Origin of the sequence: Pandoraea pulmonicola (assembly GCF_000815105.2) — a bacterium.
Classification (GTDB): domain Bacteria; phylum Pseudomonadota; class Gammaproteobacteria; order Burkholderiales; family Burkholderiaceae; genus Pandoraea; species Pandoraea pulmonicola.
In genome coordinates, this window is the sequence record NZ_CP010310.2 from 2,984,343 (window position 1) to 3,042,013 (window position 57,671).

Below are 57,671 nucleotides of genomic sequence, written 5' to 3' on the forward strand. Positions count from 1 at the left end.
GCGTGGGCGCCGTCCACCCCGCTCGCCGACGGCCTCGCCCACACGGTGCGCTACTTCTCCCAGCGGCTGGCCACGCTTTCCCAAACCTCGCGCAGGGTCGCGCGCGCCACACCGGCCGCTTCGCTATCGCCACGCAGCAGCGCCCCGGTGTAGTTGCCGAACATTTCGAGGGTCATGTGCGGCGGAATCGGCGGCACGTTCGGATCGGTCACGACATCGAGCACGGTGGGTCGATCCGCCCGAAACGCCTCGCGCCACGCCGCGCGCAAGTCGTTCGGGTCTTCTACCCGGATGCCGTTCAGCCCCAGTTGCCGAGCGTACGCGGCATAGTCGAAGGGGGGCAGCGACTGCGACACGGCAAAGCGAGGGTCGCCCTCCTGCGCGCGCTGCTCCCAGGTCACCTCGTTGAGGTCGCCGTTGTTGAGGACGAGTACGGCCAGCCGCGGGTCGCGCCACGTTTGCCACAGGTTCGACAGGGTGATCAGTTCGTTGATGCCGTTCATCTGCATCGCCCCGTCGCCTTCGAGCGCCACGACCACGCGCGACGGGTGCGCCATCTTGGCAGCCAGCGCATACGGCATGGCCGCTCCCATCGACGCCAGGCCGCCGGAGAGCGAACCCATCATGCCTTCGCGCAGTTGAACGTCCCGGGCATACCAGTTGGCTGCCGTGCCCGAGTCGGCCGTCACGATGGCGTTGTCGGGCAACTGGTGCGAGAGCTCGCGGAACACGCGCTGCGGATTGATCGGCCTGGCATCCGACGCCGCGCGCCGGTCCATGACGCGCCACCAGCGCGCCACGCGCCCCTGCACCTGCCGCCGCCAGTCGTCGTTCTGGCGAACGTGAAGCCTCGGCAGCAGCGCGTCGAGCGTGGCGCGTGCGTCACCGACCATCGCGACTTCCATCGGGTACCGCAAACTCAGCATGCGCGGATCGATGTCGATCTGCACGCCGCGCGCCCGTCCCTCTTCCGGCAGGAATTCGGCGTATGGGAATGCCGAGCCGATCATCAACAAGGTGTCGCACTCGTTCATCAGTTCCCAGCTCGGTTCCGTGCCGAGCAGGCCAATGGCGCCGGTGACCCACGGCAACGTATCGGGGATCACGGCCTTGCCGAGCAACGCCTTCGCCACACCGGCCTCCAGCCGGTTGGCGACGTCGATGACGCGTGCGCCCGCACCGAGCGCGCCGGCCCCGACAAGCATGGCGACGCGCTCGCCTGCGTTGAGCACCTCGGCGGCGCGATCGAGTTCGTCGTCCGACGGCACGACATGGCGCGGCGGCCGCTTGACGCCGTCGACGGCGGCACCGCTGCGCACGCTGCCGTGCACTCGGGGAGGCACCGTGACCGCCGGCAGGTCCTGCACGTCATTCGGGACAATGATGCAGGTGACGGCACGCTGGTCGTGCGCGATGCGCAACGCACGATCGATCACGTGCCGCGCCTGCGCAGGCGTCACGATCTCCTGCACATATTCGTGCGCCACGTCCTTGAACAACGCGTGGAGGTCGACTTCCTGCTGGAAGTCGCCGCCGAGCGAAGCCCGCTTTTGCTGACCGACGATGGCGACCACCGGCTGATGATCCGCCTTGGCGTCGTAGAGGCCGTTGAGCAGGTGAATCGCCCCCGGGCCGGACGTCGCGAGGCACACGCCGGTCTCGCCGGTGAACTTCGCATGCGCGCATGCCATGAAAGCCGCCATCTCCTCGTGCCGCACCTGTACGAACTCAGGCTCGTTCCCGGCCCTGCCAAAAGCGCCGACGATGCCGTTGATGCCGTCGCCGGGATAGCCGAATACCCGCTGCACGCCCCAAAGGCGAAGCCGTTCCAGCAGAAAATCTCCCACGCTCTGTGCCATGACGGTGTTCTCCCGGTAAATACACCACCGTCGCAAGGTTCGTGCCGTGGCGGCGCATCGCGGGCGCGCGTATGCTCGCCTTCCCTGGGAGTTGCGCCGGCATCGGACGCAGTCGTCAACCCTATCCTGCTCGGGTAATTTTCACAGGGCGCTTGAAAAAATGGCATGCCGAACGGGCGCTCACCGAGTCGTCAGCGTGAGAATCTGACGCGCCAGCGCGCGTACGTCGACCGGCTTGGCCACGTAAGCCCGGAAACCGGCGGCAAGCGCCTGATGTCGCTGCGTATTGTCCGCATGCGCCGTCACGGCCAGCACGGGAACCGGCTCGCGCGTGCCCCGCTCGTCGTTGATGTGCCGCACGAGCCAGAACCCATCGCCGTCCGGCATCTCCAGATCGGAAAGCACGATCGTGGGCGTATCCTCGCGCACGGCGGCCAGTCCCTCCTGCCCGCTCCTCGCTTCCCTGACGGTGGCCCCCAGCGTGCGCAACGCGGCTGCCAGGCTCTCGCGCGACGGGCCGTCGTCGTCAACGAGCAGGATGCGATGACCTTCGAGCACCGTTGTCGGCTGTGCGAGCAACGGCGCGGTCTGCGCGGGCATGGCTTGGGGTGGGTGGCCTTCCAGCGGCAATCGTACGGTGAACCGACTGCCGGTGCCTGCGCCCCGGCTCGCCACCTCGACGCTGCCGCCATGCAGTTCGGCAATGTGGCGTACGATCGACAGCCCCAGGCCAAGGCCGCGGCGCGGCGACACAGGCGCGTCGGACGCACGTCGGAAGGCGTCGAAAACGTAAGGCAGGAAGTCGGCCGCAATGCCTTGCCCGGTATCGATGACCGACAGGCGCAGCCAGCGGTCGTCCTGCTCCAGCGTGACCTTCACATGCCCCCCGCGCGGCGTGAACTTGATGGCGTTCGATACGAGGTTGGTGAGCATCTGGCGCAACCGCTCCCCGTCGCCGACCAGCAAGCCCGTCGTGGCGGACACGCCCGACGTGAGGGTCACGCCTTCTGTGGCCGCCATCGTCTGCATCGTTACCGTCACGTCGTGCACGATGCGTTCCACGTCGAGCAGAATCCGCTCGAGCCGGAGCTTGCCCGTGGCCAGCGACGACACGTCGAGAATGTCGTCGACCATGTGGGCCAACGAGCGCGCGCTGCGGTCGATGGCGTCCACGGCCTGCGACTGCATGTCCTTGCCCGACGGATGGCGCAGCACTTCGATCCACCCGTAGATAGCGTTAAGCGGGGTGCGCAGTTCGTGAGACACCGTGGCCAGCAGTTCGTCCTTCATGCGGTTCGAGGTGTCCGCCTGATCGCGCTCGTCGCGTGCACCGCGCAACGACCGTTGAATGTGCCGATTGTCGATGTGCTTCTTCCCCTCGTCGCGCAACACCGCCGTGGCGCCGACGCACTGTCCCCGCGCATCGCGCAATGGCGCACTGGAGAAGGCGGCGCGAAAGGGCCGCCCGTCCGCGCGCAGACACACGATATCGGCGCCCACCACGCTCGCCGTCGCAGCACTCAGGGGACGGTTGAGCGGGTAGCGCGCCAGCCAGTGCCGGGCGGCGAACTGCTCCACGGATTTGCCGATGACCCGCTGCGCCGGAAATCCGAACATCCGCTCGGCGGCCGGATTCCACTGCGTGATGCGAAGTCCGCTGTCGATGCTGACGATCGCGTTGGGCACGGCGTCGAGCACGCCTTCTGTCTTGAGTCGCGCGCCATCGCCACGGAACAGACGGGCCGCCAACACGATGACCGGCACGTAGATCAGCGCTGTCGCCCAGGCCATTTCCGGGGGGATGAGCGGCCGTAGAAGCAGGTCCGCGAACACGGCAACCAGCGACGCGAGAACGAGCATCGTCCAGCGGTGGGCACGATATTTGCTCTTCACCATGGCCACCGCAACGATCGAGGATGCAACCCATGACGCAAAGTCTCTTGTCCGAGCCGCCGGATACGTCGAAATGGCTCGTGATATCTCCGCATCTCGATGATGCCGTCTTCAGTTGCGGACGGCTGCTCGCCGCCTCGCCGGGCAGTACCGTCGTGACGGTCTTCGCAGGTGTGCCGTCCGACGACGGCAAAGCTCCGCCCTGGGACAAGGCAGCGGGTTTTGCATCGGGGCGCGCGGCCATGCAGGCCCGCCACCTCGAAGACCGCGCCGCGCTCGAAATCCTGCGTGCGCAACCGCTCTGGCTGCCGTTTCTCGACCGGCAATATTGTGAAGAGAACACACCGCAGACGATCACACCGGCCCTGCGCGAGGTCATCGACCGACATCCCGAGCACCGTATCCTCGCGCCTCTCGGCTTGTTTCACAGCGACCATGCGCTGGTGTTCGACGCGGTCTGGGCGATGCTCCACGAGCACGCGCACGTGCTGGCCGACGCCGGCGACATCGCCGAAGCCGATGCAGGCGGGTGCGAGCTCGACCGCTGGTGCTTTTACGAGGACATGCCGTACCGGCGGCTCAGCGGACTCGTGGCCGCGCGCGTGCGTCAGTGGCGCGAGCAGGGCTACACGGTCCGTCGCACCGACCTCATTGCGCCTGAGCTGGCCGGCGGCGACTTCGCCGCCGTCAAGGTCGAAGCCATGCAGGCGTACGAGAGCCAACTGGGTCTGCTTGACCCGGAGGCGCTGATCGATCTGAACACTTCCGAGAGTTACTGGCAACTGCAATGGTCTCCTGTATCGCCTTGAGTGCCTGCCCCGCCCGTGTCGCGGGGCAGCGGGATCCGCGCCTGACGGTGGTCGTGCTGTCGCATCGGCGCCCATTCGAATTGCGTCGAACGCTGCGCCGACTCGTCGCGCTGCCCGATCGTCCCGCCATCATCGTCGTGGACAATGGTTCCGAGCGCGCCCTGGCCGAAATGGTCTGCGAGCAGTTTCCCGACGTCACCCTGCTCCGCTCCGCCACCAATCTCGGCGCGTGTGCCCGCAACATCGGCGTGCGCAACGCCAGAACGCCCTACGTTGCCTTCTGCGACGACGATACGTGGTGGGAGCCCGGCTCGCTGTGCCTCGCCGCGGACTGTCTCGACAAGCACACGCACATCGGCGCCATCACGGCGCGAGTGCTGGTCGGCGTGGAACGGCGCGAAGACAGCACCAGCGAACTCATGCGGCACAGTCCGCTCGACACGTTTCCCAAACAGCCGGGACCGACCATTCTCGGCATGCTTGCCGGGGCCACCGTGTTCCGCCGGGCCGCCTTCGTCGCGGCCGGCGGGTACCATCCCCGCTTCTTTCTCGGCGGCGAAGAGGCCCTGCTCGCGCTGGACATTGCCACACAGGGATGGACGCTCGTCTACAGCGACCAGTTGACAGTGCATCACTATCCTTCGCTCATGCGCGACACCGTCACCCGACGGGCCACGCTTGCGCGCAACGCGGTCTGGACGGCATGGCTGCGCCTTCCACTGGGCGCCGCCATGCGCCAGACCTGGCGCCTCGCCCCGAAGGTGTGGCGCGAGGCAGGCGGCGTCGCGGGTTGGGCGCAAACGCTCAAGGGGCTTGCCTGGACCTTGCGCGAGCGCAGCGTCATTCCCCGACGCGTCGAGAGGATGCGGCGCCGCGTGGAGGCCGCGGAACGGACCTTCACCATGCGCGGGGCGCGAACGTGATCGAGGAGCGCCAGCGACGCCAGAGACGTTACGAGCATCGCCGCCGTGCGATAGATGGCTCATCGTGAACGCGCTGTCGAGCCGTCGTTCTTCCCGACCGGTTCCGCCGGCTCCTCCGGTTGAGCCGGTTGCGCGAGACGGCTGTAGAGCGTCTTCAGACTGATGTTGAGCATTTCCGCGGCCCTCGCCTTCACGCCACCGCACCGCTCCAACGTGCCGAGAATCAGCTTGCGATCCATGTCTTCGAGCGGCGTATCGGGCGACACCGTGACGCTGTCGTCGTTGGCAAGCGCCTCGTCGAACTCCGTCAGGATGGGCGGCGGCAGCGTATCGATCACGTCGCCATCGTTGAGGATGCGCGCACGCTGTACGAGATTACGCAATTCCCGCACGTTGCCCGGCCAGTCGTACGCGCGCAGCGCCTTGAGGGTGGCGTCGCTGAACATCACCTGCCGGCCATCGGTATCGGTCAGCGCCGTGAGGAACGCCTGCGCGAGCATCGGAATATCGTCGCCGCGTTCGCGCAACGGAGGCAGCGTGATCGGAAAGACGTTCAGCCGGTGATAGAGATCGAGGCGGAAGCGGCCGTCGCTTACGGCGGCTTCCGGATTGACGTTGGTCGCAGCGATGATGCGCACATCGACACTGGTTTCCTGAGTCGAGCCCAGGCGCGTCAACTGGCCGGTCTCCAGCACGCGCAGCAGCTTCACCTGCGATTCCGGCGGCATTTCGGTCACTTCGTCCAGAAAAAGCGTGCCGCCATCGGCTCGCTCGAAGAATCCCTTGTGCTGACGCTCGGCGCCCGTGAAGCTGCCGCGGTCGTGGCCGAACATCTCGCTCTCGACCAGATTGGCGGCGATCGCGCCGCAATTGACCGCGACGAAAGGCCCTTTGCGTCGCAAGCTCAGATCATGGACGGTCTGTGCCGCGAGTTCCTTGCCCGTGCCCGACTCGCCCATCAGGAACACCGCCGCCTCGCTCGGCGCCACGCGGCTGATCGCCCGGTACACCTCCTGCATCACCGGAGAGTTGCCGAGCATGCGGCCGAAGCGGCCGAGTTGCTGCAACTGCGCGCGCAGCGCAAGAATTTCACCGCGCAACTCGTCCGTGCGGGGCACTCTGGCAAGAATGCCGTTTAGCCGTTGCATATTGATCGGCTTGACGAGATAGTCCGCCGCACCGCGTCGCAACGCGTCAATGGCGGTGTCGAGACTGGCATGGCCTGTCATGAGCACGACCTCGACATCGGCGGCATGCGGGAAATCGTCGACAAGCGTCATGCCATCGCCGTCGGGGAGCATCAGATCGGCAAGGATCAGGTCGGGCACGCGTTTGGCGATCTTTTCGCGCGCCTGGGCAAGCGTCGACACGGCGTCGCAGTTCAACTGCTGTTCATGCGCCAGGGCACTGAGCATGTCCCGCGTGTCCTGGTCGTCTTCGACGATGAGAATGTATGGCATCTCGCAGGCCTCGGTCGGTTTGCTACCGTCGCATTGCTCGGACAGCGATCGGAAGCCGAAGGTTGCCGCATCGGACCATGCAATGTAGCTATCCGAACGTCATCGGGCGACCAAACAATCAATCCGTTGCTGCGAACGATACGTTACCCTTTATAGACGGAAACCAAACCGACGTCTGTCAGTGCCATCTTACAGATCCGGCCTTACCGGACGCGAGAACGAGGCTGCCGCACCGGCGCCATTGCCCGCATGTGCTGCATGCTACTGCGTCAACTCTCGCAGCGCGCAGTCCCAATCATGGGCGAAACGGCCGATGCCGAAGCGCGCCTGCGCATCGCGTCGCGCAGCCTCGCCCCATTCCCTGGCGAGCGACGGGTCGCGGATCAGGTTGTGCATCGCGTCGGAGAGCACGTCCAGACGCGTGTCCGCCACGCCGTTGTGTCCCGAGCGAATCAGCATGGCCATCTCCGTTGTGGCGAGCGCCACGATCGGCAGGCCGGCCATCATCGCTTCGATCACGGCAAGGCCGAGGCTCGTGTATCGAATCGGATTGAAGAAGAATCGGTACGCGCACATGAAGCGCGGCAACTCCGACGCCGGAATTTCGCCAATGCCGCCGAGTGCCTGAGCGTCCATCCCAACGAGATCGAGCGGGATTTCGCCGCGCAGGCGCTCGAACACATCGGCGCCGAGTCGCCGGCCGCGCCGGGCGAGATGATTGACGACTGTAATGCCCTTGGGCAGCGTGCCGTGCCACTCGACCTCTTCGACCAGACTGACGCCGTGCTCGATCACACGCGTCGGCGTGTCGCCCGAATCCCACATCAGCGCATTGAACGGTGTCACGTGAATAAGCATGACGTTGGGGTCCCGCACCGGATGTCGCGTGTCGGTTGGATGCCCCTGCGGTGGGTCGTGTTCGACGAACGCCGTCGGCAGGCGCCGCTGCGCGTCGCTCAACAGCGCAGGCCCATCCTCCAGGTAGTGGCGATGGTGTTGATACAGCACACAGTCGAACTCGGTATGAGGCACCGCGTGATACGGTACCTCGTGCACGTTGCCGCCCCACGGCAATGCACTGCCGCAACGCGCATATCCAGCGGGATTGTCCGGCTTTGTCACGATGTAGAAGTCGTGCGGCGCGTGCGAGAGATAGAACAGATAGTTGCCATGGACTTGCCACGTGAGCACTTTCAGCCGTCGCATACTGAATCTCCCGCGCTCAGCATCGCCCTGACGTGGCGCATGACCTGGGCCACCGAAACCTCGGTCGCGCACTCGTGTCCGTACGGACAGGAATGAAACATGCAGGGACGGCACGCCGGATGCTTTGCCAGCACGTCGTGCCGCTCCGCATCGAGGGGCGCCCAGCGCGCGACATCGCTGCCGCACGCCACCACCACGCTGCGCGCCCCCATGGCGGCCGCGATATGCGAGACGCCGGTGTCGTTGCAGATCAGCAGCCGGGCATGGGCAATGAGGGCCGCCAGCGTGCCGAGCGACGTCTTGCTGCAGAAATCGATGACGGGCTCCTGCGCGCGCGCCGCGAGCGCCTGTGCGATGTCCCGCTCGTGCGCGCCGCCGGTCAGCACCACGCGAAAACCCGCCTTCGCCACCTTGTCCGCCACGCTGGCGTAGCGCTCCACGGGCCAGCGCCGCGACGGCATTCGCGAGCCGGGGTGAATGACGACGAAGCGTCCCGGTTCGAGCCGGAATTTGTCGCACAGCACCTGGAACGTCGCGTAATCCAGCGCGGCCAACGGGAACTCGAGGTGATCGCCCCAATCCTGATAGCCCATCGCGCGCGTCAGTTCGAGACATCGGTGGACTTCCGAGCCTGCTTCCGGCCAGGGCAGACCGTGCTCGACACCCTTTTCGGCGAGATCCGCGGACACTGGTGAAGCCTCGTCATGCGGCACGAACCCCACATTGCATGCGGCCCCCATCCGGCTCACCACGGCATTCGAATACGTGCCGCTGCCATGCAACTGCACGGCGAGGTCGAAATGCCGTTCCCGGCATTGCTGTTCGAAGGCGCGCAGTTGCCCGGCATCGGCGCCCTGCTCCGGCAACCCGGGCGCACCGGGAAACGGCAGGAAGTCATCGATGTACGACTTGAAACGCGACGCGAACGACTCGGCCCACGGCAGTCCGGCGAGCGTAATTCTCGCGGCGGGCTCGCCCAGCCGGATCGCCCTGAGCGCCGGCACGGCGCATAGCATGTCGCCCAGTTGCAGCGCCCGGAACACGACGATGCGTCGGTGCTTGCCCAGATTCGGAAGCGTCAGGCGCGGCGGCGTCCCGGCGCAGGCCATTGGCGTATCGGCCGAACGATGCCGTGCTGCGGATATCGGAAGCGTGCTCATAGGAATAGCACCTTGAAGTGAAGACCGCCCCGCACGCGCCAGTACAACGAGACCGGCGGGATGGCGATCGATGTCCAGATCATCTCGGCGACGTGCGCCGGCGTGCGCGCGGTATGCCGCAACCGTCTGACGCAGAACACGGCCGTGGCGACACCCCAGACGATCAGTGCCGCAGCGGCGGCCGCGTATTGCCCGAAGACGGTCAGCAACACCGCGAGCAGCAGCGCGAATCCAGCAATGTAGTAAAGCCACGGCGGCGATGGCCGAATGTGCCGGCGATAGAGGGCCGGGTACTTCTTGTAGAGCAAGGCGTCGAAGAACACCTTCGACTGCTGGCTGACGCTCACACCCCAATGCGCGGGGCGCACCGGGTGCAGGACACGCGCGCCCGGCGCGCGCGAGACGGTCCCGACGTTGCGCAGCGCGAACATGAGATCCGCGTCTTCTCGCCAGGCACGGGTGAAGCGCTCGTCGAAGCCGCCCACCAAGGCAAGCGCACTTCGCCGCACGAAGCAGTTTGCCGTGGCGAATTCGGCGTGCGCCAATCCACTGGCATCGCGTTCGTAGTCGGTTGGGGGATCGGCAATCGGCATCTCGATGTCTCCCGCGACGGCCGCCGCCCCGGGCTCGCGAAGCAACGCGGCGCAACCGCCCCGCAGCCACAGCGGATCGGGGATCGTGTCGTCATCCGTGAATGCGACGATGGGCGCCTTCGCGAGCCGCCAGCCCGCGTTGCGTGCGGCGGCCGGGCCTTGCGTCTTCGCGACGGGCAGGTAGACCACCTCGGGCGCGCCCGCCATGCGGGCCTGAAATTCGGCAACGACGTCGCGTGTGGCAGCGTCGGGGCCATCGTCCGCCACGATGATCTCGAATGCCGTGGCGTCGAACCGCTGCGCGCACAGTGCCGTGAGGCACCGGCGCAGCAGGTCCGGACGACGCCAGGTCGGCACCACGACCGACACGACGAGATGGGAATCTGTCGCGGAGCCCATGGAACTCATTGCGCCTTCTCCAGCAGGAACGGGCCGATGACGAGCGCGTCGAGAGGCGACGCCCAGAAGCATTCGACCGCATCGCGCGGCGTGCAGACGATGGGTTCGCCACGCGTGTTGAACGACGTGTTGACCAGCACCGGCACGCCGGTCAGCGCCTCGAACTCCGTCAGCAACGCGTGATAGTCCGGGTTTTGGGACGCGTTCACGGTCTGCACCCGAGCGGTGCCGTCGACGTGACACACGGCGGGAATGCGGGTGTCCCGGCCTGACGCAATGCCGTACACGAACAGCATGAACGGCGCGTAGAGCTTGCCGCCTTCCTCCCGCTCGCGTCGCATTGGGCGGAACCACTCATGGGCCTTCTCCTCGAGCACCACTGGCGCCACCGGCCGGAAGTCCTCGCGATCCTTGATCTGGTTCAGGCGCTGCTGCATGCCCGGATCGATCGGCGAGGCCAGGATCGAACGCGCGCCGAGCGCGCGCGGACCGAACTCCATGCGCCCCTGGAACCAGCCGATCACGCGATTCTGCGCGAGCAACTTCGCCGTCTCGCGAGGCACGTCGTCCAGGCGGCGATAGCACAGCTTGGCCTCGTCGAGGAAAGCCCTGATCTCTGTCTCCTCGAACGACGGACCGAGATAGGCGTGCGCCATGCGCCAATCGCCGCGCGTGCCACGTTGCTTGAAATCGACCCACAACGCCGCGCCCAGCGCCGTACCGGCATCGCCCGCGGCAGGCTGCACCCAGACCGACGCGAACGGTCCCTCGTCCCGCACGCGCGCGTTCATCACGCAGTTGAGCGCCACGCCACCGGCCATCGCGAGACAACGCTCGCCGGTCTCCTTCGCCAGCCACTGCGTCATGTCGAGGACGAGGGACTCGAGCGTGTCCTGCAGCGATCGCGCGATGTCGAAATGGTGTTGTTCCAGCGGCCAGCCGCGCTGGCGGGCCGGGCCCAGCAGTCCGGTGAGATCGCGCTCCGGCGTCACGTAGGTCCCGTGGCCGACATAGCGCGCCAACGCCTGCATCTCGGGCAGATACGAGGGCTGTCCGAACGAAGCGAGCGCCATCACCTTGTACTCGTCGGACGAGTGCAGAAAGCCGAGATGCCTCGTAATGCGCTCATAGAGCAGGCCAAGCGAATTCGGTAGATCGATCTGCTTGATGCGCTGATAGCGACTCCCGTCGAACAAGCCGTAGCTCGTGGTGACGAGTTCTCCGCGGCCGTCCATCGTGAGAACCGCACAGCGCTCGAACGGCGCGGCGAGAAACGCGCTGGCCTCGTGGGCCAGATGGTGCTCCACGTTGTGCCATTGATATGGACCGTCATGGCGCAGCCCTCGGAACCGCTTCTGCAGATGGTGCGGCACGCCGTCGGCCAGTTGTCGCGGCGCATTGACGACATACGACAGGAACAGCGGATCCCAGGGCGAACCGTTGCCTGCGGGACTGGCGTGAGCCGACGGCATCAACGGCAGTTGCATGAACGCGTTGTGCAAGTCCTGCGAGGATCCACCACGCATGTCGATGCCGGGGATATCTCCGCGTGCGACCTGCAACCACGGATCGTATGCATAGGCGACGTCATGCACGTCGCGCATTTCGATATCCGCCACCTGCAGGCAATAGTCGATGGCGTGGTAAGGCAGCTCCCAGGCCGAAAACGGGACGGGCCGCTTCCCATGCTTGATGTGGGTGAAGCGTTCCTCCTCGGCTGCCGCGACGACCTCCCCGTCCCGTATCAGACACGCGGCGCTGTCGTGAAAGGCGGCGTTGACGCCCAAGGTGTAACGCGTTGCGGACTGCGGCATGTCAGCGACTCCTCGCAAGAATGTCGTGCGCGGCGGCGACGGCGGCTCCAGCCGGCAAGGTGTCACGTGCGCCGCCATGCGCGGGACGCAGCAGCGCCGTGCGTGGCGCCTCGCCGTGCACACTAGGCTCGGTGCGTGAAGTGCGCGACGTACGAGACAGCAGGAGACGCGCCGCCGCGACCACCGCGTCCGGCGACACGCCCGTCAGACACGGATGGCCCGGCTGGTCGCACACGCTGCGGTAACAATTCCGGCATGGCACGTCAACGTTGAGCACGCGATTCGGCACCTGCCAGGGACGATGCTGCGGATTGGTGAGTGCGTAGAGATCGACCACGGGCGTGCCGAGCGCGGCTGCGATATGGACCGGGCCCGTGTTGTTCGCGACGAGCAGGTCGGCGCGTTCGATCAACGCCGCGAGCTTGCCCAGCGACAGCGCGCCCGCGAGCGGCACCGCTTTTCTGCCGATGCGGGCACAGATCGCCGCCACGAGCGCCTGTTCGTCGTGGCTGCCGGTCACCGCGACACCGTCGAAGTCGCACGCGAGCTGGGCGCCCGCTTCGCCGAAGCGCTCTGCCGGCCACCGCCGCGATGATGCCGTGGCGCCCGGATGAATGACGAGCCAACGCCCGGCCGAATGGTGACGACGTGCTGCGGCAAGCAGTTCGGCGACAGCCCTGCGATCCTGACGCCGGACCTCGAACCCGAGGCGGTCGTCGGAGGTCACGGCGCCCACCGACTGAACGAGCGCGAGCTGACGCACCACTTCGTGCCGGGTCCCCGAGTGCGGCTCGGTTTCCGCGATCCGGTCGGTCAGCAGCGCGTAGGGATTCTCCCGGCAATGGGCAAGCCGCAGCGGAATGCCGGCCAGCCGACACATCAACGCGGCAGGCAGTGGGCTTTGCGAATACACCGTGAAGATCGCCGCCGCGTCGAAACGCGCTTCGCGCAGGCGTTCGATCATCGCGAGGTCCGGCTCCGGCGTCGAAGTCACGGGATGCTTCACCCAGGGAGCATCGTAGGCCCACACGTCGTCGATCATGTTCAGGAACGGCGCGAGCTTCGCGGCGGACGACGACGTCAGCAGCGTGAGATGGCGGTCGCAGCCCGACTGTTTGAGCGCCCGCATCGCCGGCGTCGTCATCAGCACGTCGCCCATGTTGTCGAGCCGGACGCAGAGGATGCGCCGCGCTGCACGCCAGCCGTTCATGATGGCCTCCCGAGCGCGACGGCGCTCGCATCGCGCACACGCGAAACCACCAGACGCGAGGCCTGGTCCACGGCAGCCACGGTGTGATCCGGCGTACGGTGCATGCCGGGTCGCCATTCCGTTTCGTTGCCGCAGTCGACGAGCACCGTCTCGCAACCTGCCACGTTGCCGGCTTCGATGTCGTCGAGAATGTCGCCGATCATCCAGCATCGGGACAGCGGCACGCCGATATGGCGCGCAGCCGCCCGCAGCAATCCCGGTGCCGGCTTGCGGCACGCGCAAACGGTGCGATAGGCGGCGTCGCGTCCCTGGGGATGGTGCGGGCAGTAGAAGAACCCGGCGAAGTCCACGCCGTAGTCCGCCATCACGCGTGACAGATGTTCGCGCACGTCGTTGAGCGCGGATTCCGCAAAGTGGCCGAACGCCACACCCGGTTGATTGGACACGACGGCGACCGGCCAGCGCAGCGATGCGAAGTCGCACAGCGCCTGCTCGGCGCCTGGCGCCAGACGAATGCGGCTCGGGTCGACGTTGAACGGGTCGTCGTCGATGAGCGTGCCGTCCTTGTCGATCAGAATGGCGCCCGCCGGGAACGTGTCGCCAGAGATCACGGCCATGACGTTTCTCGCATCGGCAGCACCATGACCTCCGGAATGACGGTGCCGTCGGGCTGCGTCAGGACGAAACGCACGGTGTTGGCCACGTTTTCGGGCGGCTGCAGCGTCGTCTCGTCGATGTCGGGAAAACGCTCGAGCAGGAACGGTGTGCGCATGCCGCCAGCGACGATCGCCGTGACCTTGATGTCGGCCTCGCGCAGTTCGGCATGCAGCGCGTGCGACAGCCCGAGCAGGCCCCACTTCGTGGCGTGATAGGCCGAGGCGTTCGGCCAGGCGCGCTTGGCGGCCGTCGAGGCGATGTTGACGATGTGTCCGCCGCCGCACGCGCGCATCATCGGCACGGCGGCATGACACATCAGGTACGGCCCGAAGAGGTTCGTCATCAGCACGTCGTGCCACGCCGCCGCACTCACTTCGTCGACCGGCGCGGTGATGTCGATGCCGGCGTTGTTGACGATCACATCGAGCCCGCCCATGCGGGCACGGGCATCGTGGACGGCTTCGGTGACCGACGCTTCGTGGCGAACGTCGAAGCATTGAAACGCAACGTCGAGCCCCTGCGCGGTCAGGCTTTCGCACGTCGTGGCGGCCAACGTGCGATCCACGTCCGCCAGCGTGACGCGCGCCCCCGCGCTCGCGAGGTTCTCGCAGATCGCCGCGCCAAGGCCTCGGGCGCCGCCCGTCACGAGGACGTTTCGCCCTCGCAACGTTGGCTCGGCCGTCGGGCGCGCATCGTGATGTTCCTTTGCTGACATGCTGGCTCCTGAAAGACATTCCAAATGGCACAACGGTTGACGGGACAACTGACTGAGACAGAGCGAATTGCATGCCAGTCAGGAGCGCGTCGGTTGACGACCTGACGCAGTAATGCGTAACTCCATGTTTCATAAAGCGTTCCGTTCCCGGACAGGGTGACGGGACGCGCATCCGCGAGTGGCAGTGTCGTGCGGTGCCGCACCTCCGCCCTGCCTTTCTGCCAGCCCTGTGTAATTTGGCGATGCCCGGCCTCGGGGCGCTCGCCGGCGCTCAGTCGTCCGACAGCGCGAGCGTTTCGGAGGTGCGGTTGGCGCGATGCTGCGCCACGGCGCGCAGACAGTGCGCGACGCAGCCGGCAAGCGCCTCGTCGAAATGCGGCTGGGCGCCGGACACGGCGACGACGATGCCGTGCTGCGCCACGCTTCCCCAAAGATTGGTGTCGCCCCTGCGCAGCCGGTGCGGTTCGCACAGTTGCACGACGCGACTGTCCTTGCCGGTGAGCCACGAGACCCGGGCCTTGGCGCGCGCATAGGCACCGTAGTCGGCGTCCCATTGCTTCCGGTCCGGCAGCGAGAGCTCGTACAGGATCGACTCCTCGAATGTCGCGACGTCGGGCCCCATCGCGGGATCCATCACAACGATGTGCAGGCAGCCGCTCTGGCTCACGGTATCGTTGTGCATGGCGCTCAGCAGCGTGGGCATGAGCAGTTCCAGCGCCTCGATGGCGGCTTCCCGGTCGGCGAAGTGACTTCCGTTGTGGCGCGTCATGTCAAAAGCGGTGAGGTTCGGTGGGTTGCTGGGAAGTTGCGGGGTGAGCGTCGGCATTGCGTTCTCCGGAAAGGGAAACAGGGATGTCTTGGTCGCCGCCGGCCCCATGCGCCGCCAACGGCAGCGTGATGCGCAAGGTCACACCCTCGTCGTCGTGCGATCTCGTGAGGTAGGCGCCGTGTTGTTCCAGGCTGGCCTGGATCGAGGTGAAGTCGAGCAAAGAGAGTTCGGGGGCGTCGAACAGCGGGCCGCCGAGTACGATCGCCGCGTCCGTCGCCCCGCTCACCACGCGGACATCGAGCCGTCCGTCCTGGCCCGCCATCTCCACGCCGAAGCGCAGGATTTCCCACAGCAGGTGGTGCAGCCCCGGCGCGTCGACGGCGACCACCGGATCGTCGCTCGTCATCTCGCGGTTCAATTGCGTCCGATGAACGCGCAACGGCTCGCGCAAGGCATCGAGCACGCCGTCGACGAAAGGCACGAGCTGCACGGGTTGCATGACGACGCGACGCTCGATCTGCTCCAGCTCGCGCTGTTGCTCCTGGAGGTGCCACAGCTGCGCGTAGACGCTGCCGCGGGCGAGCAGGTCGTCGTGGCGGCCTTGCTCCACGATACGGCCCCGATCCATCACGAGGATCCGATCCGCACCGACGATCGTGGACAGTCGATGTGCGATCAACAGGCTCGTGCGTTGTTCGGCCAGTTGCATCATCTCGGCTTGGATCGCGCGCTCGGTTCGCGTGTCGAGGGCGGACGTGGCTTCGTCGAACACGATGATCGGCGGACGCTTGAGCAGCGCACGAGCGATGGCGATGCGCTGCCGCTCTCCGCCCGAGAGTCGCATGCCGCGCTCGCCGACGCGGGTCTCGTACGCGTCGGGCAGCGCCTCGATGAAGGGGGCAAGTTGCGCGCTGCGTGCGGCCTTGACGACATCGGCGCGCGTGGCGCCCGGCCGACCGTAGGCGATGTTGTATGCGAGCGTTTCGTTGAACAGGATCGTGTCCTGCGGCACGATGCCGATGGCGTCGCGCACGCTCTGTTGCGTGACCTCGCGCAGATCCTGGCCATCGATGCGTATGACGCCGGCGTCGGGCTGATACAGACGAAAGAGCAGGCGCACAAGCGTCGATTTGCCGGAGCCGCTGCCGCCGACGACGGCCACCGTCTGGGCGCTGCCCACGCGAAACGACACGTCGTGCAACAGTTGCCGCCCCGGCTCGTAGCTGAAGTCCACGCCCGAAAACTCGATGGCGCCCCCCGTGACGACGAGCGGGCGGGCGTCGCGCGCGTCGTTGTCCTCGTCCGGCCGCCCCTTGGCGAAGAGCAGCGCGAAGAGGCGTTCGATGTTGGTGATGGCGTCGTTCGTCTCGCGGAACACAAAGCCCAGCGAATTGAGTGGCAGGCTGACCTGGATGATGTACGCGTTGATGAGCACCAGATCGCCGAGGGTCATGGCGCGGGTCATGACGTGCTGCCCCGCGAGCAGCATGACGGCGGCAATGCCGGCGCCGATACAGGCGCTCTGCCCGATGTGCAATGCGGAGAGCGCCGCCTGGTTGGCCACGCCCGCCTTCGCCCAGTCGTCCGCGACGACGCGCAGCCTTTCCGTCTCGAACGACTCCCGCACGAAATACTTGACGGTGTCGGCATTGAGCAGGCTGTCGACGATGCGGCTGCTCTGTGCGGCCTCGAGCGCGTTGACCTGCTTCTGCATGCGCATGCGGCGGCGCGTAGCGTAGGCCGTCCATGCGGCGTAGGACACGAACGTCGTCGCGATGATCGCGAGAAACCCACCGCCGTAGTTGCGCACGATGATCACCAGGATCATCCCGATCTCGACCAGCGTCGGGACGATGGCGAAGAGCGAGACGCCGAGCAGGAAGCCCACCGCCGTCGTCCCCTTTTCCATGTCGCGAATGACCGCACCGGTTTCCCGTTGTGCGTGAAACCGCGCGCTCAGGTGGTGCAGGTGCGAGAAGGTCCTGACGGTCAGGTCCGCCACGGTGCGCTGCGTGACTTCGCAAAAGGCGACGTCGCGCACCTCGTTGAAGGCGTTGGACATGAAGCGCACGACCGCGTAACCGAGGATCGCGAAGACCGGCAACATCGCGACCGTCGGCGCGCCCAGCTCGTCCACGATGCGTTTGAGCAGTACCGGGACCGACACCGAGGCGAGTTTCGCGGCAAGCAGCAGCGCCAGCGCGAGGGCCACGCGCCAGCCGTGCGCGCGCACGGCCTGCCAGAGGTAGGCTGCGATCTGCCATTTCACATTGCCGGATGCGGGATCTGTCTTCGATGTCATGACCTTCTGGCTCGCCGGGCGTGGCGTTGGATGCGCGGCGCGGGACGGGGCAAACCCATGGTCTCAATGGCGGCGCAAGAGTCATACCAAGGCGCTTATGCCAGGCTGTGCCGGGCGGTTCCAGGGCGATGGCGGGAGAAAACTGCAAAGACGTGCAAATTGGCAGCGCGGCACGGTTGCCTTGTTGCATGGAGCCAACTTATGATGCCGGATTGAAGGGAATTTAGAGGATCGCAACAATGCGTCGTGAGACAGTTCTCGTGACAGGAGGGGCCGGTTACATCGGCTCGCATACGTGCGTGGCGCTGCTTGACGGTGGCTACGACGTGGTCATCGTGGACAACCTGGTCAACAGCCGGAAGATTGTCGTGGAACGCATTGCCGAGATCTGCGGGCGCGCGCCGGTGTTCATTGAAGGGGATGTGTGCTCGGAGAGCGTGCTGGACCGTGTGTTTACGGACTTCGACATCGCGTGCGTCATCCACTTCGCCGCGCTCAAGGCTGTGGGCGAGTCGGTCAGCAAGCCCGTCGAGTACTACTGCAACAACGTCGGCTCCGTGCTGACGCTGGTGCGGGCCATGCAGAGGCATGGCGTGCGCGATCTCGTGTTCAGTTCTTCGGCGGCTGTGTACGGAAATCCCGAGAGAATGCCGATCGACGAGTCGTGCGCGCTCTCGGCGGCAAGCCCGTATGGGCAAACCAAGCTCATCGCGGAGACCATACTTCGTGATACGGCCAACGCGGATCCCGCGTGGCGCATCGCCATGCTGCGGTACTTCAATCCGGTCGGCGCGCACGAGAGCGGACGGATCGGCGAAGACCCGCTCGGCATACCCAATAACCTGATGCCGATCGTCACCCGTGTCGCGCTGGGCCACCAGCCGACGTTAAAGGTGTTCGGCAACGACTGGGACACGGTGGACGGTACGGGTGTGCGCGACTATGTCCACGTGATGGACCTTGCCGACGGGCACGTAAGAGCGCTCGACGCGCTGCGACGCCTGGGCCATGGTTTCACGGTGAATCTCGGGACTGGCCGCGGCTATTCCGTCCTTCAGCTCATCCAGGCGTTCGAGGCCAGTTGCGGACAACGCGTGCCGCACGAATTCATGCCCAGGCGTGCAGGCGACGTCGCGTGCTGCTATGCGTCGACGTCGCTGGCGCAGGCGCTTCTGGGCTGGAAAGCCAAACACGGCATCGAGCGCATGTGCGTCGACCACTGGCGTTGGCAGGTCAACAATCCGTCGGGCTACGCCTGATCCGTCAGTTGTCCCCTCGGCCCCCGCTGGTCCATCACTGGCTCGACACGTCAGGGCGCAGCCACCGCAGGCCTGCGATGGCTTGGCTTCCTTTCACCTTAGCGCTCCTGCCGAAGTTGCCGTCGCTCGTCGTCGCTGAGCATCGACATCAGCGCCGGATCGAACTGCTTGCCGTGGCCGAGTACCTGCACCGGGATCCTCGCGTCATACGGCGTCTGTGACGGCGTCGACGCCGCTCCCGCCGGCAAGGCCCTGCGAAGGTCACCGGCCGCAGGCGCCGAAGCGTCGCCGCCCGTCCCCAGCATCCGCACGTTGAAGATCGACGGTCTCGATTGGCGAGCGGCAGCCCTGTCGCGCGCCACGGCATCCTGCGAGGCGCTCGCGGCCTGCGACGCCGTGGTACTCGCATTGGCAAGCGCGCCGACGTTCACTGCCGCGACGGTCGGCATGCCCGTCGACTTGCCCTGCACCTGAATGTTCTCGGCGTTCACCACATGCAGGGCCGCCACGTTGGCATTGCCCGAAACGCGGATCCCGGCCTCGCCCGCATCGATCGTCCCCAGCGGGGCGATGAGGTCGACGTCCCCCGCCGGCACTTCGGCGATCGGCGCCAGCGTGGCGATACCCGCCCCCGTCGACGGGACTTGCGAGGCGAGCGTCACGTTGCCCTTGTCGTCGTAGGTCAGCTTGGGCGGCGTATAGAGCACCGTCGTCTTGGCGCCGCGCCCCGCATTGATGTCGCCTTGCGCAGACCACGCCAGGATGCTGCCACCGAACGTCGTCATGATGCGGGAGAGTCCGAGCAGCACGCTGCTGCGCGAATACAGGTTGATGTCGCCCGCGCCCTGTGTGACGATCCCCGAGGTGGCAGGCGGCACGACGCCTGGTACGCCGGCAATGATCTTGCCGGAAGGCGCCAGCATGTCGATATCGCCACCGAAGTACGTGCGTATGCCAGCGCCGCCGAACATCGTGATGTCGCCCGCGCGCGCCGCACTGTCCGCCGTTTCCGGGAACAGCGCGGCAATGGCGTTGCGCCCGCGCAGGTAGCTCCCGTGGCGACGGCTGTCCACGTCGTTGTACTCGCGTCCCCCCGCTTTCAGTTCGGCGTAGAACACGCTTCGCAGGAAGATACTCCGCGCGTCGGCCGTCAGCGTGTCGAAGTACGCAAGCGCCTCGGCGCTCGAGCCCGAGAATCCGTAGCGCGACTTGAGCCACGCCGCGAGCTCGCCTTCGTACGTCTTCGCGACCTTGCCCATCGCGCCCAGCGGGGCGTCCACGGCAAGCAGATTCGCGGGGGCGAGATAGCGCCGCAGACCCGCGTAGTCGGGACCGCCCGCGCCAACACCCGCCATGGCGACGATGGTCGCCCCCGGGCGGCTGTCGCCCGTCGCAATCGGCCCCACGCTCGTGATGGAACCGAGGTCGGCCTGATAGAGATGGCGGCCCGCTGAGATCTCCAGCGCGCCCGGCCCGGCCACCAGGAAGTTGGATTGCAGGATGTCGCGGCCCGCACGCACGACCGACACGTCGGTGGCGTCGGGGTGATACAGCAGGTTTCCGGACGACTTGGCGCTGTAGGCGCCATCGGCGTAGATGGGCTTGCCGTTGACGTAGAACGCCGGCACGGCGCCGGCGCCCACGACGTCCCGACCGGCGATGACCCAGACCGGTTTGGCCGCAACGTTCCACTGGTTATACGGATAGCGCGACGCCATCGTGCCGCCGTTGGTGAAGTCCAGAACTTCGCCCGTGCGCAGCCCCACGATATCGCCCTCGACCGCGTAGAAGCGCTGCGGGTCCGCATCGCCGGCATGCAGATCGCCCGTAATCGTGTTCGAGCCGAACGCGTAGAGCGATCCGGCGCCGGCGCCGACTGGCAGGAAAGTCGCCATATTGCTGACGGTCCTCGCGTTCTGACCCGCATAGCCGATGAAGGCGGGATGTGCGGGCGTCGCCACGACGCTCGTGTCGGCGCCGGACATGTTCAGCGACAAGCCCATCGCCTGAATCGATTTGCGGGCGAGTATTTCGAGTTGCCCCGCCGCCGAGGGCGCGAGCGTCACCGATGTGGTGTAGACGTTGGCGCCGTCGTAGAGCCTCGCACCGTAGTAAATCCCGCCTCCACCTGCCGCGGCACGCAGGATGGCCGGATAGTCGCCGACCGAGCGCGACTGGCCGTCGGTCGTACCGACCGTGGTCGGCGTCAAATTGCCGCCCGCGGCGAGCAGATCGACCGACGTGCGATCGTTCCACAGCGAGAACCAGCTGTAGCCGCCGCCACGGTAATCGACGGACGATCCTTCGGAGGTGACGCGGTACGGCGTGGTGTTGTGAACCAGCGCCCGGCCCGGATCGTCCACGCGCGAAAGCACGAGATCGCCCCGCGACGCGAAGGACACAGCGCTGTCGCCGAGCACGAGCGTCGGGCCGCCGTTGGAACGTCCGCCGTTCGGTGTATCGAGGTCGACGGCCCGCGGATCAGCCGTATATGCGAGCGACTTCACTCCGTAACCCAGATCGATGCGACCGATGGCGCCCGCACTGAGGCTCAGCGCACCACGCAGGTTCGTGAGCGTGCCAGTGAGGTTCGCGTCGAGAACCGCCCCGCGCACGAAGAGCGACTCGTTCGAACTGCTTCGCGTCATGTTCGGGTCCAGCGGATTGAGCGAGCCGCCAATGCGCACATTGAGATCCCCGCCGCCGGTCACGATCCAGTTGCCGTCGGCCGTCACACGCCCCGTGCCGCCCACGGCGACGTTCAACCCCTGGCTGATGCGCTCGGTTGAATCGCCCATCGCGGCCACCACGCCGGCGTCGCCGCCCACCCGGATGTCCACGTTGCCCCCACCCAGCGCGCCGATGCCGCTGAAACCGACCAGCCGCGGTATCTGGGATGGCCGTGTGCCGTCGTTCGTCGTCGGCAGTGCGTACGAACCGAAGTTGATCCACCATGCGGCCGGCACGCCGCCCACGTCGCCGCCCTGGCGCCACAGCCAGTTGCCGGTGCCGGCTGTCGCCGTCGCCGCTGCGGTGCCGGCCGTGAAGCCCGTGATGTTGCCTTGCGCTTTCAGGAGCACGTTGCCGCCCTGCTCCGGAAACCACGCCTGATAGACGCTCGACGGACCGTTCACCAGCGACTCATACGCCGTGCCGTTGGGGCCCAGCACCGTCGTGGCGCCCGAGCCCGACTGCTGCTCCACACCGCGCGGCAGATTGTAGGGATTGCTGCCGTCCGCGGCCAGCACCGGCGACGATTGCGTGCCTGCCGTATAGACACCGAACAGCGATTTCATCGTCAGATTGCCGCCCGCGAGCAGCGAAAGGTCACCCGTACCGGTGCGCACGACGCTGATGGCCCGGAACGTCCTGTCCGGGCCGCTGAAATGCTCGTCGTCGAGCACGAGGTCGCCTCGCTTCGTCGTCTGCAACGAATGGCTGTTGACCGAACCGACGTCTGCGCCCGCCGCCAGTTGCATCGACCACGAGCGCGTACCCGGCGCAAGCATGGGGGCGACAGCCCATATCTTGCCCGGCTCCGGCCTGGGCACCGACACGTCGTAGGTCATGGGGCTCGGCATGCCTGCAGGCAGATAGATGACCTCGGCCTGCGTGCCGGCGGGCACCGTCATGCCATTTATGTAAAAGTCACCGGCGGGTGAAATGACCATGCAGTCCCAGCAGTCATCCGGCAGCAGGTAGTCGTTTTCGAACACGGTCGTGCGCCCGGTGCCGTCGTAGGGCGCGGTGAGAATATCGCCGGCATGGACCTTCCCGTTGATCATCCAGCCGTTGTCGTCGGGCGTTGCCGGCGGCGGAGCGAACCCGTCGTTGATGCTTCCCTTGATCGTGAGGTCGCCGCCTGCCCGCAGCAGCAGCACGCCCGGCTCGCCCGAGCCGCGCACCGATGCGTCGGCACGCGGGCCGTAGCGGTAACCGGAGAAGTCGAGATCGCCGTCGACCAGCAGGTTGCCGCTCGGCGTCGCGCTCGCGATCTCCACGCCCGGGCGCAGATGGTACACGTCTCCCAGACTGCGCAACCCGGCCAGACGCCCCTGCAGGTCCCTGTTTGCCCACGCCGCGTTGACGAAAGCACGGCTGTCGCCGTCGATGCGGTCGAGATAGTCCTGCTTGATCACCTGTGTGGGTCGGCCATCGCTCGACGGCGTACCCAGTGGGGCATCCGTGTAGCGCCAGAAACCGTTCACCGCCACACGCTTCGCCCCGTTGATCGCGATGGGGCCGCTCGCGTCGATGGCGATATCACCGCCGCGCATGTCCAGACGCTGGGCATTGAGCTCGATCGCGCCACGCGTCGCACCGTCGGCCGAACGCACGTCGATGGTGGCGCCGGGTTGCAAGCGCAGCCAGCCCGGCACGCCGGTCGTCAGATTCCTGCCGGCGCTCAGTTCGACCGTGGCGCGGTTGGGGGCGTCAATGACCTGGCCTCGGTTGTCGACGCGAAGCTGCGTGCCGTGCGCGTCGAGTACCGCCGTCGAGGCCAGGGTCAGGTCGTCGCGCGCTGCAAGCCGGATCGTGCCGACCTGCGGGCCGCTGGCGTCCACGCGACCATTGACGGTGAGCGTTCCGGCGTCGACGGAGACGTCGATCGTGTTGGCCTTGAGTTCGTCCCCGACCACGAGCGCCAGCCCTTCACGCTGAAGCTGATAGCGTCTCGCGCCGAAGACGCCGCCGTCGCTCAGGCGCCGGTTCAGCCCGACGAAGTCGTCGATCGATTGCGACCGCACATCGAGACTCGCGTCGAGATACGGCACGCGTGTGCCGCCGGCGTCGTACGTTCCCGTTGCAGCGCCCAGGATCGTGCCGGCCAGCGATACGGTGCCTGCGCTGGCGTCGATTGCCGTCACCGACAGCGAACCGGCGCGATTGCGCAAGGCCGACAGGTCGATGACGGCTCCGCTCGCTTGCGTGACGTTGCCGTGCGCACTCGAGAGATCAACGTCACCGCCCCAACTGTATTTGCTGACGTCGAAGAACTTCAGTTCGCGTCCTGCCACGTCGATGCGCGCGGCGTCCTCCAGACGAACGTCGCCGTCTGCCGCCACCGTCAGCTTGCCGCTCGGCAGCCGAATGGCGCTCGCGAGCGTCACTGTCTGCCCCTTGAGGCCGATCTCCGCGCCAAGCGCCTCGGAGGCGTTGGCTGGCGTTCCCGCCGTGGGTGAGGAAAGGCGAAGCGCTCCGCCGGCCGCGATGCGATTGATCGAGGCCGCCTCGCCCGTCATCAGCGGCGTCACGAGGTTGAGATTGCCGCCCGCGTACGTTGCAGCGTTCGTGCCGGACTGGTAAACGGCGAGTGTATTTCGGTTGTTCGCGGTGATGCGCTCGCTGGCGAGCAGGTTCACCGTCGAGAAACCCAGCAGCAGGCGATCCAGCGTGAGCTGAGTGTCGGGCAGCCCGTACTTCGGATAGCCAAACACGATTTCGTTCGCTGCTATGTCGAGCGTGCCGCGCCCCGTGCCTGCACCGCCCGGCAGGACGCCGGGCGGCGGCAAGCTGATCGGTTCGACGTTGGGGCCGGGTGTACGGCCATCGCTCACCCCATTCCAAACCAGTCGGCCGGTGGTGATTCTTGCTGTGTCGCCAGATCCGCCGAGCCCGTAGATGGCAGGCGTATTGAGCACCAGTTCGGCAAGACTCGACTTGCCCGTTGACGGATCGATGGTGTCGAAACTCACCGGCCCGAAGACGTTGATGGCATTGCCGGCGGACAGGATCAACGATTCCACCCTGGGTACGCCCGGCGACGCATTTCCCTTGAACAGATTGCCCAGGACCTGCTGGTTGAGAATCAACCCCTGAGGCAGCACACCCGCACGTGCGGCCGCGTCAAGCGCCGATGCCTCGCCGAAGTTGATGTTGGGCACCGCGAACGACAGGTACCTGGCACCGAAGCGCAGATCGGGCGAGAGTACGAGCGTGCCCGCCCGGCTCGCCGTAAAGGCCAGCGTGCCCTCCGTATAGAGCTCGGCCTTGCCGATGTTCATGCCTGCGCCGGCGCCATTGCCCGCTTGCGAGACGATGTCCACCAGATTGTTGGAGAGGACTAGCGCATTGATCTGGAAAAACGCGTCGCGTGCCACCGAGTAGCGATAACCGGCCGATGTCGGAAACGGTGTGGTGCGCCCCATGTCGACAGTGCTGATGCTTGCGGCGTCGTCGATCGTGATCCCCCCCGCCCCGCCGACGAGGAATATCTCGGGCGCGCGCAGTTGCGCTCCCTCTCTGACCGCCAGCGTATGGGTCATGCCATCGATCGTCAGCTTGTCCGACGCCACCATTCCGCCACCGAGGATCAGCCGGTCTGCGCCGATGGCATTAAGGTCCGTATCGCCGAGGGAGACGTACCCGGGGGTCGGCGTTGCCCCGCTCGGAGCGATCTCGAGCTTCAGGGCACGTGCGCCTGTGCCATCGATGCTGACGATACCGCCCTGCCCGTTCCTGCCTGGCGTGAACAGTGCCTCGCCCTGGAACGCAAGCGCCGGAAGCTTGCCGGGTGTGGTGTCATACGTGAGGAAAAGCGTGCGGGCATCTGCCGGCAGGACCGGGCGCGGCGCACCGCTGCGCGCCGCGCTCGCGACCAGGAAGTCGGCGAGTCCCGTCTCGTTGTATTGCGAATGGCTGCGCACCGTTTGCCCGGATGTGACGATCAGTCGCGTGGGCAAGACATCCCGGTATGACGTCAATGCCTGTCCTCGATAACCCTGAACGAGCCACGAACCGTCGCGCGTGAGTACCGGCCGCGAAGTCGCCGTCGTACGTGCGCCAAGTTCGACGCGGTACGCACCCGGCAGCAACGCGTAGCGCGCGGGCATCAGCGTATACGTGCCGGCCTTGAGGCCCGGCACGCCGTCCGGTACCGTGATCTGGCGGCCGAGGTCAGGCATGGCGCCCGCCTCGGGATCGTTCGGCGCGTAGTTGGGTTGCGCGCCCGGCACGATCGCATAGACCTTGTTGCTTGCCGAGCTGTAGCTGAATCCCGGGCCGGCGTTGGCCAGCGGCGTGGTGAGAATGTCGACCGAACCGCCGCGCCCGCTGACGAAGCCTGCGCCAAGCAGTTCACCGCCACCGGACAGATCGATGACGGCCCCCTTGCGCACGTCGAACGACTTGCCGCCGAACGTGACGCCCGTGGTGAGGTCGAGCGAGCCCGTGAGCGTATTGCCGGCATGCGAATACGTGAGACCGTCGACGGTACCGCCGTAGGGCAGCAGCAGCCCGTTGGCGCTGGCCGACGTCACACTGCCCGGCAGGAGCACCACGCTTTCGGTCGGTCCGACATAGGTGGTGCCACTGCCAGACTCGATTGGCGAGCCAAGCGCGATCATGCCGAGCGGCGCGCGCAGCACGCCGCCCTGCTCAATGGTCTTCGCGAAGACGTTCAGTCTGCCGAATGCCGCTTGCGGCATGTCCGGCACCGTGTCGGTACTGCGCCCGAAGCGCACGCGCTCCGCGGCGCGGATGAAACTCGGTGCCAGTGCCTTGTTGCTGACGCCCGTGACGGGATATATCTGCGCCGCGATCAGATCGAGGGTACGCGAGCCGCCCACACCGCTCGTGACACGAATATCGCCCGTACTTCTCAGCGTCGCCGTGTCGAAGCCGGCAAAGTTGAACGCCCGCGTGCCGCTCGCCAACGGCAGTGCGCCCTTCACACCGAAGAGTCCGAGCGAGCCAAGCTCGATCATGTCGGCGTCCACCCGCAGATCCGCCTTCGTCGGGAGATCGGAGGGCTGTGTGCCGAACGCGCCGGTGGCCTTCGGATACACCGAATTGCCTTCGAGTTGCAGATAGGCCACCGGGCGAAATTGCACGAAGGGCGCGGCGAGCCTGACGGTCTGATCGGGGGCATTACTCAGCAACGTGCCCTGGTAAAGTTCGAGGCGGCGTCCCAGCGCCAGGTCGACGTTGCCGTCGAATCGGATGAGATCCGCGTAAGCGGAAACACTGTCGAAGCCCCCCGCCTTGATCTGGTCGACGCCGATGCGCGCGGTGCCGATCGTCAGCGGCTTGTCCGAGCCGCTGGGCATCGCCTTCTGACCGATCACCAACATTCGCAGATTGCGCACGTCGTCCGGGATCACCGCTTCGCGATAGCGCGGCGTCTCGAGCGTGAGGATCAGCGTGCCACCAAGCGCCCCGAACCCGCCCGCGGCGGCGCGCATCGTGCCATCGAAATACAGGCCGTTGAACGAGTTGAACGCGATCGAGCCGCCGTTGCCGGAAAGCGTGAGCGTTCCCGCGTTGCCGGGCAGATCGACGGACGCACTGCCGCCGGAGGCGTCGAGCAAAGCACCAGGCCGCACGACGATGAACGATTCCGCCGCCTGCGCGAGCGTCGCCGGGTTGTCGCGATTCGTCGGCGCGCCGATCGTGATGCTGCCGCCATCGGGCGTTTCGCTCAGGCGCCGGTAGGCGTCGTCGGTCGCCGCGGGTGCGCGTCCCGCCACATCGAGCACCGCATGGTCGCCGATCAGGATCGACCGCTGTCCCGGTGACGCGGTGGCCGGCGTTTTGGCGAGATACGCGTTCGTCAGTTGCACCACGTCGATGGTGCCGCCCGGTGAATGCAATGCGCCGTCGATGTTGATCTGCCCCCGACTCTCCACGCCGATGCGTCGCCCCGCATCGACGGTAATGGATGCCCCTTCACCAATGTCGATGTGACCGCTTCCCCCGGTACCGCTCGACTGCAGTGCAATGTCCGCCCCACCGCGGCGTGTGGCCGTGCCCCTCGCGGCGTCGACGAGGTACTGCGGCGGCATCCAGAGGCTCCATGCGCCTTCGGGGTTATCACTCGTCGCAATGCGATTGGCATTGACGTCCAGACGCAGCACGGGCATCGTCACGTCGATACGGGCGCCCTTGGTCACAGCGAGCGCCGTGTGCCCGTTGACGACATAGTTGCCGAAGCCCTGTGCGAACCTCGATGGCGCAAGCGTGAATACGGGCCGCACGGCAATCTCGCGGTCGAGCACGGCGCCTGCCGGCACGGCGGTCCCCGCCTCGATGACGAAATCGGCGGATACGCGCGTGCCCGCCGTGTATGACGTGACGTTCGCCTTGATCGGCACGCCGTTCGGAAATGCCGCGGCAGGGATCACGTAGCCGTCGGGCAGTGGGCCATTCACGCTCGTGATGCGCGAGCCTGCCGGCACCGTCTGCCCCGGCCATACGCTGCGTGTGCCGTCGACCACGACTTCCGTCATGCTGGACGGCACGATCCAGCCTGCCTGCGGGATCAACGGACTCGAAAGGGTCGGATTGAGCGTGACGGGTTCGTCGCCGGCTTTGACGACCGCGCCGGCCGCCAACCGGGTGAGTGTGGTGGTGTACGAGAACGGCAATGCCGAGCCGGCGGGCACCACGAAGTCCGAACCCAGTTGCAGGTCAACCGGCGCGGCCTGTCCGGCGGCGAGACGCCCGTCCGGCAAGATCGCGGTTTGACTCAATACCACGGGCTGCCCCGTGCCGATGGTCAGTGTGCCGCCGCCACTCGCGCCGAAACCGCGAATGTCGCCATCCAGGATGAGCGTGCCCGTGCCGTTGCCGCCGTCGTCGGCGCTCAGCGTGACGCTTCCGCCCTTGCCCGCACGGACCTTGCCATTGGCGAGCAACGCCGCGCCCGACGACACGTCGATCAGGCTTCCCTTGCCCAACGTCACGTCGAGCGTCGAACCGAGCTTGACCGCACCGCCATCCGTATGCGCGAGGCGTGCGGGTGTCGAGGCGTCCATGCGCGCATTCGTCCACAAGCCGCGCACGTCGATCGTCTTGCCAGGTGCGAGCGTGATGGCGCTGCGTTCGCCACCGGAAAGCAGAAACTCGGTGCCGCTGGTCACCAACGTGTTACCGACGTTCACCTGTCCGCCGCGCACCGTGATGTCGGCGTTGAGATTGGTCACAGGCGAGACAACGGTGACGATGCCGCCATCGGCCAGCGCAAGCGACGCATCGAGCGTCACGTTGCCGCGTGTTGCGATGTCGAGGCCGCCCAGCCGCAGCGCGCTCAGGCGCGACGCGTCAAGCCACGTCGTGTTCCGTCGCGCGGCGTCCAGCGCGTCGGACAAGCCGAGTGTCGAAGCGACGTTGACAAAATTCCCGATGACGACGTCACTCTGGAACGCCCCGACGCGCCCGAGCGCTCCGTATTGTCCCAGGGCAAGGCGCGCCTCTCGCGCGACCGCGTACTGGCTTTGCTTGTAGCCGTCGGACAGTGCGGCCGAGGCGGCACTCGTCTGCCGGGCACCATTGAAAACCGTTGCCGTGATGTCTCCTTCGAGGATGGCCGTGGGCGCGTTCACGAGCAGTTGGCCCGCGTCGCGCCCGACCGTGTAGCCGTTCTCCAGTACACGCTGGGGTCCGATCAATGGCGTATAGAAGGTCTCGGTCGTATTCTTGCCCCAGCGCGCGTGTTCGCTCTCAAAACCGCGATACACGCCCTTGAACTGCATGTCCGACGGTGCGGTGTTGATGTTGTACAACCCGCCGTCGCTGCCTTTTAGCCACGTCTGATTGAGATAGCCGGTCTGGACGTCGAGCGTGCCGCCCGCGAGATTCACTGCCGATCCGGCCTGCGTGACGACCTCCGCGCCGCCAAGCACGACGGTGCCGCCCTGCGCGGCCCATTCGCCAATGCCATGTCCCTGATTACCGAGATATCCACCGACTTCGAGCAAACCGTTCGACGTGTACCAACGCTCGCTCGTGTAGCCGCCGATGCCGGCCGGCACGTAGACGAGGCGGCGTCGGTCGATCCACACATTGGCGTTGAGCAGATCGCCGGTGTCGCGATTGCGCGGCGCGTCGCGTTGCTCGTTGCCTTGCACGTTGACCTTGACGTTGTTCGAGTCCATCGACAGGCTGACGCCGACCGCACCCGACACGTCGAGTCTCGCGCGATTCGCCACGAAGCCGCGGCGCGCCGCGCTGACGGCGATCTGGCCGCCGGTCGCCAGCGTGAGCGAATCGCTGTCGAACAGCACGTCGCCGCCGGAGGTCACTTCGATGCGCGACTGGTCGCGTCGGTCCGACAGCCTCGACAGGTTGTCGAACGCGTCCATTGTCAGGCCGCGTTTGCCGTCCTGATCGCGTGACGCCTGAATCAGTGCGTCGCGCTGGCTGTCGAGCGCACGACTGCCGTCGTCTTCGACGAGAACGGCCGTCGTCGCGCCCTGCCCGAACGTCACGCGGCCGTTGCCGTCTTTCGTCGAGTTGAGCAGGTGAATCGTGCCGCGGTTGTTGACCGTGGTGCTCGAGAGCGCGACACCCAACTGACGGACATCTCGCCCGCCGAGCGTCACGTCGCCTTCGCGCGCGACGATGAGCCCGCGATTGATCACCGCGCCTGCGGTACTGCTGACTGCGAACTGAGGGGCGATCTCGTTGCCTCGCGTCGTCGACTCGGCGTTGCCGTCGGTGCCGACGCCGCGCCGGATGATGAACGCATCGCCGGCGGCAAGTTGCGTCTGCCCGCGATGTGTCACGATCTCGCCCGCGTTTTCCACGGTGCTGCCCATCAGCAGGACGTAGCCACCGCCTTGCGTCACGCTCGTCGGCTCGCGCGTGGCGATCCGTGCGCCCGCCCGGACTTCCACTTTGCCCAGGGCGTCGGTGAAGCTCGGCGTTGCGGCGTTCACGCCGTAGATGCCCTGCTTCTGGAACTGGTCGTTGCTGATGTTGGCGGCGGCGGCCACGAGATTGCGGGTATCGACCTGGCTGGTGCCGGTGAATACGATGCCGTTGCGGTTGACGATCATCACGGTGCCATCGCCCTGGATCCGCCCCTGGATCTGGCTCGGACGGGCCTGTGGGTCGTTCACGCGATTAAGCGCCGCCCAGTCCTTTTGTTGCGCGAAGTTCAGCGTGGTGTTCTTGCCGACGTTGAACGTTTCCCAATTGAGGATGGCCTTGTCGGCCGTCTGCCGGACATTGACGGTGGTTCGACCGTCGGCAACGGTCTGCGTCGGCGCATTGGCGTTGATCCATCCTTGCGTGAGGCTGTTGGTGTCGACCTTGAGGCCGCCCTGCGTCAGCCCGTCGGGCACCGATGCGTCCGTTTGTGCCGCTTGACGCGCCGCTGCCTGAATCGCCTGCTGTGCGGCAAGCGCCTGGGCCGCCGCCCCGAGGTTCGCCACCGACTGCTGCAATTGTGCGTTCGCGAGACGCTGCTGTTCGGAGGGGCTCGTCAGCGCCGATGAGGGCATACCGTTGGGAAGCCGTCCGGTGGCCGTCGCGGTGCTCTGCGCGGCGCCGCGCGCAGCGAACCAAGCCGGGCTGAACGCCTGCTCGGCGTGTGCGGTACCGAATGCGCCGCCGGTTGCCACGGCCACGGCGATCGCTTTGGCCAGCGGCAGCCTGTGAAGGATCCGCTCGCGCTGCCGACGATTCCATGATGCCGATGCTGCGCCCCTGTGCCCGCGTGTGCTCATTTGACAATCCCGCTCGAGGTTTGAGTCGATACCGAGGCCGCGCGCATGCTTGCACGCGGCCGATTCCGAAGCGGCCCTTGCATTCAGGCAACATGACGCCTGCCATGCGCGGCCCCCATTCCTCTCTAGATGAAACGGACTTCTCAAATTCCCGAATTATTTTTTTGTGACTTACGTCAGCACGAGCACCCCACCCGGCAGCGGACGCGCGGTGAGATCGAACGAGCGCTGGATCTGCACCAGTGCGACGTCAAGCGCATCGAGCCGGAAGCGCGCGGTGAGCGTCTTGTCCTGCAACGTCTGCGCCATCAGCACGACGCGACCTGGACGGTAGCGATTGATCTCGTCGATGACGGCGGCAAGCGTCGCCCGCTTGAACACCAGCTCGCCGTGGCGCCACGCCGACACGTCGGTGGCATCGACCGAGCGCACGCTGCTTACGGTACGCTCGTCGTAGATGGTCTGTTGTCCGGCAGCCAACGTTTGCACGCCGGCGGGATGCTCGACGCGCACTCGCCCGCGAAGGCACGTCACACAGGCCTTGCCATCGAGATAGCGGACCTCGAAGCGTCCGTCGTCGGCCATGCTGCGCCCGGCCCCCGCGAGAACGCCGAACGTGCGGCCGGCCGCCGACACGTCGACGGCAGCTTCCCCGCCGAGCAGGTCGAGGCCCACGGTCTGGCGACCGTCGGCGACCCGGCGCACGCTGGTGCGCGTGTTCATCACCACGCTCACCCGATCGCCGAGCATGACGGTGCGCTGCTCACCGACACCCGTGCGATAGTCTGCGCGCCATTCGCCAGCGGGCGTCCACATTCCGAATGGCGGATGGATCAATGCCACGCCTGTCGCTGCCACAGCCCCGAGCGCCGTGCCCAGGAAGACGCGCCGGCCCATGCTCGACGGGCGCATCGTGCGGCGGTGATAGTCGGCCACTTCGACGCGTGCGTGAAGCAGTTGACCGGCGGCGGGCCCGAGCAGGCGCCATTGATCCCTCGCCAGCTCGAACGCCTGCCGATGGCGAGGGCTCGTCGCCCGCCAGCGTTCGAATGCGCGGGCATCATCCTGCGTCGCCTTGCCCGAGGTCAGCCTGACCAGCCAGGCGTGCGCATCCTGCCGAAGCGGATCGGGCAGGTCGGGCTCGCGGGAGTCGGGAGAATTCAGCATGTTGGTTCAGATCACTTCGGCGGTAGCGCGCGAATGCACGGGAGTTTGGACGGCGGTAAATGCCGACGCCCAATCTTCCAGACGGTTTTCGTGGCGCATCTCCCGCAAGTATTTCTTTGACGACATCATCGCCCCTCCCCGTTGCGGCGTGCGAGACGTGCGGCGCAGTAGTCCTGGGCGGCTTTCAACTCATACTCGACCGTGCGCAACGACAGGCCCAGCCGGTCAGCGACATCCCGTTGCGCCCATCCCTCCCAACGCACGAGAATCAGGATTTCCCGCCGGCGTGGCGCAAGCGCCGCCAGAATTTCGCTGAGCGCCTGCATTTGCGATCGATCTTCCGCCACGCGATCCGGCCCCGGAGCGGTGTCCGGTACGAGTTCCAGCAGCGCGTCGACTTCGTCGGAGGAAAGCACCTGGACGTTCGCGCGACGCATTTCGAGCGCGAAATTGACGGCCATGCGCATGACGTACGCCTGCGGGTTGTGGACAGGGCCGGCCACATCGCTGCGCTGCAGCTTCAGCCAGGTGTCGTGCAGGGCGTCTTCGGCCAGATCGTCGCTGCCGAGGGCGCGGCGTAGACGGCGCTTGAGGTCGTCGTAGCGTTGCAACACCAGGTTGCGCAGGATTTGCGGGACGTCGTCGGCCATGCCTACCGTTCTCCCTGGCAGGCGCGCGCTTGGGCAATGGCGTTGAGCGGCAGGATCATCAGCGTGATGGGTTGCGCCAGACCTGGCGGCGGCGGGTAGCCGATCGGCAGCCCTGAGAGCACGGCCAGCATGGCTGCGTCGCGATTCGCGTCGCCCGTCGAGGCGAGCAGCCGCAAGCGCCGCACGGTGCCTGCGCTATCGACCTGAACGCGCAACAACGCGCGATAGCTGCCCGGTGCGGTACGCGAATCGAGACAGAGGGTCTGCCAGACACGTGTCTGCACAAGTCCGTCGTAGCTCCGGTCGAGACCTGCGGCGGTGGGGTCCGTGGAGTGGGCCGCGCCCGGGGTCAGAACAAAGGCGCCCGAGCCACGCGCTGTACCACCTTCGGGCAGACCGCCTCCGGACGATGTCCTGACGTCGTCGGCAACGAGGCCGCTCCCTTCAAGCAGCAGACGCAGCGCCACCGTAGGACTGTACTGGCCGCGCACTGCGGAAGACATGCGCCCGTCGACGAGATCGTCGCGATACAGCACCGATTGGTGCGAGATGTCGGCGAACCGATCCAGCGCGGATGACAGGCGCTGCGCCGGAATATCGAAGTTGAACTGCTGAGCGCACGCCGCCTGCACTGCCCCCAGAAACCCCAGACACGTCATGCACCCGGCCAGCGCCAGCCCCCTGATTGACGCCGGGTTGCCCGTCATTGTTTGACTTTTCGATCACGAGGTTGGGAAATGATGGAACGTTTCGTCCATCAAATTTTCCTCGAACCGTACACGGGCAACATGGCATGTTCGTGACAGCGCCACGTCTTCGCATGATTGTCGCAACCGCCTGACACCACATCTGGCTACCCGCGCCAGCGCTTCCACCGCAGAGGGTAACGGTGCGGCGGCGCCCCACATCGGCGAAGCGTCCTGCATCGCTCCCGAAACGCCGAAGCGCGCGGCGCCCTCCTCGCCCGCCGCCCATGTTAGGCCACGAGCGAGGGGCGCAAGGATCAATAAGTCGCGTCGAACGCCTTCTGAATCCTGTCTGCCGAAGTCACGCCGTTGCCGATGAGCAGTTGCGTAAGCACGCGCGCCTTCTGCGGATTCAGATCGTAGGAGACGACGAAGCCGGCCTTGTCGTCCGACACCTCGACGTTGCGATTGACGAAGCCCGCGCCGACGCGGGAGGCGCGCACCACCACGATCCCCTTGCGGGCGGCCGCTTCCAGCGCGTCGAGCGCGGCCTTTGACGCATTGCCGTCGCCCACGCCCGCAAGCACGATGCCCTTGGCGTTGCGCCGCACCGCGTCCTCGATCTGCACGGCGTCCATATCGGCGTGGGCATAGACGATGTCGACCCGTGGCAAACCGCCGCCGGGCGCTTCGAGAGCCTTCCTGCGTCCGCCCGCTGCCGGCGCAAGATAGCGCACCGACGCAGGATCGACGTAGCCGACAGGTCCGGCATTGGGGCTCTGGAAGGTCTGCACGGACGTCGTATTCGTCTTCGTGACCCAGCGCGGTGCGTGAATCGTGTCGTTCATGACAACGAGCACGCCGCGATTCTGCGACTGCGCGCTCGCAGCGACTTCAACAGCTTCGTACAGGTTGCCCGGACCGTCCGCGCTCACGGCTGTGCTCGGGCGCATCGAGCCGACCAGTACCACCGGTTTGCTCGTCGGGAGTACGTTATCGAGGAAGAAGGCCGTCTCCTCCATGGTGTCGGTGCCGTGGGTGACGACGATGCCGTCGGCTTCGTTTCTGTCGAATGCCTGCTTGATGCGGGCGGCCAGTTGATACCAGACCTTGCTGTTCATGTCCTGCGAGCCGATGTTGGAGATCTGCTCTGCCTTGATGGTCCCGAGTTTGTCGAGGCCGGGCACGCTCGCGGTCAACTGTTCGGCCGTCACGCCGCCGGCGTTGTAGCCGATGGCCGAGCGAGCATCACCAGTGCTGGCGATGGTGCCGCCGGTGGCGAGCACCAGAATGCGCGGCTTGGCGTCCGCCGCGCTCGCGTGGCCGCTCACCGTCGACGCCAGCGATGCCACCAGCGCGGCTTGCATCGCCAGGATGCCGGTTCTTTTGGACAACGTCATCTTCGTTCTCCTTGTCTTGTGGTCGGATCGACTCATGCCTCGCGAGGGACACGAGGCGCTCCATAGTGGCGCGTTTTTCGTTGAAACGGAAGGGATGGCCTCATGCATGCCCGGGCAAAAAGACAGAGTCCGCCGGATGGCGCGGCAAATTGCCGCAACCGGCGGAATTCCGGACCGTTTCCGACGCTTGCCGCGTCCTCGTGCACAAGGCTGCGTGTTAGCATCCGGACTCACTGTCACGACGCGGCATCTGGCCGCATGCCCCCTCAACATGCCGTCATGGTCACGCAGCAAACGCACTGCATGGATCGGCCTCGCCGCCATGTGGATGCTGCTTTGCATGCCGCTGATCAGCCAGTATCTGCGGGCGCACCCCACCTCGCTCGACGACGCCCTCGCCAACACCCGATGTGTCAGCCTCGACGAGGCCTCGTCACAGGGGCGGCATGCCCCTGTGTCGCACGGCGCGAATCCCGCCACCGCCTGCGGGTATTGCTCGCTCCTGGCTCACGATGCTCCGCCCATCCCGTCGGCATTCGCGCAGACGAATCTTGCCGGCAATCGCTATCGCCGGATCCCTGCGCCGACGCTTGAAAGCGCTGGCGCACAGCCGCGACTCACACCACAATCGCGCGCGCCGCCCCGGGCCACAATCACTGCAGCGGCTGCCCTGGCCTGACGAGCCCGGCCGCGCAAGAACGCAATCATCCGAACCGAACCCACGCTGACGCCAATGCGGCGACGGCGCGTATTGCCGCGCCCGCGGGCCGTGCTGCACGTCCGTGCCCGCGACACACCATCCAAAATACTCATGAGAAATTCTCATCGCACGAATACCGCGCGTTCAGCGCGCACCGCGCTCGCCGCTGCCGTCGGCTCGTTGTGCGCCATCGGCCATGCCGCCGGGAACGACACCGCGCAAACGCCTCAACTGCCCGCCACCCAAGTTCGGGCGGACAGCCTGACTTCGCTTGACGAGCCGATGCAAACCGGCAGCCGCCTGGGTCTCACTATCAGAGAAACGCCGGCGAGCGTCGAAGTCATCGACCGTCAGCAGATCGAAGCCCGTGGCGACACGAGCGTCGTCGACGCCGTCAGTCGCGCCACCGGCATCAACGCGTCGCCCCATCCCGGCAATGGCGGCTCCGAGCTCGGCGCGCGAGGCTTCGTCGGCAGCGCCTCGGTAACGCAACTCTACGACGGCACGCGTCCGTACGGCGCGCTCGGCGTAACGTTCCCCTTCGACACGTGGTCGGTGGAACGCGTCGAAGTGCTGCGCGGACCGGCGTCCGTGATCTATGGCGAAGGCGCCATCGGCGGCGTCGTCAACATCGTTCCCAAGAAGCCCGAATCACTGCCTATCGAAAACGAGGTGCAGTTCGGCATTGGCACCGAGCGCACCGCACGCGCGGCGTTCGGCAGCGGCGGCGCGCTCAACGACAAACTGTCCTACCGCTTCGACGCGAGCGCCAACCGCTCGGACAACTGGGTGGACAGGGGAGATTCGCGCAACGCATCGTTTTCGGCGGCCATCAGATACGACGTTACCCCGCGACTGTCGGTGACGGCGTCGCTCGCGCAAGGCAACCAGCATCCGATGCAGTACTTCGGCGTGCCGCTGGTCGGCGGCCGCATCGATCCCGCGACTTATCGGAAGAACTATAACGTCGGCGACTCGCTGATCACGTACCGCGACAATTGGGCCACGCTGGCCGCCTCGTGGCGGCCGACCGACAATCTCACGATCACCAGCACGCTCTACCGTATGAAGAGCAAGCGCCACTGGAAGGACGCGGAGAACTACGCGTACATGCCGACGTCGGGACTCGTGCAGCGCAGCAGCTATACGGAGATTCTTCACGATCAGGAGCAGATCGGCAGCGTGAGCGCCGCCACCCTCAAAGGGCACCTGTTCCGGATGGAAAACACCGTCTCCACAGGCTTCGAATTCAATCACACCACTTTCCAGCACACCAACAATTCGCCCTACTCCGGCACGTCGTTCGTCGACCTCTACAACCCCGCGCCCGGCGGCTTCGTCAACGTCTCCGGAACCGCACCGAAGTACCGCTCGCAGGCAAACCAGTACGCGTTCTTTGCGGAGGATCGGCTCAAACTGACATCTCGCTGGTCGGTGGTCGGCGGCGTGCGTTACGACCATGCCAGCATCCGCCGCGACGACCTGGCTACAGGTGCCGCCTTCACCAAGCCGCTCAGCTACACGGGCTGGCGGTTGGGCACCGTCTATGACGTAGCGGCCAACACCAGTGTGTATGGCCAGTACGCCGTGGCGGCCGATCCCGTCGGCTCGTTGCTCATGCTCACGGCCAGCAAGGCCAAATTCGATCTGACGACCGGCAAGCAGATCGAGTTGGGGGTGAAGCAGGGATTGTTCGACGGCCGGGTCGACTGGACACTCGCCGTGTATCGGATCGTCAAGAACCATCTCGTGTCGACCGATCCACTCGACCCGACCCTGAGTGTGCAGATCGGCAAGCAATCGTCGCGCGGTATCGAATTGAGCGTGGGTGCGCAGATCACCCGCGATGTGCGCGTCGATGCCAACGGCACCTGGCTGCGCGCGAAGTACGACGAATTCGACGAAAGCGTGAACGGTGTCGCCGTCTCGCGCGCAGGGAATGTCCCGGTCAACGTGCCGCAGACGATGGCGAACCTCTGGCTGAGCTGGCGTCTTGCGTCAGCCTGGACGGCCAGTGGCGGACTCAGATACGTCGGTAAGCGATATGCCGACACCGCCAATACGTTGACGATGCCGTCGTACACCACGGTGGACCTCGCCCTTGCGTGGAAGCCACGACGCGACCTTACGGTGACCGGGCGCGTGTACAACGTTTTCAACCGCCACTACGTGCAAACCGCGTATTACAACAGCGCACAGTGGCTGCTCGGCAACGACCGGCGCGCCGAACTGGTCATGAACTATCGATTCTGACCGACGTCGGGCGGAGAGAGGGGAGCGCACCGCCCTGCCCTCTGGCCGGGCGGCGCGGCGCCTGAACATTCGAACTGTGGAAACGGCGGAAGCTGCGGAAGCTGCGAAGGAGAAGGCTTACTGCTGCTTGAGCGCTTCCTTGATGTCGGCAATCATGTCGTAGTCGGCGCCGACCCATTTGCGCGCGAGGCGGTCGATGGTGCCGTCGGCGAGCATGTCGGCCACCGCCTTGTTGACGGCCGCCTTCAGCGGTTGCTGGCCCTTGACCATGCCGGCGGCGGACAGCTGGTACGTGAGCGGCTTGCCGACCTCCTTGATCGGCACCTTGTTCACCGTGGCGTACTTCATGCCGCCGAAGTGGGAGCTGATGACGGCATCGAGACGACCGTTGCCCATGTCGTTGAACAGGAAACCGCCGTTGTCGTAAGTGCGGATGTCCGAATCCTTGAGATTGGCCCGCGCCCAGGTTTCGTTGCTGGAGCCGGTCGTGACGCCCACGCGCTTGCCTTTCAGGTCCGGCTTGTCCTTGATGTCGCGGTTCGTGTTGAGCACGAAGATCCGGAACTCCTCCACGCCATACGGCGCCGAGAAGTCGATCTGCTTCTCGCGCTCGGCGGTCGGCGTCAGGTCGTTCATGACGAGATCGTATTTGCCGACCTTCAGCCCATCGACGAAATTCTTATAGCTGTCGGCAATAAACACGACCTTGGGCACGCCGATGCGCCGCGCCACTTCCTTGGCCACCTCGACGTCGTAGCCCGACGCCTGCAACTTGTCGTCGAGCAGACTCCACGGCGGACTGCTCTGCGTGTTGGCCACGCGAATCACCCCGGTTGTCCGGGCGTGCGCCAGAATGTCGGCCGGAACGGTCTGCGCGCCGGCGGCAACCGGATACGCCGCGCAGAAAAAGGCGGCGGCGCCGGCGATGCGGCACAGGATGGCTTGTAGTGTCATGGTTCCCTCGTCGATACGGAATGGTCAGAAGATGGACGCATTCTGCAAGGCCAAAAGTCGCCCCACAATCACGGCGGATTTCTTGCTCGATAAGCAGCACTTATAGTTTTGAGTCCGCGCTTATCGTTGATGGTGCATCGCCGCACCAATGTGGATCGACTCGCTACGCCGTTTTTCGCTTCGTTTGTGCGCGTCGCACAAAATGGCGCGGCGCACCATCCCGTCACACGCCTTCGAGAATCTGACGCATCGCGTTCATGTCCGATTCCATCTGGATGCGCATCACACGAAGCAATTCCTTCGCATTTTCCGACAAGGGGATGCCGGGCCGGAACACCAGCAACGCGGTGAAGTTCACCGCATTCTCCATCGGCTTGAGCTTCAGGCCTCGCGTGACGTAGTCCAGCGCGAGAATGGGGTGTGCCATCCCCATGCCGACGCCGCGCAGCGCGAATTCACACACGGAGTTCGAGTATGGCGTCTCGAGAATCGGCCGGAGAATCTTGCCCTCGAGCATCAACGACTGCTCCAGGCGCCGCCGGGTGGCGTCCTCGGGATTCAGGGCGATGAACGGGTGCGCCAGGAGATCCTCCGCCGAGATCGTCGGTTTGTTCGCCAGCGGATGGCTATCGTTCATGACGATCACGCCCGGCACGCTCATGAACTGCGAGTGCTCGAGGCCGGACACGGACAGTTCGTCGGCCATCAGTCCGAAGTCGAGCTGACCGGCGCTGACCTGCTGATGGACCTCACGCGAGCTCATGATCTGAAAGGACATCTGCACGCGGCGCGCCTCCAGGCCGAAGGCGGCAATCGCACGCGGCATGAAACCCGTGCCCAGCGCCGGGAATGAAGCCACGGCCAGTCTGCCCAGGCCGAACGACCGAAGGCTGCGAATGCGGTGCTCGATCATCTCGAACCCCGCGAAACACCGATCGACCTCCTCGATGAGCGCGAGCGCCTCCTGTGTCGGCACCAGCCGTCCCCGGGTGCGCTCGAACAACCGCAATTCCGACGACGCCTCGAGCTTGCGAATCGACTGACTTACCGCTGGCTGGGAGACATTCAACAGCGCGGCCGCCTTGCTGGTCGTTCCCGCGCGCATGACGGCGCGGAAAACCTGAATGTCACGCATGTCCATATATAACCTGTACTTATAGAGTTAATGCGGCCCGCTGTTGATGGCCCAGAGGGCTTTATCGATACTTTGATCCGCTGCTTCTTTTTTACATTAACAAATTATCGATATGAGCACGAATAAAGCGCCGCAGGCGAATCAGCCACCCCAACCGTTCGGTAGCCTGTCCCCCGCTGTGATGCGCGCCTCCACGGTCGTCTTCGATACGCTGGAGGACTTCGTCGCCCGCAAGAGCCGTCAGCCGGACGGTTTCAGCTACGGTGTGACGGGCACGCCGACGGCACGCCTGCTGGAGCAGCGCATCGCGGCGCTGGAGGACGGTCGCCATTGCATCGTCGCGCCTTCCGGCGCCGCCGCGTTGATGACGGTGTTGATGGGGTTTGTCACGGGCGGCGACCATCTGCTGATCTCGGCGGCTTGCTACGGCACGCTCAAGTCGTTTGCGCAGAAATGGCTCGCGCGCATGGACGTCGAAGTCGAGCTGTATTCGCCACGCGCCAGCGCAGAGATCGCCGCGCTGATCCGGCCGAACACGAAGATGATCTGCATGGAGTCGCCGGGCACGATCACCATGGAAATGCAGGACATTCCGGCGATCGCCCGGGTCGCGCGTCAGCACGGCGTGCTGACCATGGTCGACAACACCTGGGCCAGTCCGCTGGGTTTTCGGCCGCTGCAGCACGGCGTGGATTTCAGCGTCGAAGCCGCAACCAAGTACTTCAGCGGCCACTCCGACGTGCTCATGGGCGCCATCAGCATGAACGGCGCCGAGCACTACGGCATCCTGCGCGAGACGCAGAGCATTCTCGGCCAGCAGGTCAGCCCGGAAGACTGCTTTCTCGTGCTGCGCGGCATGGAGACGCTGAATCTGCGTGTGGCTGCGCAGAGCGAATCCACCTTGCGCATTGCGACGCGCCTCGCGCAGCACCCGCTGGTCGACCGCGTGCTCTACCCACCACTGCCCTCCGACCCGGGCCACGCGATCTGGAAGCGCGACTACAAGACCAACGGCTGCCTCTTCTCGCTGATCCTGAAGCCCGCGCCCGAGCCCGCGTTCAACGCCTTTTTCGACGCGCTCGAGCATTTCGTCATCGGCGCCAGTTGGGGCGGCGTTCATAGTCTGGCGGCATACTACCCCGCCAGCTTGCAGTCCGAGCGGGCGTTCCCCGCCACCGATCAACCGGTCATTCGGATGTCCATCGGCCTGGAGGACACCGATCTGCTGCTGCAGGATATCGAGCGGGCCTTGGCGGCTTACGGCGCGGCGACGCCGACACGCTGACCGACCGGAAGATCATGAGGTTTTGCACCCGGCAAACGGCCGGTCGCCATCGAAAGTCGAGGGGAGACAATGTTCGATCTGTTTATGAGAGCGCTGCCGCTGCTGGAAAAGGCGGTGCTCGTGACGCTGGGGCTGGGCTTCGGCGCGTTTGTGCTCGGTTCGGTGTTGGGGATGCTGGTGGCGCTTGCCCGCATCTCCACGATAAAACCGCTTCGCTGGCTGGCATTCGCCTATGTATCGGTGTTTCGCGGCACGCCGCTGCTCATCCAGATGCTGCTGATCTACTTCGGCTTGCCGAACTACGGCATCACGATCGACCCGATTCCGGCCGCCCTGCTCGCGCTCACGCTCTTTGCCGCCGCGTACCTGAGCGAGAATTTCCGCTCGGGCATCACGGCCGTGGACAAGGGGCAATGGGAAGCGGCATGGGCGATGGGGATGAGCTATCGCAAAACGCTCTCGCGCGTGATCCTGCCGCAGGCGCTGCGCATCGCGATCCCACCCGTCGGCAGCCGCCTCATCGCGTTGATGAAGGACACGTCGCTGGCATCGACGGTCACGGTCGTGGAACTCACTCGCGTGGCCGACCAGATCGGCGCCACCACGTTCCGCTACATGGAGATGTTCCTGATCGTCGGTTCCATGTACTGGCTCATCAACCAAGTCCTGACGCTGCTGCAAACGTGGCTCGAAGCGAAACTCGCGAGGCGCTATCAATGAAGAATCTGTCGCAATGCACGGTGAAGGTGACGGGCCTCGCCAAAGCCTTTGGCGCCAACCAGGTCCTGAAGCGGGTCAATCTCGAAGTCGCCAAGGGCGAAGTCGTGGTCATCATGGGGCCGTCCGGCTCCGGCAAGACCACGTTCATTCGCTCGCTGAATCTGCTGGAGATGCCAGACCACGGCACGATCGAGATTTGCGGCATCGTGCTGTCGGAGCCCGCCACAGCGAGCGCTTCCGACGTTCGCCGCAAGACGCAACAGATCCGGCTGAAGACCGCGATGGTCTTCCAGTCGTTCAATCTCTTTCCTCACATGACAGCCCTGGAGAACGTCATCGAAGGGCTGATCACGGTACGGCGCGTGCCCAGGGCACAGGCGCGCGAGCGCGGGCTGACGTTGCTCCGCAAGGTCGGACTGCAGGACAAGGCGGACGCCTATCCCGGCAAGCTCTCCGGTGGCCAGAAGCAGCGCGTCGCCATCGCGCGGGCGCTCGCGATGGAGCCGGAGGTCATCCTCTTCGACGAACCGACGTCCGCCCTCGACCCGGAGCTGCGCGACGACGTGCTGGGCGTCATGCGCGAGCTCGCGGAGGACGGCATGACGATGCTCGTCGTCACGCATGAGACAAAATTCGCCCGCGACGTGGCCGATCGCATCGTCTTCATGGAAGGTGGACACGTGATCGAGGACGCCCCGCCGGAGCAGTTCTTCGGTGCGCACGCGAGCGAACGTTGCAGGCAGTTTCTGGGGCGGCTGGACGAGTAGACGAAACGCCGAACGGCCAGCAGGCACGACGTCTTTCGTGCCTGCCATCGGCCTGCCGACGCTCGTCAGAACCGATGCTGGACACCGATCTGGACGCCCTGTGCGTCGGCGCCGGGATATGCCACCGCCACGCCCGGCGTTGTCGAACCGGCCAGTGCATAGGACGCATTCCCCTTGTTGATCAACACGGCGCCGCTCGCATACAGCCATGTACGCTTGGAGAGCCAGTACGCGTACATCAGCCCCAGGTGGTCGGCGTTGCGTGCCGCCGGCGTACGGTCGTCGAGGTGGGAATAGACGAGCGCGAGCGAGGAAGCGGGACTGAAGCGATACGCTCCCGAAACGGTGTAGACGTTCTTGTCCACGGAGCTGTCGCTTTGTTGCGCGTGGTGAAAGCCCGCGAAGAGCCGCACCGTGCCGAAGTCGTAGGAGCCGCCGCCGAAGAACGCCTTGAGCGTGCTCGCGTTGGTCGCGCTGTCGACCGACTGGAATCCGACGGCGAGATCCACCGGGCCGCGGATATAGGACGCCGTCAGATGGTAGTTGTTGATGCCGCTGCGCGGCGTAGTCGTGCTGTCGCGCAGTCCAAGCATCGCCTGTGCCGAGAAGCCGGCAATATCGGGCGTGCCGTAGTAGATGGCGTTGCTCGCCCGTACCGACAGCGTTGCGAGGCTATTCAACCCGGACGCAATCGTCGACGCCCCGGTCGCGTCGAACTTCCCCTCCAGCGGCACATACAGCGGCGAGTTCTGGCGGCCGAAACGCAGCTCCCCCCAACGCCCTGACGCTCCCACCCACGCCTGTCGGTTGAAGATCGCGGTGGAATCGCTGGCCGTGCCGCTGTTGAGGTTGAAGCCGTTCTCGAGGGTGAAGTTGATCCGGTTTCCGCCGCCGATGTCCTCCGAACCTTTCAGCCCGAAGCGTGACCCGGTCTGTGCGCCGGACAGCATGCGGTAGGTGCTCTGGCTGCCGGAGTGCGACCAGTCGAGCGAGAGGTCGAGCAGGCCATAGAGCGTGACGCTCGAGGCCTGCGCCCGCGCTGCACTGGGCAAGACAGCCCAAGCGGCGATGGCGAGTGCGAAAAGCGTGGTGCGGACGGGCGAGGCAGGCCTCGCCGGCGGTTGTGCGAGCGTGTGGTTGTGCGTTGTCATGTAGGGTTCGCCGATCGATGTCGGCTTGTGCGAGTGAAAGACCGCCCCGATACGGCCGGCAATGTCCGAACGACGCCCGAAGGCGCCGCCCGGGGGTGCCGGGACGGCGAGAGAAATGGACTCGGTGTGAGAGTGCGTGCCGATCAGTCGTTGATCGTGGTGACGTGGGCGCGAACGTCAGGCAACGCCGGGATGATTCGGTTATCGACGTACCAGTGCGCAACGCGTTCGATGCGCGCGGCGTCGTCGGGCAGAACCGCGCGTAACGGCGAGACGTTGTTCTCCCCGAGCCTTTCGGCCAGCGCGGGCGGAAGATTGAGCTCCGTCGCCCAGATGCGGCCGGCCTCGCGGGGATGCGCCGCCGTCCAGGCATTCTCTTCACGCAACACGCGCAAGACTGTCCTCACGACGTCAGGATGGGCCTTGAGGTAGTCCTGGCGGACGAAATACCCGATCGCGTTGTCCGAACCGATGGCCGCGCCGTCTGCCAGGACACGCGCGTTGTAGCGGCTCTGCGCGATGGAGAGAAACGGGTCCCATGTCGCCCAGGCATCCACACCACCACCGACAAACGCGCCGCCGGTGTCGCTCGGAGACAGGTAGCGACGTTTCACGGCGTCGGCCGAAATGCCATTCTTCACCAGCGCGCGCACCAACAGGTACTCGCCGGTGCCGCCCTTGTTGACCGCCACCTGCTTGCCAACGAGGTCCGCGAGCGAACGAATGGAAGAGTCGCGCGGCACGACGATCGCCTCGTTGCGCGGCGTCATCGGCTGATAGCCGAAGATGACCATCGGTACACCCGCCGCGATCGAGGTGACGAACGAGGTGGAACTGCCGCTCGTGAGGTCCACGGCGTTGGCGTTGAGCGCTTCGAAGGCGGGCGCCGCGGCGGGGAACGGCCCGGCCCACACGACCTTCACGCCCTGCCCTGCCAATGCCTTGTCCAGCGTCCCCTTCGCCTTTGCGAGCGTGAGATCGGACGTGCCCTTGAGATAGGCGATGCGCAGCGTGATGGTTGTGGGGCGCGATTGCGCGCTCGTCGGCGCCGACGCGGCCGTCAACACAAAGGTCGCGACCGCGAACACGGCGGCGAGCGTCAGGCGGCCCCCCGCGCGCCGGACGGATCGGCGAAGGTTGTCAAAGAGGTTCATGCAATATCCTGGTCGAGTGGAACGAGACGGACGTGCGCTGCGGTTCAGGACTGCGCGGGCGCCGTGAGTGTGGACAGGTCGCGGTCGAACAGCGTCGACCATGTGAAGGTCTTCTCGGTCACCTCGCGACGGCGCACCGGCAGGTGCGGCAGCACTTGCTCGGCAAAGCGATACGACTCTTCCAGCAACGGCATGCCCGAGAGGATGAATGTCTCGATGCCGCGCGACGCATAATCGTTGAGCGTGCGAATCACGGTTTCGGGCGAGCCGACGATCGCCGTGCCGGGGCCCGGGCGCACCAGGCCGAGACCCGACCACAGGTTCGGCGCAATTTCCAGGTCGCGGGCGCGCGCGGGACGTTTGCCTTGGTGCAAGGCGCTCATGCGTCGCTGCCCCACCGAGTCGCTCCCTCCCACGAAGCGTTGATTCGCGGCAATCGCATCGTCGTCCATCAAACTCAGCAGGCGGTCGGCTTCGGCCCAGGCGGCCTCGTCCGTGTCACGCAGAATCACGTACAGACGAACGCCGTGCGACAGACTCCGGCCGTAATGCGCCGCGCGGGCATTGACGTGCTTGACCCGTTGTTCGATCTCGTCCGGCGTCTCTCCCCACGACAGATAGGTGTCGACGTGCTTGGCAGCGACTTCGATCGCCGGTTCGGACGACCCACCGAACCACAACGGCGGCATCGGAATGGACTTGCCCGCCGGCAAGGCCAGCTTCGCCCCTTCCACGCTGAAGTACTTGCCTTCGTACGTGAGCGTTTCACCCGCGAAGAGACGCTTGAAGATCGTCAGATATTCGTCAGCCATCAGATACCGTTCGTCGTGCGGGATCTTCATGCCGTACGCGCCGAGCATCTTCGCGTCGCCCGATACGACATTGAGCAGCAGCCGGCCCTTGGAAAACTCCTGGAACGTGGCCGCCATCTTGGCGAGCAGCGTCGGCTGGACCAGCCCCGGATGGATCGCCAGCAGGAAGTTCATGTCGTCGGTGTGCGGCAGGAGCGAGCCGCCCATCACCCACACGTCATGCGCGCCCGTGGCAAAGAGCGCTCCGGTAAAACCGAGATGGTCGTAGCCGCGGGCCAATTGCTGGAGATAGCGGTAGTTGATCGGGCGTGCGCCCTCCGTCGTCCAGGGGGCATGCCCGTCGGGCGCCGTGAGATACCAGTAAACGTTCATTGCGAAATCCGAAAAATCAACTGAAGAAGTTCAATGCGCGAGTGCGCCGGGCGAGAAGCGAAGCGGCACATGCGGCGCCGCTTGACGAAGGTCGAGCGCGCGCGCCAGGTCTCCATGCCGGTGGAGCAGGTCGGCCTCGCGTTGTTGTTCGTCATAGAACGCCGCGTCGCAAGCAAGCAGTTGCCAGTCACGGGCGGCCAACGAGGCCCGCCATGCGGCGGCGTTCGCGTCGGCAATGCCCGCCGAGGCAAGACGATCGGCGTACGGCGTGGGGACGGCCGCCACGTCCTGACCCAGCGCCGCCAAGGCCGAGAACAAGGCGCCCAATGCGCCGGCGTGTTGGGCGACTGCATCGCGATGCGCCCAGAACACGGAGCGATTGGGGACATACGCACCGATCTCGGTCAGCACTTGCCACTCGGCATGCGCCCGGGCCCGCTCGAGCCACGGCGCCATGGCGATCCACGCCTCCACCCTTCCCTCCTGCAAGGCGCGAAAGGCATCGACGGGCGCGAGTTCCACACGCTCGACATCGCGCAACGTCAATCCTTCGCGCTCGAGCACAGCCGCCAGAAACGAGGTGTGGAAGGAGCCGTCGAGCAAGGCGACACGGCGGCCCGCCAGACCCGCGACGCCGGTGGGACCGGTCACGGCTCGAACCACAAGCGCCCCATTCGCGCCGCGCGGCGCGGAGGCTGCAACGTAGGCGAGCGGTACGCCGGCATGCTGTGCAAGCAAGGGCGGCGTGGAACCCGTGCCGCCCACGTCGATGACGCGCTCCGCCACCAGACGGCCCGTATCGCGACCTTCGCGGTACGGCACGAACTGAATCAGTGGCGCACCCTCCGGCGAAAGAAGCGCCGACGGCCAGCGATCGGGCCATGTCAGCGCTGCCAGCTGCAGATGCAGATTGTTGGGATGGACCCCGACGCGCAACGTCATCGCGGGCCTCGTCGGTATCGTGCGCCTTGGCGCGCCGGACGCAAGTGCATTCGTTCTCTCCTTCGTCATCCTGACGTGCTGCCGCATCGTCATTGCGTTATCATCACAAATCACAAATTCGCTATTGGGTGATTTTATTGCCTCATAGCGAATATTCTTAATGATATTTTTCACTATGGTTATCGTTGCGGCGGGATTTCAACTGGCCGCTATGGCGGGAGACGCGCATGGCAAAAGCGGGCAAGGCAGCGGTCGAGGAAAGCGGTGTCGGAAGTTCGGGACATGGGGCGGACGATGACTTCATCGCCCGGTTGCGCGTTCTGGTATCGCGCGCCGGGAACGCGAGCGCCCTGGTTCGCCAGGCGGGCATTTCGCCGAGCGGCTTTCAGAAGTACCTGAGCGGCGCGGAGCCATCGCGACGCGTGCTCATCGCGTTATCGGAAGCCGGCGGCGTGACGCTCGAATGGTTGATGACGGGACGCGGTCCGATGGAGGTGGCCATTCGCGACGCCTGGCCGGAGAACCATCTGACGCTTCTGCCGCTATATCGGGCTGGCGATACCGACTGCCCCGTCCCGGAGGCGTCACCGGAGAAGCTCGTGCAATTGGCGTTCTGTCAGGAATGGCTGGCACGCCATGGATTCGATCCCGCGTACCTGGCCACGATGCGCGTCGAAGGCAACGCCATGGCGCCGACGTTTCGCGCGGGAGATACCTTGGTGGTGGATCGCCAGAGCGCGAACGTCGCCGACGGCGAGGTCTATGTGCTTCGCGACGGCACCGACCTGCTCATCAAACGATTGCAGCGGCAGTTGGGTGGCATGGTGTCGCTGACTTCGGACAACGCGCAGTACGCCCCCATACAGGCGCCGTTGGAGAGTCTCGATATCGTCGGGCGCGTGATCTGGCGCGGCGCGTTGTTGTAAGCGGCGCTCGCGCGCGTCTCAGTCGATCTGCTTCTGAATGAAGGCGCACAGCGCACCGACGAGCGACACGCCGATGATCACGGAAAAGCCGTCGAGCGCGCCGAGGAAGCTTGCCTGTTGCATGACCATGGTGTGAATCGTGGACAACGCGAGCGCGCTTGCCTGCTGTGCGGCATATCCCATCGCCTCGTAGCCGTGCACCAGCTTGCCGAAGGTGTCCTGAAAGATCGGGTTGAACGGATTGACCGATTCCGCGAGGCGCGTCTCGTGCACCGCCACGCGGTGCTGCTGCAGGATGATCATCGTCGCCGTGGCGAACGAATACGTCAGTTGCTTGACGATGTTCTTGAAGCGATAGCCGTGGTGGAATTCCTCCACGGCGAAAATCCGGAACGTGACGTTGGCGACCGGCAACGCGATCGTCAGCAGAAGCAGCCCACGCAGGATCAGCGGAAAAACCAACCATGGCATGCTGACGTCCGGCGGCATGCAGGTCATCCACAGGCCGATCAGCGCAGCCATCAGGAATCCGGGCACGATCAGCCACTTCTTGTGTGCCAGCCGCCCCGCATACCGGAAGTACGCGACGGCCCCGACGATCGACACGAGCGAAGTGAGCCCGACAAGCCGCCCCGCGTTCTCCACCGGGTAGTGCAGTCCGCCTTCGAGCAGCCGGGAGACGAGAAAGCCCATCGAATTGCTGACGTAGTAGAACGCGATGTAGAGCATGATCCCGGCCTGAAACGTCTTCTCGCGAAGCGCGTGCAGGCGCAGCAACGGACGTGGATGATGCCATTGCTGCCAGACGAAGCCGCCGAGCGCCACCATCCCCGCCCCCGCCAGAAAGATCAGTTCCGGCGATGAGCCGAGCAGCTCGAAGCGCACCTGCTGCATGGCGATCTGCAACGCGCCCTGGGCGAAAGCGAACAGGATGTAAGGCCAGAAATGCGCTTCGCCGCGATGCTCGTGCAGCACGCGCCCGGTCGACGGCACGACGAGAATCGTGAAGACCCCGAGCGCCACGCCGCCGAAGCCCGTCGCCACGAATAGCGCACGCCAGCCGAAATACCCGATCAGGTAACCGCCGGCGAGCGGTGCCAGCGCGCTGCCGACCAGAATCATCAGCAGGAACACGCGCACGGCGACCGCGCGCCGCTGCGGGGCGATTTTCGTTTGGATCAGGATGCGGCAGGCGCTCATCATCGGGCCGATGAAGTAGCCCTGGAAACCACGCGCGATGGCGAGCTCGATCGACGATTCGCTCAGCGCGGCGGCAACCGCCCCCGCGGCGAACAGAAGCAGGCTGCCGCCCACGTAGCGTCGATAGCCCAGACGCTCCACCCACCACTGCTGTTGCAGAATGCCCAGCACCGATGCCACGGCGTACGCGCTCGACGACCACACGAGTTCATCCGGAGATGCGTTGATTCCGCCGGCGATATAGCTCGTGAAGAATGCAAATCCGGCGTTGTCGAAATAGTCGAGACCGGTGCCAAGCGCAATGGCCCAGGGAAAGAAGTCGTCCTTGAAACGCATCAACAACGAACGCGACGGCCCCTGCGCCGGTGCAGCGACAGTCATTTGGCCGCCGCCTTTTGTGGACGGCCCTGGCTGGCGCGCCAGGCCGCCGCACGTTCACGCCGCTCGCGCAGCAGTTCGTCCCTCGGCTCGCCGGCAATGCGGCGACGGATGTACTCGAGGTCATAGGCGAGTTCGTCGCGCACGGCCTGTGCCTCGCGCATCTCGCGCTTGACTGCCTGAATTCTCGCGTCGACCGCGTCGACTTGCCGCGCCAACGATTTCTCGATTTCACGCAGCGACGCCTGCGACACGACTGTCCCCGACGCATTCGCCGACTCGATCGGCTTTTGCAGAATCTCGGCGATCGTCTGGAGCGAGAATCCGAGCGAGCGCATGCGCAGAATACGCGCAAACTTCTCCAGATCCTGCTCGGTGTAAAGTCGATAACGCCCATCGCTCCGATCGGGCGAGATCAGCCCCTTCTCCTCGTAGTACTTGAGCGTGCGCGGTGTCACGTTGAGACGTTCCGCCGCGTCGCGCACCGTAACGTATCCGGATTCACTGCTGGACGAAGACATGGCATCCACTGGGTGAGACGACAACAGGGGAATCATAGCACAACCTGTACGTACACGTTCATGTTTGGATGAACGTACCCCGTTCATCGACACGGATCGGGTGCTAGCGCGCGACGCCTAGGTGCGCCGGGCCAGCACTTCGTCGCGCGGGCCCGCATCGACCACACGACCGGCCTCCATCACGACGATGGTGTCAAAACGTTCCAACAGGCTCGGGCGATGGACGGACGCCACGATGCACGCCGTCGGAAAGGCTTCGTACATCCGGTCGAAGACGCGCGCCTCCGCCTGCGGATCGAGAGCGCTGGTCGGCTCGTCGAGCAGGAGTAGCGAACTGCCCCGCGCCGCCAACGCGCCCCGCGCCAACGCCAGCCGCTGCCGCTGACCGCCGGAGAAGTTGCTGCCTCGCTCGTTGACCGCACTGTCGAGTCCATCGGGAAGCTGGCGCAGCACGTCGTCGAATACGCCGGCATGCACGGCCGCCTGCAACGCCAGGGTGTCCGCCGGCTCGCCAAACGTCAGGTTCTCTTCCACGCTGGCCTCGAACACATCCGCTTCCTGGGGAATGAGGGTCGCGAGCGTGCGCAGCGTTGCCCAGTCGGTGCGGGCGTCGTCGCGCAGGAGGTCTCCCTGCTGTGGCAGGTACAGGCCGGCGAGCACACGCAGCAACGTGCTCTTGCCGCCACCGCTCGGGCCGACGAGCGCCACCCGCTCGCCACGACGGAGCACGAGATCCACCCCGTGCAGCCCACCGCGCGCGTCGTCGGCATAGCACCACGACACGCTGCGCAGAGCGAGCGTCCGCCAGGCGGCGCCGGGGACGATGGACGGCACGCTGGCGTCGGGGTCTCCGGGGGCGTGCCAGATCGGCTCGGCGCTGCCGTAGTCGGTATGCATGCGCGCGAAGCTCTGGAAGTTCGACGCCATCGCACCCACGACCGTCGCGGCCTGCTGCGCGTACTGATAGATCATGAACACCGTGCCGAGCAGCACGGCTTGCCCAGGCTGGCGCGACTGCAGCACGTACACCACGACGAGAATCCACGTGAGTCCCATGCCGAGCAGATCGACGGCGAACCACCTCCCTTCGTTGATGATGACGGCACGGCGCAGCGGCACCATCACCGCATCCATCCGGCGGCCGAGCACCTTGCGCGAGGCCGCCTGAAGGCGCAGCCCGATCACCGTGCCGGCGTTGCCGACGAAGTCGAGCAAGGCGGCCGCGTAGCGGCGCTCCGCGTCGTTCTCCGCGCGGGCGAGCGGCATGAGCGTGCGATCGAAGCGCAGGATGATGATGGCGATGACCACATAGCCTGTCACCGCGATGACGCCGCTCGTGCGCGAGAGCAGCGCAAGCGCGACGATCGGCCCGACGAAGCTGAACGCGCTCTGCAGATATCCGAACTGGTTCTGCGCGAAATCCGACAGCGCCCGGCTGGACTGCACCACTCGATGCTGCAATTCGCCCGAATGCCGCCCGTCGCGCCACGCGAGGGGCGCGGCGGCAATGCGCGCGTAGAGCTGATCGGCCAGCCGCTCGCGCACGCGCACACCGACGTTGCGCTCCAGGATCCGGCCCGGACCGTGCAGCAGCCACGACAACAGATAGACGCCGACCAGGTAGAGGATCCAGCGTCCGGCCGTCGCCATGTCGCCCTGCTGAAGCGCGTTGATCGCCTGAGCGGCAAACCACGGCATGGTCAGGCGCAGCAACTGGGCCGCCGAGAGGAGTGCCGCGGCGCCGAGCAGTTGGCGCCGCACGCCGTGCGCATGACGCCACAGCGCCCGGTAGAGATCGCGCGCGGCGTTGCCGAGCCCGATGGCGGGCTTGCGCGAGGGGGATTCGGACGCCGTCATGCGCTCGTCGCTCCTGTGTCGTGAGGCACATCGACTGCCGCGGCGAACCGCGGCATATGTGCGTGGATGTGTCGGAATTCCCGAGATTGCCGGGATTGCCGGGATTGCTGTCAAGACCGGTCAATATAGGGGAAATTCCGTCAGACGTCGCGCCGTGGCGCTGGCGTGGCGTTCGGCAACGTGGGGCGATCGTGCGGTGCGGGGGCGATGTAGTGGAAGCGCAACGCCGCATCGGGATAGCGATACGGCACCATGGCCAGGTTGACCGCACAGGAGTCGCAGAACGGCAGACGCGAACACAGCAAGATCGACTGGATGACGTTCTCGCCCGCCGGATGTTCCGCGTAAATCTGCGCCAGTATCATCCGTTCGGTATCGAGCGTGCGATCCTGCGCGCGGCCCGCCGCGGCCTGATAGGTTGGCAGATCGGCATCGGCCATCGCGAGGCGAAGTTCGGGCGGCTCCGTGGGCAACGCGTCCGATGCAGCGCCCGGATTGCTCAGTCGTTGCGTGACGACGCTGTCGGTGCGCCGCGCGTAGGCCTGTCCGGCGTCGACCACGCGCACGCCAGACGCGTTTGTGCGCAGTACTCTCTGCTGGAGTCCGGAGCGGCAGTAATAGAGCGTTTGCGTCCCGTCGGCGAGCGTGACCTGGGCGACCGCCAGATTGCCGTTGCCGGCGATCGCCCGCATCGGATCCTGCACGCTGCGCGCGGCACGCGGCGTGCCGTTGACCAATTCGCCCAGCCCCTCCAGTTCGGGGAACAATGTTTCAAAGAGGCCGAGCACCTCGCGCGTCGTCTCCACGTCCGACACGAACGGCAATTGAGACCAGACCGCGAGCGGTGCCGGTCGAGAGACGAAATCTCTGGCAATGGCATTGATGAACGCTTCGCGCTGTGCGGGATATTGCTGCCAGCGCGCCCACAACCGGTTGAACATCGGCAGTAGCGTGGCGTCGATCTCCAGCGCGGCGGCGGACCCGGATGCGTTCGAGACGGCCGGTTGGCGACGCGCGTTCACGCGGACTTCGATAGCGCGTGTGAGGGCGGCGACCGCATCGCGCGCCTCGACCACGGACAGCTCGATATCCTCCAGCCCGCGCCACACCTCGGCCGGCGAAGGCGCACGCTCCCAGCTGTGCAGATATAGCTGCAATAACGTACGCGTTTCGCCATGAGCGATCATCGGTAACACGATCGCATTTTCCGCCGCGGCACGGTGGCGCTGCGCCATGCGGTACTCGCGAATGTCGCGATGCTCCGCCCGGCGATACGACAGGCGCACGGGCGCGGATGAAGTCGTTGCGCCGGATGGCGGCGTGAAGCGGTAATACGTGTCGGGCGCGAGACGCACGACGCCGTACAGGGCGCCATGCCGGTCTCGGTACGTTCCGAAGGGTGCGGCAAGCGTCATGTCGCCCAGCGTCAGGCTCACTCGTCGCCCGGCGACCGGTCCGTCCGTCGTGGCTTGCTCGTAATAGTTCAGTTCGCCGTCGAGCTCGGGCGGATAGGCGGAGCGCGGCACCCTGGGGGCATCCGCCGGGACGTGAGGCACGCCGTGCTCGTCGAAGCGCCCCAACCGCCCGAAGGCGAAGAACGCCCGATGCCCCTGCGCATCGTCGAATGGCCGCGCATACACCGCCAAACGCAGGCGCACCAGCGGCGAGGCCTCGACGGGTTGATGCTGCGCGACGGTCGCGCCCTGTTCGGTGACGGCGACTTCCCCGTCGCGCTCGGTATGGCATTCCAGACACATGCCGTCTATGTCGGTCCCGGGCCCGCGCGAGATTCGGCAAAGCGACGAGGGCCCCGTGGCGTGACGGATGTCTTCGAGCGGGCGAAGGTCCGACGCGTGTCTGCGCGTGCGGGCGACCGTGATGCCGTACAGGACGCCGTCGATGTCGAACACCTGCACGCCGTTCTGCGTGAGATCGGGACGATATTCAACGAAGACGTCCGGCGGCAGCGACCATTGGACGCCGCGGCCCAACGCACTGCTGAACGACTCGCGCCCATAAACCGTGGCGACGGAATCTTCGGCCTGGCGTTCGGGCGCCGCCGGCCAGAGATGTTGCAACAACGCGATCGCGTCGTCGTGGAAGCGGCCGTCGCGCACGACCGCGGCCAGACACTCCAGGCCGGACAACGCGAGACGGGAGGCCATCGTCCGTCGCACGTCGTGGCCGGCCACCGAGCGCTTTGCTGCGTTGTGCCGGGGGTGGGCCGGGTCGATGTTGCGCAGATCGCCGTCGGTGCCAAGCGTGGCTCGGCGGTCGCGCGGACGGCGCTTGACCATGGTCTCGACGAGTATTTCGGCGACCTCCGCCATGTCCGGCGATTCGAGCACCGTTGTGTCGGGCGACGGCCATCCCGCCGCGACGCTCATCGGCGCCTGCGACCACACGACCCGTATCAAGTCGTCCTCGTCGATGCGGGACTCGATCTCGTCCCATCGCTCGCCCCAGAACACCGGCCCGTATGTCTGCGCCCAGCACCCGGATTCGTAACGGTGACGCGGGCCGCAAGGCCCTACCGGGGTAATCAGCGAGGGAACGTCGCTCGCCAACGAGAGTGCGAATTCCCGCCACTCGCCCCGATCGTCTTCAAGTCGCAGCAGGAGCGCATAGGGCGCGTGACGCACGACCGGCTCGGCGGTTCTCCCCATTGCCACCGGCGGCTCGACGATGATCTTCACCCATGCGGGCACGAGCCGCTCGGCGGACTCGAAAGCGGCGCGCGTCCGGGCATCCGCACTCGCCACCGCTTCGCGGATCATGGCCACGACGACGCGCTGCACGTCTGCCCGATATCTTTCGCGCCCGACTCGCAACGCGTCGTAGCTCTCTTCGGACAAGGACGTTTCGCCCAGGCTGCGTGCGTCCGATGTGCGCCGGCATTGCGTCAATACCGGTCCGCCGAGCGCGTCGTAGGGGCGTGCGCGGAGCAATGCGTGAATGCCGCCGACGGCTGCGGCATGCGGCAACGGTTGCGCGGCGACGGGCGCTGCCCGGCGAACGACGGGGCTCGCGCCGGCTCGCAGGGCCGTCCGAGTCCCGGCAGCAGGACCGCCCGACATGGCGGCCGCGCCGACCGTGCCTGCCACGGTGAGCAGCATGAGTGCGAACGCCGCCCTGGCGGCATCGCTTCCTCCCCTTCCACTATCGCCGGTCGCTCCGGCAGGCAGGTGGCGGTCGCGTGCGCGTCGGGTCGCACGGGTGCGCGAATCGTTCTCCTCCCATCGCGCACGTGCCGTTGCGGCGGAGCGCCAATCGTCGGAGAAGTGCGAACGATGATGCCGGCCATGCGTGGTGTGCGACGTAGGACGATGAGCGTGGTGCGGCGTCAGCCGTTGCAATCGAGTCATCAGGCATTTCTCTCGTGAATATCGGAGGATCGAAACCTACCGCGCCGCCACGCGCGGCAATGTCGGAAACGCGCGATGAACTATCGGACTCGCCGTCACCGGCGCCCCTCCGTGAGAGCTCGCACAGGTCCACAGCAAGCGGAGACATTCCCGATGCTCATGTCACCGATGCGTTTAACGAAGACGAGCCGGGTCTCGCCTGGCAGGCCTTCATGCCGGCGTCACCGGTTCGGCGCTATGCTTCGGGCAATGGCACTCCATCCCTTCTCGCTTTGACTCCGACAAAAAACAACACGGGAACCGCCCCCGGCAGCCACGGCGTGTTCGATGTCTTCGTCGCCTTTCTCAAGCTGGGCCTGACGAGCTTTGGCGGCCCCGTGGCCCACATCGGGTATTTCCGCCGCGAGTTCGTGCAGCGACGTCGCTGGCTCGACGACGCCACGTTCGCCGATCTGGTCGGCCTCTGCCAGTTCCTGCCCGGACCTGCGAGCAGCCAGGCCGGCTTCTCCATCGGACTGCTGCGAGCGGGATGGCTCGGTGGTATTGCGGCGTGGTGCGGCTTCACGCTGCCGTCGGTGTTCCTGCTACTCGCGTTTGCCGTCCTGATGCCGCGCCTCGGCGGACCGATCGGAGACGGCGTGCTGCACGGCCTCAAGCTCGTGGCCGTTGCCGTGGTGGCGCAGGCGGTGTGGGAGATGGCGAGACGGCTTTGCCCCGACACGCGACGCGCCGCCATTGCGCTCGCGGCCATCGTCGCGCTTGCATGGATGACCACGGTCTTCGCGCAACTCGTCGTCATCGGGCTCGGCGCGGCGCTGGGGTACGGCTTGCTCCGCCCGGTCGGCACGGCACCCGCCGCCGCTTCGCCGAGCGGCCCTCCCTTCCCTGTATCGCGCACCGCCGGTGTGCTCGCGCTGCTCGTCTTCTGCGTGTTGCTCGCCGGTTTGCCGATCGTCGCGTCGCTGACGGGGCTTCGGGCCGTTGCGATATTCGACGGTTTTTATCGTTCAGGGGCATTGGTATTTGGCGGCGGCCACGTCGTGCTGCCGCTGCTGCAGGAACAGACGGTCACCACGGGTTGGGTATCGGCGGGCGACTTCCTCGCCGGTTATGGCGCGGCGCAGGCGGTTCCCGGACCGTTGTTCACGTTCGCATCGTTCCTGGGGTGGATGGCTGGCGGCCCGGCACATGCCGGGCTCGGCGCGGCGCTTGCGACCGTCGGCATCTTTCTTCCCGGGTTGCTGCTCGTGATCGCCGCGCTGCCGCATTGGCAGGCACTGCGCCGGCGGCCGGCGACGGCCGCGATGCTCGCCGGCGTGAATGCGGCGGTCGTCGGTATCCTGGCCTCGGCGCTCTACTCCCCCGTGTGGACGAGTGCCGTACACCGCCCCGCCGATTTCGCGGTGGCGGCAGTCGCCTTCGTGCTGCTCACGCGATGGCAAACCCCGCCGCTTGCCGTGGTCGCGCTGTGCGCGATCGCCGGAGCGGCGGGGCTGGTCTGAGACGCCGACAGCGCCGCCGACGGTTACAACCCTTCCGCCGTTCGCTCGATGTGCAGCCGTTCGATCGACTTCGCGGCGCGACTCACTTCCGCAGCGTCGTGCCAGAGCGGCTTGCGTCCGAACGATGTGTACATCTCCACCTGATCGGCATAGTGTGGCGACGGTGTGCCATCGGGCGCCACGAAACCACTCTGCCCCGGCGCGACCACATCGTAGGCCACGACCTTGGCGGACGAGCCTCGCGGGCCGAACACGATCAGGTCGTTCTCCGTGCCGCGGTTCATATATGCCGGCGTA

Annotated in this window: 38 protein-coding genes and 1 pseudogene (2 of these 39 cut by a window edge); 11 read left to right on the forward strand and 28 right to left on the reverse strand. The window is 66.0% G+C overall.

All coding sequences use genetic code 11. The features are described from left to right. Positions 1–153 carry the final stretch of a UDP-glucuronic acid decarboxylase family protein gene (locus RO07_RS12960; protein WP_039411208.1) on the forward strand. It extends 876 nt beyond the left edge of the window, so the window shows 153 of its 1,029 coding nt (coding positions 877–1,029); its start codon lies beyond the left edge, outside the window; it ends in the stop codon at positions 151–153. Here the strand turns inward: RO07_RS12960 and RO07_RS12965 are convergent. Both RO07_RS12965 and RO07_RS12970 read right to left on the reverse strand, forming a co-directional pair. After that, positions 51–1,859, reverse strand: a complete 1,809-nt coding sequence (locus RO07_RS12965) for a thiamine pyrophosphate-requiring protein (RefSeq protein WP_039411210.1) — start codon at positions 1,857–1,859, stop codon at positions 51–53. The genes RO07_RS12960 and RO07_RS12965 overlap by 103 nt on opposite strands. Before the next feature lie 180 nt (positions 1,860–2,039). Continuing rightward, positions 2,040–3,755 (reverse strand): PAS domain-containing hybrid sensor histidine kinase/response regulator, encoded by a 1,716-nt coding sequence (locus tag RO07_RS12970; RefSeq protein WP_052267263.1) that lies wholly within the window; start codon positions 3,753–3,755, stop codon positions 2,040–2,042. Between the two features lie 29 nt (positions 3,756–3,784). Here RO07_RS12970 and RO07_RS12975 point away from each other — a divergent pair, with 29 nt between their 5' ends. Both RO07_RS12975 and RO07_RS12980 read left to right on the forward strand, forming a co-directional pair. Continuing rightward, positions 3,785–4,561: a PIG-L deacetylase family protein gene (locus RO07_RS12975; protein ID WP_052267264.1), complete on the forward strand. Its 777-nt coding sequence runs from the start codon at positions 3,785–3,787 to the stop codon at positions 4,559–4,561. Beyond that, entirely contained in the window at positions 4,540–5,484 is a 945-nt protein-coding gene (locus tag RO07_RS12980) for a glycosyltransferase family 2 protein (protein ID WP_039411214.1), read from the forward strand. Before RO07_RS12975 ends, RO07_RS12980 begins: the two co-directional genes overlap by 22 nt. Before the next feature lie 59 nt (positions 5,485–5,543). Here RO07_RS12980 and RO07_RS12985 read toward each other — a convergent pair whose 3' ends face one another. The 10 genes and pseudogenes from RO07_RS12985 to RO07_RS13030 all read right to left on the reverse strand — a co-directional run. Continuing rightward, positions 5,544–6,944 (reverse strand): sigma-54-dependent transcriptional regulator, encoded by a 1,401-nt coding sequence (locus RO07_RS12985; protein ID WP_052267265.1) that lies wholly within the window; start codon positions 6,942–6,944, stop codon positions 5,544–5,546. Positions 6,945–7,205: 261 nt separating this feature from the next. Then, a complete protein-coding gene (locus RO07_RS12990) occupies positions 7,206–8,150 on the reverse strand; it encodes a glycosyltransferase (protein ID WP_039411216.1) in 945 nt (314 codons plus the stop codon). Beyond that, positions 8,138–9,259, reverse strand: coding sequence for a glycosyltransferase family 9 protein (locus tag RO07_RS12995; protein WP_052267266.1), 1,122 nt, complete (start codon positions 9,257–9,259; stop codon positions 8,138–8,140). Before RO07_RS12995 ends, RO07_RS12990 begins: the two co-directional genes overlap by 13 nt. A 47-nt stretch (positions 9,260–9,306) precedes the next feature. After that, positions 9,307–10,302 (reverse strand): glycosyltransferase family 2 protein, encoded by a 996-nt coding sequence (locus RO07_RS13000; RefSeq protein ID WP_039415362.1) that lies wholly within the window; start codon positions 10,300–10,302, stop codon positions 9,307–9,309. A 5-nt stretch (positions 10,303–10,307) separates the two neighbouring features. After that, entirely contained in the window at positions 10,308–12,116 is a 1,809-nt protein-coding gene (locus tag RO07_RS13005) for a carbamoyltransferase family protein (protein WP_039411218.1), read from the reverse strand. Between the two features lies 1 nt (position 12,117). Next, positions 12,118–13,326, reverse strand: a complete 1,209-nt coding sequence (locus RO07_RS13010) for a glycosyltransferase family 9 protein (RefSeq protein WP_052267267.1) — start codon at positions 13,324–13,326, stop codon at positions 12,118–12,120. Continuing rightward, positions 13,323–13,943, reverse strand: a complete 621-nt coding sequence (locus RO07_RS13015) for a D-glycero-alpha-D-manno-heptose-1,7-bisphosphate 7-phosphatase (RefSeq protein ID WP_039411221.1) — start codon at positions 13,941–13,943, stop codon at positions 13,323–13,325. Before RO07_RS13015 ends, RO07_RS13010 begins: the two co-directional genes overlap by 4 nt. Then, positions 13,934–14,698 carry an SDR family oxidoreductase gene (locus RO07_RS13020; RefSeq protein ID WP_039411223.1) on the reverse strand — a complete coding sequence of 255 codons (765 nt, stop codon included), beginning with the start codon at positions 14,696–14,698 and terminating at the stop codon, positions 13,934–13,936. Before RO07_RS13020 ends, RO07_RS13015 begins: the two co-directional genes overlap by 10 nt. A 271-nt stretch (positions 14,699–14,969) precedes the next feature. After that, on the reverse strand, positions 14,970–15,467 hold the full coding sequence (locus RO07_RS13025; RefSeq protein ID WP_052267268.1) for a hypothetical protein: 498 nt from the start codon (positions 15,465–15,467) through the stop codon (positions 14,970–14,972). A gap of 118 nt (positions 15,468–15,585) precedes the next feature. Further along, a pseudogene (locus RO07_RS13030) lies at positions 15,586–17,769 on the reverse strand (ABCB family ABC transporter ATP-binding protein/permease); the annotation flags it as partial. A 239-nt stretch (positions 17,770–18,008) separates the two neighbouring features. Here RO07_RS13030 and galE point away from each other — a divergent pair. Beyond that, positions 18,009–19,028: a UDP-glucose 4-epimerase GalE gene (gene galE / locus RO07_RS13035; protein WP_039411227.1), complete on the forward strand. Its 1,020-nt coding sequence runs from the start codon at positions 18,009–18,011 to the stop codon at positions 19,026–19,028. Between the two features lie 98 nt (positions 19,029–19,126). Here galE and RO07_RS13040 read toward each other — a convergent pair whose 3' ends face one another. The 5 genes from RO07_RS13040 to RO07_RS13060 form a co-directional block, all read right to left on the reverse strand. After that, positions 19,127–31,378, reverse strand: a complete 12,252-nt coding sequence (locus RO07_RS13040) for a filamentous haemagglutinin family protein (RefSeq protein ID WP_160118125.1) — start codon at positions 31,376–31,378, stop codon at positions 19,127–19,129. Between the two features lie 270 nt (positions 31,379–31,648). Further along, positions 31,649–32,644, reverse strand: a complete 996-nt coding sequence (locus tag RO07_RS13045; RefSeq protein WP_052267270.1) for a FecR family protein — start codon at positions 32,642–32,644, stop codon at positions 31,649–31,651. A 125-nt stretch (positions 32,645–32,769) separates the two neighbouring features. Continuing rightward, the gene (locus RO07_RS13050; RefSeq protein WP_039411231.1) at positions 32,770–33,294 is read right to left on the reverse strand and encodes an RNA polymerase sigma factor; all 525 of its coding nucleotides are present in this window, start codon (positions 33,292–33,294) and stop codon (positions 32,770–32,772) included. Between the two features lie 2 nt (positions 33,295–33,296). Next, positions 33,297–34,001 carry a hypothetical protein gene (locus RO07_RS13055; protein WP_039411233.1) on the reverse strand — a complete coding sequence of 235 codons (705 nt, stop codon included), beginning with the start codon at positions 33,999–34,001 and terminating at the stop codon, positions 33,297–33,299. 296 nt (positions 34,002–34,297) lie between these two features. Next, complete coding sequence (locus tag RO07_RS13060) at positions 34,298–35,380, reverse strand: asparaginase (protein ID WP_167369436.1); 1,083 nt, start codon at positions 35,378–35,380, stop codon at positions 34,298–34,300. A 322-nt stretch (positions 35,381–35,702) separates the two neighbouring features. Here RO07_RS13060 and RO07_RS26305 point away from each other — a divergent pair, with 322 nt between their 5' ends. Next, a complete protein-coding gene (locus RO07_RS26305) occupies positions 35,703–36,059 on the forward strand; it encodes a DUF2946 family protein (RefSeq protein ID WP_160118126.1) in 357 nt (118 codons plus the stop codon). A gap of 132 nt (positions 36,060–36,191) precedes the next feature. After that, positions 36,192–38,333, forward strand: a complete 2,142-nt coding sequence (locus RO07_RS13070; RefSeq protein WP_052267272.1) for a TonB-dependent receptor — start codon at positions 36,192–36,194, stop codon at positions 38,331–38,333. Between the two features lie 117 nt (positions 38,334–38,450). Here RO07_RS13070 and RO07_RS13075 read toward each other — a convergent pair whose 3' ends face one another. Together RO07_RS13075 and RO07_RS13080 are read right to left on the reverse strand one after the other, a co-directional pair. Continuing rightward, complete coding sequence (locus RO07_RS13075; RefSeq protein WP_039411236.1) at positions 38,451–39,287, reverse strand: transporter substrate-binding domain-containing protein; 837 nt, start codon at positions 39,285–39,287, stop codon at positions 38,451–38,453. 223 nt (positions 39,288–39,510) lie between these two features. After that, positions 39,511–40,428 (reverse strand): LysR substrate-binding domain-containing protein, encoded by a 918-nt coding sequence (locus tag RO07_RS13080; protein ID WP_039411237.1) that lies wholly within the window; start codon positions 40,426–40,428, stop codon positions 39,511–39,513. A gap of 106 nt (positions 40,429–40,534) precedes the next feature. Between RO07_RS13080 and metC the strand changes: the two genes are divergently transcribed. The 3 genes from metC (at position 40,535) to RO07_RS13095 (ending at position 43,194) form a co-directional block, all read left to right on the forward strand. After that, positions 40,535–41,707, forward strand: a complete 1,173-nt coding sequence (gene metC / locus RO07_RS13085; protein ID WP_039411239.1) for a cystathionine beta-lyase — start codon at positions 40,535–40,537, stop codon at positions 41,705–41,707. Positions 41,708–41,776: 69 nt separating this feature from the next. After that, positions 41,777–42,427: an amino acid ABC transporter permease gene (locus RO07_RS13090; RefSeq protein ID WP_039411241.1), complete on the forward strand. Its 651-nt coding sequence runs from the start codon at positions 41,777–41,779 to the stop codon at positions 42,425–42,427. Next, positions 42,424–43,194, forward strand: coding sequence for an amino acid ABC transporter ATP-binding protein (locus tag RO07_RS13095; RefSeq protein WP_115089376.1), 771 nt, complete (start codon positions 42,424–42,426; stop codon positions 43,192–43,194). The genes RO07_RS13090 and RO07_RS13095 overlap by 4 nt, the downstream gene beginning before the upstream one ends. Before the next feature lie 65 nt (positions 43,195–43,259). On the opposite strand, the gene RO07_RS13100 is transcribed toward RO07_RS13095, so the two are convergent. From RO07_RS13100 to RO07_RS13115, 4 genes are all read right to left on the reverse strand, one after another. Next, on the reverse strand, positions 43,260–44,345 hold the full coding sequence (locus RO07_RS13100; protein ID WP_052267273.1) for a porin: 1,086 nt from the start codon (positions 44,343–44,345) through the stop codon (positions 43,260–43,262). Between the two features lie 143 nt (positions 44,346–44,488). Further along, positions 44,489–45,499, reverse strand: coding sequence for an aliphatic sulfonate ABC transporter substrate-binding protein (locus tag RO07_RS13105; RefSeq protein WP_052267274.1), 1,011 nt, complete (start codon positions 45,497–45,499; stop codon positions 44,489–44,491). A gap of 44 nt (positions 45,500–45,543) precedes the next feature. Beyond that, the gene (locus RO07_RS13110; RefSeq protein ID WP_039411243.1) at positions 45,544–46,683 is read right to left on the reverse strand and encodes an LLM class flavin-dependent oxidoreductase; all 1,140 of its coding nucleotides are present in this window, start codon (positions 46,681–46,683) and stop codon (positions 45,544–45,546) included. A 30-nt stretch (positions 46,684–46,713) separates the two neighbouring features. Next, positions 46,714–47,625: an ABC transporter substrate-binding protein gene (locus tag RO07_RS13115; RefSeq protein ID WP_052267275.1), complete on the reverse strand. Its 912-nt coding sequence runs from the start codon at positions 47,623–47,625 to the stop codon at positions 46,714–46,716. Positions 47,626–47,852: 227 nt separating this feature from the next. Here RO07_RS13115 and RO07_RS13120 point away from each other — a divergent pair, with 227 nt between their 5' ends. After that, positions 47,853–48,551 (forward strand): XRE family transcriptional regulator, encoded by a 699-nt coding sequence (locus tag RO07_RS13120; protein ID WP_052267276.1) that lies wholly within the window; start codon positions 47,853–47,855, stop codon positions 48,549–48,551. 18 nt (positions 48,552–48,569) lie between these two features. Here the strand turns inward: RO07_RS13120 and RO07_RS13125 are convergent, their stop codons facing one another. The 4 genes from RO07_RS13125 to RO07_RS13140 all read right to left on the reverse strand — a co-directional run bounded on the left by RO07_RS13125 (position 48,570) and on the right by RO07_RS13140 (position 55,872). Then, the gene (locus RO07_RS13125) at positions 48,570–50,132 is read right to left on the reverse strand and encodes an MFS transporter (RefSeq protein ID WP_039411245.1); all 1,563 of its coding nucleotides are present in this window, start codon (positions 50,130–50,132) and stop codon (positions 48,570–48,572) included. Next, positions 50,129–50,650 carry a MerR family transcriptional regulator gene (locus RO07_RS13130; protein ID WP_039411247.1) on the reverse strand — a complete coding sequence of 174 codons (522 nt, stop codon included), beginning with the start codon at positions 50,648–50,650 and terminating at the stop codon, positions 50,129–50,131. Before RO07_RS13130 ends, RO07_RS13125 begins: the two co-directional genes overlap by 4 nt. Before the next feature lie 117 nt (positions 50,651–50,767). Further along, the gene (locus RO07_RS13135; RefSeq protein WP_084072598.1) at positions 50,768–52,507 is read right to left on the reverse strand and encodes an ATP-binding cassette domain-containing protein; all 1,740 of its coding nucleotides are present in this window, start codon (positions 52,505–52,507) and stop codon (positions 50,768–50,770) included. 140 nt (positions 52,508–52,647) lie between these two features. Continuing rightward, complete coding sequence (locus RO07_RS13140) at positions 52,648–55,872, reverse strand: TrbL/VirB6 family protein (RefSeq protein ID WP_115089141.1); 3,225 nt, start codon at positions 55,870–55,872, stop codon at positions 52,648–52,650. A gap of 272 nt (positions 55,873–56,144) precedes the next feature. Between RO07_RS13140 and chrA the strand changes: the two genes are divergently transcribed. Then, a complete protein-coding gene (gene chrA / locus RO07_RS13145; protein WP_039411252.1) occupies positions 56,145–57,374 on the forward strand; it encodes a chromate efflux transporter in 1,230 nt (409 codons plus the stop codon). Between the two features lie 23 nt (positions 57,375–57,397). Here the strand turns inward: chrA and RO07_RS13150 are convergent, their stop codons facing one another. Further along, positions 57,398–57,671: the 3' portion of a penicillin acylase family protein gene (locus RO07_RS13150; RefSeq protein ID WP_237171247.1), read on the reverse strand. The gene runs 2,402 nt beyond the window's last position; only the last 274 of its 2,676 coding nucleotides appear in the window; its start codon lies beyond the right edge, outside the window — the gene reads right to left on this strand; its stop codon occupies positions 57,398–57,400.

What these genes read in the sequence shown, in the direction of transcription:
- RO07_RS12965 (WP_039411210.1), bottom strand. Translation starts at nt 1,859, where the DNA reads ATGGCACAGAGCGTGGGAGATTTTCTGCTGGAACGGCTTCGCCTTTGG.
- RO07_RS12970 (WP_052267263.1), bottom strand. Translation starts at nt 3,755, where the DNA reads ATGGTGAAGAGCAAATATCGTGCCCACCGCTGGACGATGCTCGTTCTC.
- RO07_RS12975 (WP_052267264.1), top strand. Translation starts at nt 3,785, where the DNA reads ATGACGCAAAGTCTCTTGTCCGAGCCGCCGGATACGTCGAAATGGCTC.
- RO07_RS12980 (WP_039411214.1), top strand. Translation starts at nt 4,540, where the DNA reads ATGGTCTCCTGTATCGCCTTGAGTGCCTGCCCCGCCCGTGTCGCGGGG.
- RO07_RS12985 (WP_052267265.1), bottom strand. Translation starts at nt 6,944, where the DNA reads ATGCCATACATTCTCATCGTCGAAGACGACCAGGACACGCGGGACATG.
- RO07_RS12990 (WP_039411216.1), bottom strand. Translation starts at nt 8,150, where the DNA reads ATGCGACGGCTGAAAGTGCTCACGTGGCAAGTCCATGGCAACTATCTG.
- RO07_RS12995 (WP_052267266.1), bottom strand. Translation starts at nt 9,259, where the DNA reads ATGGCCTGCGCCGGGACGCCGCCGCGCCTGACGCTTCCGAATCTGGGC.
- RO07_RS13000 (WP_039415362.1), bottom strand. Translation starts at nt 10,302, where the DNA reads ATGGGCTCCGCGACAGATTCCCATCTCGTCGTGTCGGTCGTGGTGCCG.
- RO07_RS13005 (WP_039411218.1), bottom strand. Translation starts at nt 12,116, where the DNA reads ATGCCGCAGTCCGCAACGCGTTACACCTTGGGCGTCAACGCCGCCTTT.
- RO07_RS13010 (WP_052267267.1), bottom strand. Translation starts at nt 13,326, where the DNA reads ATGAACGGCTGGCGTGCAGCGCGGCGCATCCTCTGCGTCCGGCTCGAC.
- RO07_RS13015 (WP_039411221.1), bottom strand. Translation starts at nt 13,943, where the DNA reads ATGGCCGTGATCTCTGGCGACACGTTCCCGGCGGGCGCCATTCTGATC.
- RO07_RS13020 (WP_039411223.1), bottom strand. Translation starts at nt 14,698, where the DNA reads ATGTCAGCAAAGGAACATCACGATGCGCGCCCGACGGCCGAGCCAACG.
- RO07_RS13025 (WP_052267268.1), bottom strand. Translation starts at nt 15,467, where the DNA reads ATGACGCGCCACAACGGAAGTCACTTCGCCGACCGGGAAGCCGCCATC.
- galE (WP_039411227.1), top strand. Translation starts at nt 18,009, where the DNA reads ATGCGTCGTGAGACAGTTCTCGTGACAGGAGGGGCCGGTTACATCGGC.
- RO07_RS13045 (WP_052267270.1), bottom strand. Translation starts at nt 32,644, where the DNA reads ATGCTGAATTCTCCCGACTCCCGCGAGCCCGACCTGCCCGATCCGCTT.
- RO07_RS13050 (WP_039411231.1), bottom strand. Translation starts at nt 33,294, where the DNA reads ATGGCCGACGACGTCCCGCAAATCCTGCGCAACCTGGTGTTGCAACGC.
- RO07_RS13055 (WP_039411233.1), bottom strand. Translation starts at nt 34,001, where the DNA reads ATGACGGGCAACCCGGCGTCAATCAGGGGGCTGGCGCTGGCCGGGTGC.
- RO07_RS13060 (WP_167369436.1), bottom strand. Translation starts at nt 35,380, where the DNA reads ATGACGTTGTCCAAAAGAACCGGCATCCTGGCGATGCAAGCCGCGCTG.
- RO07_RS26305 (WP_160118126.1), top strand. Translation starts at nt 35,703, where the DNA reads ATGTGGATGCTGCTTTGCATGCCGCTGATCAGCCAGTATCTGCGGGCG.
- RO07_RS13070 (WP_052267272.1), top strand. Translation starts at nt 36,192, where the DNA reads ATGAGAAATTCTCATCGCACGAATACCGCGCGTTCAGCGCGCACCGCG.
- RO07_RS13075 (WP_039411236.1), bottom strand. Translation starts at nt 39,287, where the DNA reads ATGACACTACAAGCCATCCTGTGCCGCATCGCCGGCGCCGCCGCCTTT.
- RO07_RS13080 (WP_039411237.1), bottom strand. Translation starts at nt 40,428, where the DNA reads ATGGACATGCGTGACATTCAGGTTTTCCGCGCCGTCATGCGCGCGGGA.
- metC (WP_039411239.1), top strand. Translation starts at nt 40,535, where the DNA reads ATGAGCACGAATAAAGCGCCGCAGGCGAATCAGCCACCCCAACCGTTC.
- RO07_RS13090 (WP_039411241.1), top strand. Translation starts at nt 41,777, where the DNA reads ATGTTCGATCTGTTTATGAGAGCGCTGCCGCTGCTGGAAAAGGCGGTG.
- RO07_RS13095 (WP_115089376.1), top strand. Translation starts at nt 42,424, where the DNA reads ATGAAGAATCTGTCGCAATGCACGGTGAAGGTGACGGGCCTCGCCAAA.
- RO07_RS13100 (WP_052267273.1), bottom strand. Translation starts at nt 44,345, where the DNA reads ATGACAACGCACAACCACACGCTCGCACAACCGCCGGCGAGGCCTGCC.
- RO07_RS13105 (WP_052267274.1), bottom strand. Translation starts at nt 45,499, where the DNA reads ATGAACCTCTTTGACAACCTTCGCCGATCCGTCCGGCGCGCGGGGGGC.
- RO07_RS13110 (WP_039411243.1), bottom strand. Translation starts at nt 46,683, where the DNA reads ATGAACGTTTACTGGTATCTCACGGCGCCCGACGGGCATGCCCCCTGG.
- RO07_RS13115 (WP_052267275.1), bottom strand. Translation starts at nt 47,625, where the DNA reads ATGACGTTGCGCGTCGGGGTCCATCCCAACAATCTGCATCTGCAGCTG.
- RO07_RS13120 (WP_052267276.1), top strand. Translation starts at nt 47,853, where the DNA reads ATGGCAAAAGCGGGCAAGGCAGCGGTCGAGGAAAGCGGTGTCGGAAGT.
- RO07_RS13125 (WP_039411245.1), bottom strand. Translation starts at nt 50,132, where the DNA reads ATGACTGTCGCTGCACCGGCGCAGGGGCCGTCGCGTTCGTTGTTGATG.
- RO07_RS13130 (WP_039411247.1), bottom strand. Translation starts at nt 50,650, where the DNA reads ATGTCTTCGTCCAGCAGTGAATCCGGATACGTTACGGTGCGCGACGCG.
- RO07_RS13135 (WP_084072598.1), bottom strand. Translation starts at nt 52,507, where the DNA reads ATGACGGCGTCCGAATCCCCCTCGCGCAAGCCCGCCATCGGGCTCGGC.
- RO07_RS13140 (WP_115089141.1), bottom strand. Translation starts at nt 55,872, where the DNA reads ATGACTCGATTGCAACGGCTGACGCCGCACCACGCTCATCGTCCTACG.